We start from the raw sequence: 54,288 nt of genomic DNA, 5'->3' as shown, positions 1-54,288 counted from the left end.
GGCCGGCAAGGAGCGCCCAAAACGCCGACCCGATCCCGGCGAACGCGAGCCCCGAAGCGGCCATCAGGAATGTGACGGCCGGGGCGATGCGGTCCTCGGCATCAGCCAGCGCCGAGGAAACGGACGCCGCGAGCGTGCCCAGGAGCGCCAACCCGGCCACGGCTTCCAGCATGCCCGCGGGGGCCGCACTGACCAGGGTGACCAGCGCGGCCGAGAATGCGGCCAGCACCAGGTAGGCCAGCCCGGAAGTAAATCCTGCAACCCAGCGCCTGCTCCGGTTGCTGCCGGCCTCCTCGCCGGCAGCGAGGGCCGCGCTCAGTGCGGCAAGGTTGATGGCATGGCCGCCGAACGGCGCGCCCAGGACGGTGCCGGCACCGGTCACCAGCATCGATGCCCGCCACGGCGTGGCAAAGCCGAACGAGCGCAGCACCGCCACACCCGGAACGTTCTGGGAGGCCATGGTGACCACGAACAACGGCAGGGCAATGCCCACCATTGCCTGCAGGCTGAAGGACGGCGTGGTCCACACGAGTTCCGGCAGCACCCCTCCCGTTCCTACACCCGTTCCTGTGGCAGCCAAGGATACGGCGATCACTCCCAGCGCCACCACAAGAGCCGCAGGGACAGCCCAGCGCGGGGCAAACCTCATCATGAGCAACCAGCAGGCAATGACCGGAGCCACAAAGAGCGGAACGGAACCCAGTGCGGTGAACGGTGCCAGGCATAACTGCAGCAGGACGCCGGCCAGCATAGCCTGGGCGAGCGACGCGGGGATACGCGCCATCAGCCGGCCGAGGGCAGGGATAAGCCCGGTCAGGGCTATCAGCACCCCGGCGGCAAGGAAGGCTCCGACGGCGGCCGGCCAGCCGCCGTCGGGCGTTCCGGACGTGACCAGCAGCGCTGCGCCCGGCGTGGACCAGGCAAGCGTGACCGGAACCTTGGACCGCCAGGCAAGCAGCAGGACGCCGACGCCGACCGCCAGGGTGAGTGCCAGCAGGCCCGAGGCAGCCTGGGCCGGGTTGGCCCCCACGGCCTTGAGCCCGGCGAGGACGACAGCGAAAGAGGACGTAAAGCCCACCAGGGCCGTGACAATACCGGCAACGACGGGCCGGGAATCGAAGGAGGAGGGCCCGGACGTCCGGCCGGGGCGGGTGGGTGCGGAAGACTTCGCCATACCGGCAGGTTATCCGTGGTTGCGGCCCGGGTGGCAATTGCGATGCCCGCTGCACCACAGGCCGCCCTGTCAGCCAGTCGGGCTCTTGCCGGGGAGAGTGGCGCCGGCCAGCAGCCATGAGGCATTTAAACGCCAAAGGCGCGGGCGCCGCCTCCCGGCGGGACCCGCGCCCCGTTGACGTGCTGGGGCAATGCCCCGGCCGAGATCCTTACGGAGTCCTGTCAGCCGGCGGTGCCGGATTGACGGGATTGACCGGGGGGACCTGCTCTGCGGCAGGTGCCTCGCCAGGGGTCCCATTCTTGTCCACGAGCTTGGAAGCGCCATCCTGGACCTTGTCGACGTGGCCGGCGTACTTGCCACCGGTTTTCTGGTCGACGAAGTCGCCGGCTTTGGTGATGCCGTCCTTGATGGTCTGCTCGTTTCCGCGGATAAGACCCTGTGCCTTGCCCTTTAGATCGTCAATCAGTCCCACGAGCACCTCCCTTCGGTCGCGGAGCCAGGTCGCTCCTTGCGCAATCGATCCTAGCCCCGTGGGAGGGCAGTTCCAAGGACATTGGGGATATTTGGCGTTCGCCCGCAGCGGATGGGGCCGAAAACGGCAACAAAAAAAGCAGCTCTTCACGAGCTGCTTTGAGTGTGGGCGATACTGGGATCGAACCAGTGACCTCTTCCGTGTCAGGGAAGCGCGCTACCGCTGCGCCAATCGCCCGGAACCGGAGGACCGGCCAATGGGTTGTAAAAGGAGAGCGGACGACGAGATTCGAACTCGCGACATCCACCTTGGCAAGGTGGTGCTCTACCAGCTGAGCTACGTCCGCAATTGCGTTCCGGCCGGGACCGGACTGCTGTTGGCAAGTTACCTTGCCGAGTGGGCGATACTGGGATCGAACCAGTGACCTCTTCCGTGTCAGGGAAGCGCGCTACCGCTGCGCCAATCGCCCATGCTGATCCGGAGGGTATCCGAAAAACCATGGTTTTCACCGAGGTGGGTACGGGATTCGAACCCGTGTATACGGCTTTGCAGGCCGCTGCCTCGCCTCTCGGCCAACCCACCGTGTAAGCGCCGGTTTAGCAACCGTTGCCGTGACAGTGTCCTGCGAGCGGACGACGAGATTCGAACTCGCGACATCCACCTTGGCAAGGTGGTGCTCTACCAGCTGAGCTACGTCCGCAGTTTGGAGGTTCGATTTCTTGCCGTTTCGGCATTTCCTCGCTTCCAACGAGTAAAAACAATATAGGAGGTTCCGGGAAAGTCCAAATCGACTGATCCGGCTGCTTCGCTCATGCCCCTGCATCCCAGCAACCGCGCGGAATGCCGGGACTTACAAGCGTGTAATTCCTGCATTCCCTGCCGCCCATTCCGCCGCGGCATGCAGGAATGTGGGGCGTGTATCCGAGGGGACGGGCCACGAAAGTGGGACATCCGCGGGGGTTGTCTTTGGGAGCCGGAGGCCGATTTTTGAAATGGCCACCGGGTGGGCTAGCATTCAAATGCATCGGGGCGATTGGCGCAGTGGTAGCGCGCTTCGTTCACACCGAAGAGGTCACTGGTTCGAACCCAGTATCGCCCACCGCAGAAGGTCCGTTTCCGCTCATCAGCAGCGGAGGCGGACCTTTTTTATGCCCGGGCCTGGCTCCCGGAGATTTTGTCGGCCCCCTGTGAAAGAGTCTTTTGTATGACTGATCCGCTCCTCGCCCATGCCACCGAATACGGCCGGATGTATGCCCGGTCCACATCGGAGCAGTTCTCCGTGCCTTCCATCACTACAGTCATCAGCCAGCAGCCGCACGGCCTGGACGGCTGGTTTGGCTACATGGGGGCAAGCAGCCTGGCCAAGGACCCGCTGTTGTCCGATTGCCTGGGCAGCCCGTCGAAGATCAAGCAGGCCATCAACCGGGCGGCCAAAGCCGCTGAGACGTATCGGGACGATGCCGCGCGCCGCGGGGACCGTGTCCACACGTACTGCGAGCAGGTTGCACTGCGAGCCCTGGGACGCCCGCATGCCATGAAGGAAGCGCGGGAAGCGCTGGCTGCCAATGGGGAGGAAGCCTTCGCCGTGCGGTTCGATGAATGGTGGGAGCTTTTCCGCGTGGAGCCCCTTGCTCCGGAAATCACTGTGTGGAACAAGGCAGTAGGGTACGCCGGCACCCTGGACCTGGTGGCGCGGATCAATGGCCGCATCTGCCTTATCGATTACAAAACCAAAGGCACCACCCGTGACGGCCAAGTCAAGTCCCTCGACGACAAAGTGGTGATGCAGCTGGTGGCCGGCATGAAGGCCGAGGAGAGCCTTGTGGATCCGGTGGCGGGTACCTGGGAACCGTGGAAGTACGGGGAAGACCCGGTCCTTCTGGCGGTAGCCATCGGGGAAACGGAGGTCCGCCCGGTGCGGGCCAACCCCGAGGTCCTCAAGCACCACTGGTGGAAGTTCTGCGCCCTGCGGCGCGTGTGGGAGCTCTCGGCAGACACCATCAGTGCCGGCACCGCCCTGCTCCCTATCGCCCCGCCGCCGCTGGCCCAGGCCCGCACCGCCTAGCGCCTAAACTGGATTGGTCCCATTGCCGCCAACCGTGAGGAAAATCCGCGCATGGCTATTCTGAATATCCGCATTATCGGCGATCCCGTGCTCCGCACTGTGGCCGATCCTGTGACGGAATTCGGGCCTGAACTTGCCAAGCTGGTCGCCGACATGACCGAAACCATGGAAGACGTGGATGGCGCCGGCCTCGCCGCGCCCCAGATCGGTGTCAGCAAGCGCGTCTTCACCTACCGGATTGACGGCGTCGAAGGGCACATTATCAACCCCGTGCTCGAAAACAGTGACGACTACCAGCCGGACCATGTGGAGGGCTGCCTGTCCATCCCGGGCCTGGGCTTTCCCGTACGCCGTTTCCGGGCCACCCGCGTCACCGGCGTGGACATGCACGGCAACCCTGTCACCATCGAAGGCGAGGGCATGCTGGCCCGCTGCTTCCAGCATGAGAACGACCACCTGGACGGCATCCTCTACACAGACCGGCTGGAGGGGGAGGACCGGAAGGCCGCCCTGCGCTCCATCCGCAACGCCAACTACGACTCCGTCACGGAGCGCACCACAGCCAAGCGCGCCAAGACCGTGGGGTCCAGCTTCGGTGGAGCGAGCTTCGGCGGGTCCGGTACGGCTGGCTCCAGTTTTGGCAGCGCCGGGTGAGGGTCCTGTTCGCGGGGACTCCCGCTGTCGCAGTTCCCTCCCTGGATGCCCTCATCGCGGCCGGATTCGACGTCGTTGCCGTCCTGACCCGCCCGGACGCTCCGGTTGGGCGCAAACGCGTCCTCACGCCGTCGCCGGTTGCAGCGAGGGCCCTCGAGCTGGGGCTGGATGTCATCTACGCTGCAAAGGTTGACGACGCCGCCGTCGAACAGATCTCGGCCGCTGCCCCCGACGTCGCAGCCATCGTGGCTTACGGCGGGCTGGTTCCCCCCGCAGCCCTGGCCATTCCCCACCACGGCTGGATCAACCTGCACTTTTCGCTGCTGCCCGCGTGGCGCGGTGCCGCACCCGTGCAACGCTCGGTGATGGCCGGCGACGACGTCACCGGCGCGGTGACCTTCCAGCTGGAGAAGGGGCTCGACACTGGACCGGTGTTCGGCACCCTCACCGAGTCCGTCGGCCCGGAAGACACGGCCGGCCAACTCCTGGAACGGCTCTCGCACAGCGGCGCCGTCCTCCTGGCGCAGACCCTGTCCGCGATCGAAACGGGCAAGGCATCTGCGGTGCCCCAGGCCGGAGACGTATCGCTGGCGCCAAAACTCACCCTGGAAGACGGGCACTTGAACTGGCACCACCCGGCCCTGGCGATCGGTCGACAGGCCCGTGGCGCCACCCCCGAGCCCGGAGCCTGGACGCTCCTGGACGGCCAGCGTGTAAAGCTCGACCCTGTGCGGCTGCGTCCGGATGTTGAGGACCTCGCACCGGGTGCCCTGGCGGTTCACGGCAAGAGCGTGCTGGTGGGCACGGGTTCCCACGCTGTGGAGCTGACCCGCATCCAGCCCGCCGGAAAAAAGATGATGGCCGCGCCCGATTGGGCCCGCGGCATTGGTTCGCTGGAAGGCGTGGTATTCGAATGAGTGGATCCGGTACGAATTCCGGTGGTGCACAGCAGGGCCGTCCGTCCGGCCGCGGGCGTGGCGCGAGCCAGAACAGCCGTGGCCAGGGCGGCCCGCGGGAGAACAGCCGCCGCGACGCCCAGGGACGGGAACGGAACCGTGGCCCGCAGCGGAACTTCACCGAAAACGCGCCCGCACAGCGCACGCGCCGGGCGGACCCCGCCCGGCTCGTGGCATTCGAAGTACTCCGCGCCGTTGCGCAGGAGGACGCCTACGCGAACCTCGTCTTGCCGGCCCGGATCCGGCAGCACCGGCTGGACAAGCGCGACGCCGGGTTCGCCACCGAACTGAGCTACGGCGCGCTAAGGGGACAGGGAACCTACGACGCCGTCCTGGCGCGCTGCGTCGACCGGCCGCTGGACCAGCTGGACCCTGCAGTCCTGGATGCGCTGCGCATCGGCGTCCACCAGCTTCTTGCCATGCGCGTCCCGGCCCACGCGGCGCTGGACCAGACGGTGGGCCTCGCCCGCGCCGTCATAGGTGCAGGACCCTCCGCCCTGATTAATGCGGTCCTTCGCAAGGTCAGCGCCCACAGCCTGGATGAGTGGCTGGACCTGCTGGTAGCGGACGAAACCGATGAAACCCGCATCGCGTCACTCCGCCACGCCCACCCCGAATGGATCGTCCGGGCCATGCGCCAGGCACTGGTGGCCCACGGCCGCCCCGTCGGGGAAATCAACGCCCTGCTCGAAGCGGACAACGCAGCCCCGGTGGTTAACCTGGTGGCCCTTCCCGGATTGGGGAACCTCGACGAAGCGCTTGAAGACGGCGCCACCCCGGGTGAACTTGTTGAAGGGTCCGCCCTGTCCAGCGGGGGAGACCTGGGACGGTTGTCCTCGGTACGCGCAGGCACCACCCGGGTACAGGACGTCGGCTCGCAACTGGTGGCCCGTGCAATGGCTGCGGTGGAGCTGGGAACCGCCGAGTCCGATGCCGCAGCGCCTGAAGCCTGGCTCGACCTCTGCGCCGGACCGGGCGGTAAAGCGGCACTGCTCGGCGCCCTCGCCCGGGAACGGGGAGCCACGTTGCTGGCGAACGAGCCCGCACCGCACCGCGCCAAACTGGTAAAACAGGCCCTATCCGCCGTCCCGGACGACACCTGGCAGGTGCGCACCGGGGACGGCCGCGAGGTTGGCGCAGAGCAGCCGGAATCCTTTGACCGCGTCCTGGTGGATGTGCCCTGCAGCGGTTTGGGGGCATTGCGCCGCCGCCCTGAATCCCGCTGGCGCCGCTCGCCCAAGGACCTCGCGGACCTGGGGCCGCTGCAGCGCGACCTGCTCACTTCGGCACTGGCAGCGGTCCGGCCCGGGGGAGTCGTTGCGTACGTGACCTGCTCGCCGCATCCCGCCGAAACCACCGCAGTGGTATCGGACGCCCTGCGGAAACGTGATGACCTGGAACTCCTTGACGCCGGGGCTGCGCTCGACGCCGTCAGCCTCACCGGAAACCTGGGTGCAGGGCACGAACTGACCGCGCAACTGTGGCCCCATGTCCACAGCACCGACGCCATGTTCCTGGCCCTCATCCGGAAAAAGGCCTGACGCCACCCTTCGGCACACGCACCCCAGCCACCCTTCGAAAGGCATCCCCGTGACGCAATGCTGCATCAACCCGAGCATCCTCTCGGCCGACTTCGTCAACCTTGAGGCCGAGCTGAAGCGCATCAGCAACGCCGACGCCGTGCACGTGGACGTCATGGACAACCACTTCGTCCCCAACCTCACCATCGGACTGCCGGTGGTGCAGCGGATCCAGGCGGTCAGCCCAATTCCCCTGGACGCCCACCTGATGATCGCCGACGCCGACCGCTGGGCGCCTGGTTTCGCGGACGCGGGCCTGGCCTCCGTCACGTTCCATGCAGAGGCCTCCATCGCGCCCATCAAGCTGGCCCGTGAACTCCGCAGCAGGGGCGCGAAAGCCGGAATGGCATTGCGGCCGTCCACACCCGTGGAACCGTACCTGGACATGCTGTCCGAACTGGACATGCTGCTCATCATGACCGTGGAACCCGGTTTCGGCGGCCAGGCTTTCCTTGACGTCACCCTTCCCAAGATCCGCCGCGCCCGCGCCGCCATTGACGGTTCCGGCATCGGCGTGGCCATCCAGGTGGACGGCGGGATCACCGAGGAAACGATCACCCGCGCCGCGGAAGCCGGAGCCAACGTGTTCGTAGCCGGCTCCGCTGTCTACGGGGCCGACGACCCCGCCGCCGCCATCGAGCGGCTCCGCGATGAAGGCAGCCGTTCGTTACGGAAGGCGACGGCGGAATAAGAAGAAGCCACATCCGGTTGTGGCACAATAACAACACACATACGTGCTCCGGGGTCGGTGTAAGTCCGAACCGGCGGTGACAGTCCGCGACCCGCGAACCGATAGTTTTTCCTGGCAGGCCAGGCGAAGCCCCGGTGAACGGTTGAACCGGTGAAATTCCGGTACCGACAGTTAAAGTCTGGATGAGAGAAGCACGTACAGCTGTATCTTCGGCGCCCTTGGGCTCCGAAGCGTTCTGCTGTCGTATACCCCCGGAGCCATCGCGGTTCTGACAGGGAAGGAACGACACACAGACATGGACCTCCTGCGATGGCTCTTTGACGCTCAGATCCCCGTGGGGGGATCTGTCCTGATATTGAGAGAAGTGCTGGGCAACATTTTCGGCCTGGCAAGTGCATTCGGCGGCATGCGCCGCAAAGTTTGGGCCTGGCCCGTGGGCATTGTTGGCAACCTGCTGCTGCTCACGGTCTTCCTGGGCAACGTCTTCGGCTCCGCCACCCCGGCCACCCTGTGGGGGCAGGCCGGCCGCCAGGTGATGTTCATCGCCGTGGCTGCCTATGGCTGGCAACGCTGGAAGCAGGGCCGGAGCGCCGATGGCGGGAACACCGCCGTCGTGCCCCAATGGGCCAGCAACCGGACCCGGCTCATCCTCGCGGCAGCGCTGGTGGCCGGCACCATTGCCCTGACCCCGCTGTTTGATTCCCTTGGGTCCTACCCGCCGGTGTGGGCTGACGCCTGGACCTTCGTGGGATCGCTCCTGGCCACCTACGGCATGGCGCGGGGCTGGACCGAGTTCTGGCTCATGTGGGTGGCCGTGGACATCGTAGGTGTCCCGCTCCTGTTCAGCGCCGGCTACTACGCCAGCGCCTTCATGTACCTCTTCTACGGCTTCTTCACCCTCGCCGGGTTCTTTGTCTGGTGGAATGCCTCCCGCAGGGCTGGCAAAGCTGGCGGGCGCGACGAGCAGCCAGCCTCGGTGGAAACCGCCTTTCCGGACCCGCGGGTGAAGCTCTGATGGCCGCCGAACTCCGGGTGGCCGCACCCTTCACCCCCGCGGAAGTCCAGGCCATGGAGCACGCCCTCGAAGCAGCCCTGCAGGGGCCGCGCGGCGCCAACCCCTTGGTGGGCGCCGTCGTCGTAAGCCCTGACGGCCGCGAACTTGCCACCGGATACCACCGCGGCGCGGGCACCGCCCACGCGGAGGCTGATGCCGTGGCCCGCGCTCTGGAAGCCGGCGTGGACCTTGCCGGCTGCACCATGGTGGTGACCCTTGAACCCTGTAACCACGTGGGCCGGACCGGACCGTGCACGGAAGCGATCATCGCCGCCGGTATCACCGATGTTGTCTACGCCGTTGACGATCCCCACGACCCTGCCGCCGGCGGAGCAGCAACCCTGCGCAACGCCGGTATCTCGGTCCGCAGCGGCCTGGCGGCGGCGGAATCCCTGGAACTGAACCGCCGGTGGTTCGAAGCGGTGGCAGAAAAGCGACCCTTCACCACCCTCCACATCGCGCAAACCCTCGACGGACGCATCGCAGCCGAAGACGGCACCAGCCAGTGGATCTCCAGCCCGGAATCCCTGGCCGACAACCACGGGATCCGGAGCCGCATCGACGCCATCCTGGTGGGAACCCAGACCGTCGCGGTGGACAACCCCCGGCTGAATGCCCGTGACGCCTCGGGCAACCCGGCAGCGAGGCAGCCGGTCCGCGCCGTCATGGGCCTGCGGGACATTCCCGACGACGCCGCAATCCTGGGCGACGACGGCCTGGCCGTCCACCTTCCCACCCGGGACCCCCGCGAGGCATTGACCACCCTGTACGCCTCCGGAACCCGCCACGTCATGGTGGAAGGCGGTTCACGGATCCTCAGCGCGTTCCTCACGGCAGGGCTGGTGGATGAACTGATCGTCTACCTGGCACCCACACTGCTCGGTTCCGGCACATCCTCGCTGGACGGGCTGGGAATCAGCACCCTTCCGGACGCCCAGCAATGGGAGTGGGACGCTTCCGACGGCGGCGCCGTGCGCACGCTGGGCCGCGACCTGAGACTTCACCTGAAACCGCAACGCCACGTTGCACCTGACCCACAACCGTCCCGCGAAGCTGCGCGACAAGCCCAGGGAGGCTACTGATGTTTACCGGAATAATCGCCGAACAGGGAGAGGTGCTCGCCGTTGAGCGCGACGGCGATACCAGCGCCACCGTCCGGCTCCGCGCCCCCGGCACCACCGAGGGACTAGCCCTGGGCGGCTCCATCGCCGTCAACGGCGTCTGCCTCACCGCAACGGACATCGACGGCAAGGAATTCAGCGTCGACGTCATGGGCGAAACCCTGGTCCGGAGCACCATCGGCGAACTGGCCGCAGGCGACGCCGTCAACCTGGAACGGTGCGTCCCCGCAGGAGGGCGGCTGGACGGCCACGTGGTGCAGGGCCACGTGGACGGCGTCGGCGTCCTCCTGGAACGCGAGCCGCTGGGCAACTGGGAGCGGCTCCGCTTCGGCGTCCCCGCCAACCTGGCCCGCTACATTGCCGAGAAGGGCTCCATCGCCATCGACGGCGTCTCCCTCACCGTGACGGCCGTCAGCGCGGCCGCGGAAGAACAGCCCTGGTTCGAAGTGGGACTGATCCCCACCACCCTGGCCGAGACCGGACTCGGAACCAAGACCACCGGAAGCCGGGTCAACCTGGAAGTCGACGTCCTCGCCAAGTACACCGAACGGCTGCTCTCGTTCCGCACTGTTAGTACCGGGGACGCCGGTGCCGCCGGCACCGGGGCCGGGGGCACCGTTGCGGCAGCACCGGGTGGTGCCCTGTGAACGGGACTGCGCGCCTGGAACCCGGAGCCGTGCCGGCCGTGGTTCCCACCCGCGGGTTGGATTCCATCGGGGACGCCGTCCGCGCCATGGCAGCGGGAAAGCCGGTGCTGGTGGTGGACAACGAGGACCGGGAAAACGAAGGCGACATCATCTTCGCAGCCCAGCACGCCACGCCCGCACTGATGGGCTGGACCATCCGCTACAGCTCCGGCGTCATCTGCGTGCCGTTGACGGGGGAACGGGCAGACGCACTGGAACTGCCGCCCATGACGGCAGTCAACGAGGACGCCAAAGGCACTGCCTACACGGTGTCCTGCGACGCCGCCATCGGTGTCAGCACCGGCATCTCCGCCACTGACCGTGCCCTCACGGCACGCGTCCTGGCGGATCCGCAGGCCCTCCCCGCGTCAGTGACCCGCCCGGGGCATATTTTTCCGCTCCGTGCGGTTGACGGAGGTGTGCGGGAGCGCCAGGGCCACACCGAGGCCGCGGTGGACCTGTGCCGCCTGGCGGGACTCGAACCGGTCGGCGTCATCGCGGAAGTGGTGTACGACGACGGAGAGATGATGCGCCTGGACGGGCTCCGTTCGTTCGCAGCGGAACATGGGTGCCCATTGGTCTCCATCGAGGACCTGGTGGCGTATCTTGAAGCCGGGACCGGGGGAGGCCTGGATCAGAATGTCCGGACTGTTCCGGGCGGAGAAAAGGAGAAGCGATGACGGCATCGGCAGCCAGCGACGACAGCCAGAACGGTCACCGGAAGCACCACACCGGCAACGGTGGGGCTCCACACCCCGTCAGCGGCGGTCCCATTGTGCAGCTTCCCACCGCCTTCGGTGACTTTGTGGCGCAGGCATGGACCGACCTCGTGACCGGCGTGGAGCACCTTGCCGTCAGTTCGCCCAACCCGCCCAGCGACGGAAAGGCGCCGCTGGTGCGGCTGCACTCGGAATGCCTGACCGGTGACGTCTTCGGCTCTTACCGTTGCGACTGCGGCGAACAGCTGGCCTACGCCCTGGAACTGATCCATGAACACGGCGGCACCCTGCTGTACCTGCGCGGCCAGGAAGGCCGCGGCATCGGCCTGGCCAACAAGATCAAGGCCTACGCGCTGCAGGAAGCCGGTTTCGATACCGTCGAGGCCAACGAACAGCTGGGCCTGCCCGTGGATGCGCGCTGCTACAAGGCCGCCGCCCAGGTGCTCGCCGAGATGGGCCTGCACGAGGTCCGGCTGCTGAGCAACAACCCGGACAAGCAGAACCGGCTTGCCAAGGCCGGCGTCAAGGTAGTGGAGATGGTTCCCACCGAGGTGCCCTCCCGCGAGCAGAACATCCGGTACCTGCGGACCAAGAAGGACCGCATGGAACACCGGCTGTTGCTGGACACCGGGGCCGACCCCGTGCCGGTACCGGGCCCTGACGGTCCGTTCCGCCACGAACAAGACTGACCTGACCACACCACTGAACCACCAGACTGAACGGACACCTCGCACCCATGAGCGGACACGGCGCCCCCGATATCGACCTCACCACCCTCAACCTGGCCGAAACGTCGCAGCTCCGGCTCGCGATCATCGCGGCCAGCTGGCACACCCAGATCATGGACGGCCTCCTGGAGGGCGCCCTGCGGGCGGCCAAGGACGCGGGCATCAACGAACCCACAGTCATCCGGGTACCCGGCAGCTTTGAGCTCCCGGTAGCGGCCGCACGCCTGGCCCCACACTTCGACGCCGTGGTGGCGCTCGGCGTCGTCATCCGTGGCGGCACCCCGCACTTCGAGTACGTCTGCCAGGCCGCGACGTCGGGACTCACCGACGTCAGCGTCCGCACCGGAGTGCCGGTGGGCTTCGGCGTCCTCACCTGCGACACCGAACAGCAGGGCCTGGACCGGGCCGGTCTGCCCGGCTCCAAGGAAGACAAGGGGCACGAAGCCGTCACCGCGGCACTGGCCACCGCCGTCGTCCTCAAGCAGTACACGTAGCCGCCTGGCACCAGGCAGCGCCGAAAGCCATGGGCGGGCGCGGTGTGTATTCGCTCACATCGCGTCCGTCATGGAACGGCCCGGGAAGCGCCCGCCATGCCGCAGCAAGTAGGCTGGAGGGCGTGAAGAATTTCGAGACGCTGTTCGCTGAGCTCAGCGAGAAGGCAGCCACCCGCCCGGAAGGCTCCCGCACCGTCGCTGAATTGGACTCCGGTGTGCACGGCATCGGTAAGAAAGTCGTTGAGGAAGCAGCCGAAGTCTGGATGGCTGCCGAATATGAATCCGATGAAGCCGCGGCCGAGGAAATCTCCCAGCTGCTGTACCACCTGCAGGTTCTGATGCTCGCCAAAGGCCTGACCCTGGAAGACGTCTACAAGCATCTGTAGCCACCGGCCCGGCGCGCACCCCGCCGCCGGTCCAGCCGTGGCCTGCACTGCCTGAACACCCAGACATTCCATCCAGAAAGAACACCCCAATGCTGCGAGTTGCCGTCCCCAACAAGGGATCCCTGTCCGAAGCCGCCTCCGCGATGCTGTCCGAGGCGGGCTACCGCCAGCGCCGCGACAGCCGCGAACTGGTCATGGTGGACCCGGACAACGACATCGAGTTCTTCTTCCTCCGCCCGCGCGACATCGCCGTGTACGTGGGCCGGGGAACCCTCGACGTCGGCATCACCGGCCGCGACCTCCTGCTGGACGCCGAGGTGGAAGCCGAAGAACTGCTGCCCTTGGGATTCGCAGCCTCCACCTTCCGGTTCGCCGGGCCCGTGGGCGATTTTGCCTCCGCCGAGGAACTCGACGGCAAGCGCCTCGCCACCAGCTACGACGGCCTGCTCCGGGGCTACCTCGCCGAGCGCGGCATCAACGCCAAGGTGGTACGCCTTGACGGCGCGGTGGAGTCCTCAGTCCGCCTGGGCGTGGCCGACGCCATCGCTGACGTGGTGGAAACGGGCAACACCCTCAAGGCCGCCGGCATGGAAATCTTCGGCGATCCCATCCTCAAGTCCGAGGCCGTCCTGATCCGCCGAACCGGCGGGACAACCAACGGCACCGCCAAGGAAGTCGACGTCCTCATCCGCCGCCTCCAGGGTGTCCTGGTGGCCCGCCAGTACGTCCTCATGGATTACGACATCCGCAAGGAACTGGTGGAAAAAGCGGCTGCCCTGACCCCCGGACTTGAGTCGCCCACCGTATCGCCGCTGCGTGACTCCGACTGGGTGGCCGTCCGGTCCATGGTTCCCAAGAAGGAAACCAACCGGATCATGGACGAACTGTACGATCTCGGTGCCCGCGCCATCCTGGTCAGCAGCATCCACGCCTGCCGCATTTAGCGCCGGACACCCACTCAGCACCGCAGATTTCTCCAGGAGTACCCATGGCAGTAGCAGTCCGCGTCATTCCCTGCCTTGATGTTGACGCCGGTCGCGTCGTCAAGGGCGTCAACTTCGAGGGCCTCCGCGACGCCGGCGACCCCGTTGAACTTGCCCACCGCTACGACAATGCGGGGGCCGACGAACTGACGTTCCTCGACGTCACGGCGTCCTCGGGAAACCGCGAGACCACCTTTGACGTGGTCCGCCGCACCGCCGAGGAAGTCTTCATTCCGCTGTGCGTTGGCGGTGGCGTCCGCGGCGTGGCCGAGGTGGACAAGCTCCTGCGGTTCGGCGCGGACAAGGCCGCCATCAACACCGCCGCCGTCGCCCGCCCGGATGTCATCGACGAGATCACCCGGCACTTCGGTTCGCAGGTCCTCGTCCTGTCGGTGGATGCCCGCCGCACCCGTCCCGGATCCAAGCCCACGGCGTCGGGCTTCGAAGTGACCACCCACGGCGGACGGACCGGTACCGGAATCGACGCGATCGAGTGGGCGAAGGAGGCAGCCGACCGCGGGGTGGGCGAAATCCTGCTGAACTCCATCGACGCTGACGGAACCAAGGACGGCTTCGACCTGGAAATGATCCGGATGGTCCGCGCCGCCGTCAAGGTGCCGCTGATCGCCTCGGGCGGCGCCGGGGAGCCCGCACACTTCCCGCCCGCTGTGGCGGCGGGGGCTGACGCCGTCCTGGCCGCCTCGATCTTCCACTGGGGCCCGAACGACATGATGCACCAGGTCAAGGACGCCATCAGGAACGCCGGCTTCGAGGTCAGGTAGTCCCCACCCGCTCCCTAACCTCGCTTCGCTTCGGCGAGGGAACCCTGCGGGCGTGGGCCCAGACTTTAAAGGCCGACTTCGGCTGACTGGAGGAGCGCGACGGCGTCCGGCTGGCCTTCGAAGGTGACCAAGGCGTGGCGGGTACGGCCGTGGGCGTGCATCAGCAGTTCGCCCGGCTCCCCAACGATGGCCACCGATACGGGTGCGCGCTTGGCGACGTGGCGGGGACCGGACGGGCGGACCAGCACGATGCCCAGATCCACACCGCGGTAGAGGATGGCTGCGCGCTTGACGAGTTCATCCCAGAGGGCGTCGGAGTAGGCCTCGTCGAGGGCGCGGGGCGCCCAGCGGTCGACGGCCCGGCGGACATCCTCGGTGTGCACGAAGTACTCGATCAGGTTGGCACTCTCATCCAGGGCCCTGATGCTCATCGGGGAGAGAGCCGGGGGACCGGCGCGGAATGTATTGACCAGGCCTGCGTAGTCCTCGGTGCTGGTCAGCTTCGCAGCCAGTTTCGCGGTGGCCTGGTCTGAGGCCTTGGCCAACCGCTTGATGATCAGGCCAAGCCCCACGGCGGCCTTCCGCTCGCGCAGGTAAAGGTGCGCGGCGAGGTCCCTGGTGCGCCACCCCTTGCAGAGCGTGGGCGCGTCAGGGCCGGCCGCAAGCAAGGTTTCGGCCAGGACTTCTCGGGACGGTTCGACGAAATGCATCACTTGGAAAACTAGCATGAGAGGCCCGAAGTTGGGCAGCACGGCCCCTGCCGCTGGCGTGCCGTTGTTCACATCGGGTCCGGCTTTAGCCAAGGCACTAGACTTGACCTGATGTCTGAGCAGCCTGCCCCCGTACAAACCACCGCCCAAACCACCGGTGCCGCCCTGCCCGGCGCTGCCTTGCCCGGCGCTGCCGGGGGCGCTCCGGAAACCTCCGCACCTGCGAGCCCCCTTCCGGCGGCGCTTGCCGCCGCGCTGAAGCGTGACAACGCAGGCCTGGTGGCCGCCGTCGTGCAGCAGTACGACACCAACGAGGTCCTCATGCTCGGCTGGATGGATGACGAGGCGCTGCACCGGACCATGACTACCGGGCGGGTCACCTTCTACTCGCGGTCCCGCCAGGAGTACTGGCGCAAGGGGGACACGTCCGGCCATGTCCAGTGGGTCAAGTCCGTAGCCATGGATTGCGACGGCGACGCCCTGCTGGTGCGGGTGGACCAGGTGGGTGCCGCCTGCCACACCGGCACCAGGACCTGCTTCGACGGCAGGGGCCTGGACGTGCTGACCGCGGCCAACGGCTGAGCCCCGCACCGCAGGCCCACCCGGCAGAAGGGGAGTACGGCTCCCCGCAGAACTTCAGGCGCCCGGCGCAGCCGGCACTTCTAAGAACAGGCGGAAAAGCATAGCCATGCAGGACCTTGGAACCATCAGCCCCAGCCTTGAGGAATTCCGGGAGCTGGCCGGCCACAGCCGGGTCATTCCGGTACGACTGAAGGTGCTGGCGGACGCCGAAACCCCCATTGGCCTGTACCGCAAGCTGGCGCAGGGCCAGCCCGGCACGTTCCTGATGGAATCCGCTGCTGTGGGCGGCACATGGTCCCGCTACTCCTTCATCGGCGCGAAATCCCGTGCCACGCTCACCACCAAGGACGGCCAGGCGCACTGGCTGGGCGAACCGCCGGCGGGCGTTCCCGTGGACGGCAGCCCCGTAGACGCAATCCGTGACACCATCGATGCCCTCCGCACTGACCGGTTCGACGGCCTGCCCCCGTTCACGTCCGGGCTGGTGGGCTTCCTCGGCTGGGAAACCGTGCGGCACTGGGAACGGCTGGTGAGCCCTCCCGAGGACGACCTCCACCTGCCGGAGATGGCGCTCAACCTGGTCACCGACATGGCCGTCCACGACAACGTGGACGGTACTGTCCTGCTGATCGCCAACGCCATCAACTTCGACAACAGCACAGAGCGCGTAGACGAGGCCTGGCACGATGCCGTGGCACGGGTCAAGGCGCTCCTGGCCAAGGTCAGTACCCCGGTGGTGCAGCCGGTCTCCGTGCTTGCCCCAGCCGCCCTGGACTTTGCCTCCAGTGTCCACGAACGCTGGGACGAAAATGATTATCTGGCGGCGCTTGACCGTGGCAAGGAAGCGATCGTTGACGGCGAAGTGTTCCAGGTGGTCATCTCGCGCCGGTTTGAAATGGAGTGCAAGGCCTCCGCGCTGGATGTGTACCGCGTGCTGCGCAACACCAACCCCAGCCCGTACATGTATATCTTCAGCCTCGAAGACGCCGAAGGCCGGGAGTACTCCATCGTGGGGTCCTCACCCGAAGCCCTGGTGACGGTCACCGGCGAAGAGGTCATCACGCACCCCATCGCCGGATCCCGGCCCCGCGGTAAGACGGTCGAGGCTGACAAGGCCCTGGCGGAGGAACTGCTCGCGGACCAGAAGGAACGCGCCGAGCACCTCATGCTGGTGGACCTCTCCCGCAACGACCTCTCCAAAGTCTGCGTTGCCGGAACCGTCGACGTCACCCAGTTCATGGAAGTGGAGCGCTTCAGCCACATCATGCACCTGGTATCCACCGTGGTGGGCCAGCTGTCCCCGGCCGCGAAAGCCTACGACGTCCTGAAGGCCACGTTCCCGGCCGGTACGCTTTCCGGCGCCCCCAAGCCGCGGGCGCTGCGCCTGCTCGACGAGCTGGAACCGCACCGCCGCGGCATCTACGGCGGTGTGGTGGGCTACCTGGACTTCGCCGGGGACATGGACATGGCCATCGCCATCCGCTCCGCCCTTGTCAGGGAGGGCCGGGCCTATGTCCAGGCCGGCGGCGGCATCGTGGCAGACTCCGTGAATCCCACCGAAGCACTCGAGACCGTCAACAAGGCGGCCGCCCCGCTGCGCGCGGTGCATACCGCGGGTTCCCTTCATGACATCACGGCCGACTCCCTGCCCGGCGGCGATTCCTGATGCCTGACCCAAGCCCCGCACCGGGCCAGGCAGTGAAAACCCGGAAGACAGCTCCGGCGTGGTCGCGGAAGTCCACGGTGGTGCTGCTCATCGCCGTCCTGGCCCTGGCTGTCTTCGGCGCCACCACCCAGACCTGGATGACTGTCACCCTGGACCCCAGCCAGGCCGGCGCCGGCCAGGAACCGTTGCAGGTCCAGGGCAGCAAGGCTGCCACCGCGGTGACGGCCCTCGCCCTGGTGGCCCTGGCAGGCGGGCTCGCCGCAGCCATCGCCGGCAGGATCGCCCGCTGGATCATTGCGGCCATCATCGTCCTGGCTTCGGCCGGTATTGTCGCCGCGGCGGGGACCGTTCTGGCTGACCCGCTGGCGGCGTCGCAGGGATCCATCGGTGCGGCCACGGGCGTCACCGGCACCCAGGCCGAGGTGGCGCTCACCGCTTTCCCGGTGCTCGCCGTCGTGGCCGGTTGCCTTCTTGCCCTGGGCGGGTTGCTGATCCTTCCCGCGTCCCGCCACTGGGCGGCACGGACCAAATATGACGCCCGCGCCGTGGCCGGAACTGCGGCGGCCACCGGCCCCGTGGACGAGATCGACAGCTGGGACAGGCTCTCGCGCGGCGACGACCCCACCTGATCCGGCAGATGGCCGCCGGCCCGGGCCCGCGGGACAGCGGGCCGGTTCCGGATCACCGGCCAAAAAATGGCAGAATGTAAGCAGTATCCACCCTGAGGAGATTTTCCATGAGCAAAGCACCTGCGTCCGTTTCCAAGTCCGGCACCCGCCAGGTAGCCCCGGGCGCCATTGACCACAGCCAGGAGCTGGGCCACGGCAACAGCCCCGCCGCATGGACCTGCGTCATCGTCATGCTCGTCGGTGCACTCATCATGTCCATCGCCTTCGTCATCGCCAACACCCCCATCTTCATTGCGGGCGGCGTGGTCATGGTGGTGGGCCTGCTCCTCGGTTACGTCATGCGCAAGGCAGGTTACGGCGTCGAAGGCAGCAAGCTCAAGAACTCCGGCCACTGATGGCAACTGTTCTCGACGACATCAACGCCGGTGTCCGGGAGGATATGGAGGCCAGGAAGCGGCTCGTTTCCCTGGCTGAACTAAAGGACCTCGCGCAGGCTGCCGCGCCCGCCCGTGACGCCTGGGCGGCACTGGGCGGACCCTCACCGTCGCGCCACCAGCTCAAGGTCATCGCCGAAATCAAGCGGCGGAGCCCCTCCAAGGGGGACCTCGCCAGCATCGGCGATCCCGCCTCCCTCGCACGGCAGTACGCCGACGGCGGTGCCGCCGTCATCAGTGTCCTCACGGAACAGCGCCGCTTCAACGGCTCCCTTGCCGACCTCGATGCCGTCCGCGCCGCCGTCGACGTCCCGCTGCTGCGCAAGGACTTCACCCTGGATGAGTACCAGATCTGGGAAGCCCGGGCGCACGGTGCGGACCTGATCCTGCTGATCGTCGCTGCGCTGTCTGACGCCCAACTGGCCGACTTCAGCGCGCTCAGCCACGAGCTCGGCATGAACGTCCTCGTGGAAACGCACACGGAGGAGGAAATCGACCGTGCCGCCGCGGCAAACGCCCGCATCATCGGCGTCAACGTGCGCAACCTGAAGACGCTCGACGTCGACCGGTCCGTGTTCGCCTCCCTTGCGGGCCGGATTCCGGCCGGCGCAGTGGTGGTAGCCGAGTCCGGTGTCCGCGACGTGGACGACGTCACGCACTACGCCGCCAGCGGCGCCGACGCCATCCTGGTGGGCGAGGCCCTGGTCAGCCATTCCACGCCGCTGGAGCGCATTGCGGAGTTCACCGCCGCAGGTGCCGCCGCCATCGCGGCCCGGGGCTGACCGGCACACGACTGCCGGCAGCCCGCGCGGCTGCCTGCCGGTCCATTGTCGCGGTACAACTGTCCGGGCGGCCCAGCCCGGACCCATACTTTGATCGAACTACTGGAACAGGACGGGACTGATGGCCGACGCACCTTCAGGAAACGCTGACAACAAAGCCGCAGACGCATTCCTGCAGGACGGCTCCCTCCGGCACGCCCCGGGGCCGTACTTCGGGTCCTTCGGCGGACGCTGGATGCCTGAATCGCTCATCGCTGCCCTGGACGAGCTCGAGGAAACCTTCGACAAGGCCAGGAACGATCCTGATTTCCGGGCGCAGATCGCAGACCTGAACAAGAACTACTCCGGCCGGCCCTCACTGCTCACCGAAGCGAAGCGCTTCTCGGAGCACGCCGGGGGAGTCCGCGTCTTCCTCAAACGCGAGGACCTGAACCACACCGGTTCGCACAAGATCAACAACGTCCTGGGGCAGGCCCTGCTGGCCAAGCGGATGGGCAAGACCCGCATCATCGCCGAGACCGGCGCGGGGCAGCACGGCGTTGCCAGCGCGACGGCCGCAGCGCTGCTGGGACTCGAGTGCGTCGTTTACATGGGCGCCGAGGACTGCCGCCGCCAGGCGCTCAACGTGGCCCGCATGGAGCTGCTCGGCGCAACGGTCATCCCCGTCACCAGCGGCTCGCAGACCCTGAAGGACGCCATCAACGAGGCCCTCCGCGACTGGGTGGCCAACGTGGCAAACACCCACTACTTGCTGGGCACCGCCGCCGGCGCCCACCCGTTCCCGGCCATGGTCCGCTACTTCCACGAGGTCATCGGCGAGGAAGCCCGCGCCCAGATCCTTGAGCAGGCCGGCCGCCTTCCGGACGCCGTCTGCGCCTGCATCGGCGGCGGTTCCAACGCCATCGGCATTTTCCATGGCTTCCTCGACGACCCGTCCGTCAGGATCTACGGCTTTGAAGCCGGCGGCGACGGTGTGGAAACCGGACGGCACGCCGCCACCATCACGCTCGGCAAGCCGGGCGTGCTGCACGGTGCCCGTTCCTACCTCATGCAGGACGACGACGGCCAGACTATCGAGTCCCACTCCATCTCCGCCGGACTGGACTACCCCGGCGTCGGACCGGAGCACTCCTACCTGTCCGACATCGGCCGGGTCAGCTACGAACCCATCACCGACAGTGAGGCGATGGAGGCGTTCCGCGTCCTGTGCCGCACCGAGGGCATCATCCCCGCCATCGAGTCTGCGCATGCCCTGGCCGGCGGCATCAAGGTGGGCCAGCGGCTCGCTGCCGAAGCGGCAGAAGCCGGCGAAACTGCCGCGGACAAGATCATCATCATCAACCTCTCCGGACGCGGCGACAAGGACGTGGCCACCGCGGCTGAGTGGTTCGACCTGTTGGACAAGGATTCCGCCGAATCGGAAATCGGCAAAGAAGGGGAGCAGCTGTGAGCACCGCACAGGCGGCCGATAAGGCACAGACCACTAGCAAGTCCGCAGCAGCCATCGACAAGGCCCGCGCCGAAGGCCGCGCCGCACTGATCGGCTACCTCCCCGCCGGGTTCCCCACCGTGGAGCAGACCATTGCCGCCGGCATCGCGCTGGCGGAGAACGGCGCGGACCTGATCGAGATCGGCATCCCGTACTCGGACCCCGTAATGGACGGCCAGGTCATCCAGGCCGCCACTACCGAGGCCCTGGCCAAGGGCTTCCACGTCCGGCAGGTCTTCGACGTCGTGGAAGGCATCACCAGCAAGACCGATGCCGCCGTCCTGGTGATGACCTACTGGAACCCCGTGGTCCGGATGGGCGTGGACGAGTTCTCCCGTCGACTCGCCGAGGCCGGGGGAGCAGGGCTCATCACCCCGGACCTGATCCCGGACGAGGCCGCCGAATGGTTTGAAGCGTCCGACAAGTACGGCCTGGACCGGGTCTTCCTGGTTGCGCCGTCCTCCACCGCCGAGCGCATGCAGCGCACCGTCGACGCCAGCCGCGGCTTCGTCTACGCCGTATCCATCATGGGCGTCACCGGCGCGCGGACCTCCGTGAGCTCCGCTGCCAAGGACGTCGTGTCCGCGGCCCACGCCGCCGGCGCCGAGCGCGTCTGCGTGGGCCTGGGTGTCTCCACCGCCGACCAGGTCCGCGAGATCGCTGCGTACGCCGAAGGCGTCATTGTGGGCACCGCACTGGTGGCGGCCGTCCGCGACGGCGGTGTTGACGCCGTCGCGGCCCTCACGAAGGACCTCAGCACGGGCCTTTCGCGGGAAACCGGCCACGCCGGGGAAGAAGCCTAAGCGGATGCAGGCCCTCCTCGCCGCCGCCGAACTGGCGCCCACCCTGGTCCCCGCCAGCATCCCCAGCCCCGGCTGGTCCGGATTCGACATCCCCCTGCCGTGGGGTTCCCTCCGCATCCACGCCTACGCCCTGTGTATCCTGGCCGGCATCATCGCGGGCCTCTGGCTCACGTCCGTCCGCTGGGCGAAGCGCGGAGCCCCGGAAGGCAGCGTCTGGGACATTGTCATCTGGGCCATCCCGTTCGGCATCATCGGCGGCCGGCTCTACCACGTGTTCTCATCCCCGGACGCCTACTTCGGCCCTGGTTTCGACGGCACCGGCGACCTGTCGCTGATTCCGCAGATCCAGCGCGGCGGACTGGGCATCTGGGGTGCCGTGGTGCTCGGCGTCATCGGTGCCTGGATTGGCTGCCGGCGCAGCGGCGTCAAGCTCTCCGCCTTCCTGGACGCCGCAGCACCGGGACTGCTCCTGGCCCAGGCCCTTGGCCGGTGGGGCAACTGGTTCAACCAGGAACTCTTCGGCGGTCCCACCACACTGCCCTGGGGCCTGCAGATTGACGCGGACAACCCGAACTTCCCCGCCGGAGTCCCGGCGGACACCCTGTTCCACCCCACATTCCTTTACGAATCGCTGTGGAACATCGCCGGCGTCGTGATCCTGCTTGTCCTGGACCGCCGCTTCAATTTCCGCCGCAGCCGGCTCTTCTGGCTCTACGCCATGTACTACACGCTGGGGCGTGTGTGGATCGAAGCCATGCGCATTGACGACGCCGAGCAGGTTTCGCTGTTTGGGATCACCACGCGGCTGAACGTCTGGACCAGCATCCTTGTCTTCGTCGTGGCATTGGTGGCCTTCATCCTGCTGGGCCTGAAGAAGCGTACGGAGCCGGACACGGTTTACCTTCCGGGCCGGAAACCCGCGGACAAAGCGGTGGAAAAGCGCGCGGACGCGGATGCGCCGGGAGACATCACACGGACGGATGAGGAGGTCCGTGATGCGGACTCTGTTGTCTCAGATAGTGAATCGCGTGATAATCTCCCTGATAACCAAAGCGGTTCCAGGCCTGCTTCCGTCCCCGCGGAGAAGGTCCAGGCAGCACCGGCCGGCGGCAAGCCGAGCCCGGACGCAGCGGCTTCCGGACACTCCGGCAGCACAGCCACCGGAACGGCACCGGAAACCGGCAGCAGCAAGTAGGGCGCCGGCCAAGGCAGGGCAGCAGAGCCACCGCTCGAAGGGCCCGAAACCACAATGTCGTGGCATGGGGCCGAACTTGGACAGCATAGAGCTGCCGTCCGGTGAAGCCCTGGGCAGGGGCCTGCGTAACTGTTAGTTCAGCAGGCCGGGCTGACCTACAATTTCCAGTAAATAACACTTTGTTGTGCCCATCACAGTGGCGCCGACGAGTGGGGCCAACGGTGTCCCTTCCATACGCACGATCAGGAGGAAGGACGTCTCCCATGACCCAAACTCTTCACACTCCCAGCTGGTCCGAACCGGATCAGCCCGAGGCCGCCATGTCGCCGTTCAAGCGCTTCGCGGCCCTGCCGGAGGCCGCCGGGCTGTACAACCCGGAGCAGGAGAAGGACGCCTGCGGTCTTGCGATTATCGCCACCCTCCGCGGTGAGCCCGGGTATGACATTGTCGACGCCGCGCTCACGGCGCTTCGCAACCTCGAGCACCGCGGCGCTGTCGGCGCCGACGAGGGCACCGGTGACGGCGCTGGCCTGCTGATGCAGATCCCGGACGAGTTCTTCCGGGCCGTCACCGAATTCGAGCTGCCGGCACCCGGCCAGTACGTCGCCGGCACCGCTTTCCTTCCGGCCGAACAGCGCGAGGCCGACGCCGCCAAGGCAGGTATCGAAGGCCTGGCCGCTGACGAGGGCCTCACCGTCCTCGGCTGGCGCGAAGTGCCGGTGGTCGCCGACCTCGTCGGAGCCATGGCCCGCGCCTGCATGCCGTACTTCTCCCAGCCGTTCTTCGCGTCCGCCACCGGCGAGACCCTGGAGCGCAACGAGCTCGATTCCCGTGCCTGGCGGATCCGCAAGCGCGCCCAGAACAAGTTCGGCGTCTACTTCCCGTCGCTGTCCTCCCGGACCATCGTCTACAAGGGCATGCTCACCACCGCCCAGCTGGAGCCGTTCTACCCGGACCTGTCGGACAAGCGCTTCAAGACCAAGCTGGCGATCGTCCACTCGCGGTTCTCCACGAACACGTTCCCGTCCTGGCCGCTCGCGCAGCCGTTCCGGACCATCGCCCATAACGGCGAGATCAACACCGTCAAGGGCAACCGCAACTGGATGCGCGCCCGGCAGTCACAGCTGGCCAACCCGCTGCTTGGTGACTCGCCGGAAGAGCTGTACCCCATCTGCACCCCCGGTGCCTCCGACTCCGCGTCTTTCGACGAGGTGGCCGAGCTGCTGTGGCTTTCGGGCCGCCCCATCACACACTCGATCATGATGATGATTCCTGAGGCCTGGGAAAACCACGCCACCATGGATCCGGCCCGCCGCGCGTTTTACGAGTACCACTCGCTGCTGATGGAGCCGTGGGACGGACCCGCCGCAGTGTCGTTCACGGACGGCAACCTGGTGGGTGCCACGCTGGACCGCAACGGCCTGCGCCCCGGGCGTTTCTGGATCACCGAAGACGGCCTGATCGTCTTCGCCTCCGAGGTGGGCGTCATCGACGTCGAGCCTTCCCGCGTGGTCAAGAAGGGCCGTGTGTCCCCGGGCAAGATGTTCCTGGTGGACACCGACGCCGGCCGCATCATTGACGACGAAGAGGTCAAGGCCGAGGTGGCCGCCGCCAACCCGTGGGCTGAGTGGGTCAAGGACAACCTGATTGACCTCAACGAACTGCCGGAGCGCGAGCACGTGGTGCACACGGCCGCGTCCGTGAACATCCGCCAGCGGACCTTCGGCTACACCACCGAGGAACTGAAGATCCTGCTGGGCCCGATGGCCCGCACCGGTGCCGAACCGCTCGGCGCCATGGGTTCCGACACCCCGGTTGCCGTGCTGTCCAAGCGCCCGCGCCTGCTGTTCGACTACTTCGTCCAGTCGTTCGCGCAGGTCACCAACCCGCCGCTGGACGCCATCCGCGAAGAACTGGTCACCTCGCTGACCTGTGCGATCGGCCCCAACGGCAACCTGCTGGACACCAAGCAGGTCCGCCAGCCCCAGGTCCAGCTGCCGTTCCCGGTGATCAACAACGACCAGCTCGCCAAGATCGCCAACATCGAAAGCCCCGACGGCGACCGCTTGTCCATGAAGGTCCGCGGCCTCTACCGCCCCGAAGGCGGCGAGAACGCGCTCCGCGCCCGCCTCACCGAAATCTGCGAGCAGGTTTCCGGTGCGATTAACCGCGGCGTGCAGTACATCGTGCTGTCCGACCGTGACTCCAACGCCCAGTGGGCGCCCATCCCGTCGCTGCTGCTGGTCAGCGCCGTGCACCACCACCTGCTGCGCAGCGCCAACCGCACCAAGACCGCCCTGGTGGTCGAGGCCGGCGACGTCCGCGAGACGCACCACGTTGCAGTCCTGATCGGCTACGGCGCCTCCGCCGTGAACCCGTACCTGGCCATGGAATCCGTGGAGCAGCTCATCGCGGCCGGCGACGTCACCGGCGTGACCCCGCAGGACGGCGTCTACAACCTGATCAAGGGACTCGGCAAGGGCGTCCTGAAGATCATGTCCAAGATGGGCATCTCCACCGTGGCCTCCTACACCGGTGCGCAGACGTTCGAGGCGCTCGGCCTGGGCCAGGACCTGGTGGACGAATTCTTCGCCGGAACCCACTCCCAGCTCGGCGGCGTCGGCCTGGACGTCATCGCAGCTGAGGTTTCCGCGCGGCACCAGATGGCCTACCCCGAGGGCGGCATCGAGCAGCCGCACCGCCCGCTGCTGGGCGGTGGCGAGTACCAGTGGCGCCGCGACGGCGAACCGCACCTGTTTAACCCGGAGACCGTCTTCCGGCTGCAGCACGCCACCCGCGAACGCCGCTACGACATTTTCAAGGCCTACACCAAGGGCGTGGACGACCAGTCCACCAACCTGATGACCCTGCGCGGCCTGCTCAAGTTCAAGGACGGGCGCCCCTCCGTTCCGCTCGAGGAAGTGGAGCCCGTCTCCAGCATCGTCAAGCGGTTCTCCACCGGAGCCATGAGCTACGGCTCCATCTCCAAGGAAGCGCACGAAACCCTGGCCATCGCCATGAACCGGCTGGGCGGCAAGTCCAACACCGGTGAAGGCGGCGAGGACGTGGACCGTCTGCTGGATCCGGAGCGCCGGTCCGCCGTCAAGCAGATCGCCTCCGGACGGTTCGGCGTGACCAGCCTCTACCTGACCAACGCCGACGACATCCAGATCAAGATGGCCCAGGGTGCCAAGCCCGGCGAAGGCGGCCAGCTGATGGCTCAGAAGGTCTACCCATGGGTGGCCCGGACCCGCCACTCGACCCCCGGCGTGGGACTCATCTCGCCGCCCCCGCACCACGACATCTACTCGATCGAGGACCTCGCGCAGCTCATCTACGATGCGAAGCGCGCCAACCCCTCGGCCCGTGTGCACGTGAAGCTCGTCTCGGAAGTCGGGATCGGCACCGTGGCGTCAGGCGTGACCAAGGCGAAGGCCGACGTCGTACTCGTCTCCGGACACGACGGCGGCACCGGCGCCTCGCCGCTGAACTCGCTGAAGCACGCAGGTGTTCCGTGGGAGCTCGGCCTTGCCGAGACCCAGCAGACGCTGATGCTCAACGGGCTGCGAGACCGCGTGGTGGTGCAGGTAGACGGCCAGCTCAAGACCGGCCGCGACGTTGTCATCGCTGCGCTGCTGGGTGGCGAGGAGTTCGGTTTCGCCACCGCTCCGCTGGTGGTGGAAGGCTGCATCATGATGCGCGTCTGCCACCTGGACACCTGCCCGGTGGGCGTGGCCACCCAAAACCCCGAACTGCGGGCCCGCTTCAGCGGCAAGCCCGAGTTCGTGGTCAACTTCTTCGAGTTCCTGGCGGAGGAAGTCCGCGAGATCCTGGCGGAGCTTGGTTTCCGCAGCCTTGAAGAGGCCATCGGCCACGCTGAGGTCCTGGACACCCGTGAAGCTGTTGACCACTGGAAGGCCGACGGACTGGACCTGGATCCGATCCTGCATGGCCTTGAGTTCGACGACGACGCGCCGCTGCGCAACATGACCGGCCAGAACCACGAGCTGGACAAGCACTTCGACCAGCGCCTGATCACCATGGCCACCGAAGCGCTCACGGACCGCAGCCCGGTGAAGATCACCGTGGACGTCATCAACACCGACCGCTCGGTGGGCACGATGCTGGGCCACACCGTCACCAAGGCGTTCGGCACCGATGTGCTGGCCACGGACACGATCGACATCACCCTGAACGGCACCGCCGGTCAGTCGCTGGGCGCCTTCCTGCCCGCCGGCATCACGCTGCGGCTCTTCGGCGATTCCAACGACTACGTGGGCAAGGGCCTCTCCGGCGGCCGGATCATCGTCCGCCCGGACCGCACCAACGTGTTCAAGGCGGAGACCAACGTCATCGCCGGCAACGTCATCGGTTACGGTGCCACCAGTGGCGAGATGTTCCTGCGCGGCCAGGTGGGCGAACGCTTCCTGGTCCGCAACTCCGGTGCCACTGCCGTCGTCGAAGGCATTGGCGATCACGGCTGCGAGTACATGACCGGCGGCCAGACGCTGATCCTGGGCCGCACGGGCCGTAACTTCGGTGCCGGCATGTCCGGCGGAACCGCGTACGTCCTGGACCTGCGGACCACCCGCGTCAACAAGCAGGCCCTCGAATCCGGTGAGCTGCAGCTGCGCGAACTGGACGCCGAGGACCGCGACATCGTCCACGGGCTGCTGGTGAAGCACATCGAGGAAACCGATTCGCAGCTGGCCGCGCGCCTGCTCGAGAACTTCGATGACACCGCTGCCCGCATAACCAAGGTGCTGCCGCGCGACTACGCGGCCGTGCTGCAAACCCGTCTTGACGCCATCGAAGAGGGCCTTGACCCCGACGGCGAAGAAGTTTGGTCTCGAATCCTGGAGGTTACCGGTGGCTGACCCACGCGGATTTCTGAAAGTACGCCAGCGTGAAACCCAGCCGCGCCGTCCCGTTCCCGTCCGCATCATGGACTGGAAAGAGGTCTACGAGGCCCAGGAGAAGGGCACTCTGAAGGCCCAGGCGGGCCGCTGCATGGACTGCGGCGTTCCGTTCTGCCACCAGGGCTGCCCGCTGGGCAACCTCATTCCTGAATGGAACGACCTCACGTGGCGGGACAAGGGCGAGGAAGCCATCGAGCGCCTGCACGCCACGAACAACTTCCCGGAATGGACCGGCCGGCTCTGCCCCGCCCCCTGTGAGGCGTCCTGCGTGCTGGGCATCAACCAGCCCGCGGTGACCATCAAGCAGGTTGAGGTCTCCATCATCGATGAGGCCTTCGACAACGGCTGGGTCAACCCGCTGCCGCCGCACCGTCTCACAGGCAAGACCGTGGCCGTCGTCGGGTCCGGCCCTGCCGGCCTGGCCGCTGCCCAGCAGCTCACCCGCGTTGGCCACACCGTTGCCGTCTACGAACGGGACGACAAGATCGGCGGCCTGCTGCGGTACGGCATCCCCGACTTCAAGATGGAAAAAGAGCAGGTGGACCGCCGGCTTGAGCAGATGAAGGCCGAGGGCACCCGCTTCCGCACAGGCGTTGCTGTTGGTACCGACGTCACGTGGGAACAGCTGCGCCGCCGGTACGACGCCGTGGTCATCGCCACCGGCGCCACCGTGCCGCGCGACCTGCCCATCCCGGGCCGTGACCTGGACGGCGTGCACTTTGCCATGGATTACCTGGTTCCGGCCAACCGCGCAGTTGCGGGGGAGTCCATCGAGAACCAGATCCACGCACAGGGCAAGCATGTGGTGATCCTGGGCGGCGGCGATACCGGAGCGGACTGCCTCGGCACCGCGCACCGCCACGGCGCTGCTTCGGTGACCACGCTGGCCATCGGCAAGCAGCCGCCGGCCGAGCGTGCCGGCCACCAGCCCTGGCCGACGTTCCCCACCCTGTTCGAAGTTGCCAGCGCCCACGAAGAAGGCGGCGAGCGTACCTACCTTGCCTCCACCATCGGGTTCGTTGGAGAAAACGGCAAGCTGACCGGCGTCAAGGTTGCCGAAACCGAGTTTGTTGACGGCAAGCGGCTGCCCAAGGCAGGCACCGAGCGGGTCATCCCCGCGGACCTGGTGTTCCTATCGCTGGGCTTCACCGGCGCAGAGCCTGCAAACATCACCGAACAGGTGAAGGCCGAATTCGACGGCCGCGGCAACGTGTCCCGCGACGGCTATTACATGACCAACACTGAGGGCGTCTTCGTTGCCGGCGACGCCGGCCGTGGCCAGTCCCTGATCGTGTGGGCGATCGCGGAAGGCCGCGCCGCCGCTGCGGCAGTGGACAAGTACCTGATGGGCAGCACCATCCTGCCGGCGCCTGTTGCGCCGACGGACCGCGCCATCGCCGTCCTCTAACCGCCGTCCTCCAGCGGTGCATGGAGGGTTCACCTCCTCGACAACTTAACCAATGCAAGTGACCAATAGGGTAGGTATATGAGACGCGCAAAAATTGTGGCGACATTCGGTCCGGCCATCGCCAGTTACGAGAACACCCTCGCGGTGCTGGAAGCCGGCGTTGACGTTGCCCGCATGAACATGAGCCACGGCGACTACACCGTGCATGACAACACCTATGAGAACGTCCGCAAGGCCGCTTCGGACCTGGGCAAACCGGTTGCCATCATGGCCGACCTGCAGGGTCCCAAAATCCGCCTGGGCCGTTTCGTTGACGGTCCGCACGCCCTGGCCGTTGGGGATGTCTTCACGATCACCACCGAGGACGTTCCCGGTACCAAGGACATCTGCTCCACCACGCTCAAGAGTCTCACTGAAGACGTCAACGTGGGCGACGCACTGCTGATTGACGACGGCAAAGTGGCGCTGCGTGCCACGGCCGTGGACAACGTCAAGGTAGTCACCGAAGTGACAGTCGGCGGAATGGTGTCCAACAACAAGGGCATCAACCTGCCCGGCGTTGCTGTCAACGTTCCCGCACTGAGCGAAAAGGACGAGGAGGACCTCCGCTGGGCCATGCGCCGCGGTGTGGACCTGGTCGCCCTGTCGTTCGTCCGCGACGCGCAGGATATTGTTCGTGTGCACGAGATCATGGACGAGGAAGGCCGCCGCGTGCCGGTGATCGCCAAGATCGAGAAGCCGCAGGCCGTGGACCAGCTTTCCGAGATCATCGACGCGTTCGATGCCATTATGGTGGCCCGTGGCGACCTCGGCGTTGAACTGCCGCTCGAGGAAGTTCCCATCGTGCAGAAGCGCGCCGTCGAGCTGGCCCGCCGCTGGGCGAAGCCGGTCATCGTGGCCACCCAGGTGCTCGAATCCATGATCGATAACCCGCGCCCCACCCGCGCCGAGGCCTCCGACTGCGCCAACGCAGTGCTCGATGGTGCGGACGCCGTCATGCTGTCCGGTGAGACCAGCGTGGGCAAGTACCCGATCGAAACCGTCAAGACCATGGCCCGGATCATTGAATCCACCGAGGTCCACGGCCTGGAGCGCGTTCCCCCGCTGGGGACCAAGCCCAAGACCCGTGGCGGCGCCATCACCCGTGCCGCCGTCGAAATCGCCGATCAGCTGGACGCCAAGTACATCTGTGCGTTCACGCAGTCCGGTGACTCGGCCCGCCGCCTGTCCCGCCTGCGTCCCATCAAGCCGGTCTTCGCTTTCACCCCGGTGGAGCAGGTCTGGAACCAGATGGCCCTCACCTGGGGTATCCAGCCGGTGCTGGTGCAGATGGTGGATCACACCGACGCCATGACCGCGCAGGTGGACCGCAGCCTCTCGGACATGGGGCTCGTTGAGGACGGCGACCTGGTGGTCATCGCCGCCGGGTCCCCTCCCGGAAAAGCCGGTTCCACGAACTCGCTGAAGGTGCACAAGGTGGGCGACCTCGCCGACTCCATCCGCGGGGGAGAAGTCACCAGCAACAAGGAAAAGCTCGGCCCCTGGCCGGAAAAGAAGAAGAAGGCCTAGTCCTTCTGAACGGAAAAGGACCCCTGCCGGCTGGCAGGGGTCCTTTTCGCTTTGGTGCGGCCCGTCGTCGTAATCGCTCCGGGCCTGGCCCCGGCTAGTTGACCTGGTTGATGATGGTTTCGGCGACCTCACGCATGCTGAGGCGGCGGTCCATGGAAGTCTTCTGGATCCAGCGGAAGGCCTCGGGCTCGGTGAGGCCCATCTTGGTGGTGAGCAGGCTCTTGGCGCGTTCGACGAGCTTGCGGGTGGCGAACTGCTCCTGGAGGTCGGAGACCTCGCTTTCGAGGGCCTTGATCTCCTCGTGGCGGGAGAGCGCTATCTCGAGGGCGGGGATGAGGTCCGCGGGCGTGAAGGGCTTCACGACGTAGGCCATGGCGCCGGCGTCACGTGCACGCTCAACCAGTTCCTTCTGGCTGAAGGCGGTCAGCAGCACGACGGGCGCGATGCGTGCCTTGACGATCTTCTCAGCAGCGGAGATTCCATCCATGACGGGCATCTTGACGTCCATCAGGACCAGGTCCGGCTTGAGTTCCTCGGCCAGCTGCACGGCCTTTTCGCCGTTGTCCGCCTCGCCGACAACGTCGTAGCCTTCGCCGCGCAGGATCTCGATGATGTCGAGGCGGATGAGGGTTTCATCCTCAGCCACAATGACGCGGCGCGCCGGCTGGGATGTGGATTTGGACTCCGTCTGTTCAGTCACGGGATCTCCTTGGGAGGGGTACGGCGGGACATCACTATCTTAGGTGCCACCGCGGTTATTACTTGGCCTGCATGGTCGGTTGCGGCAACGGCGGCGCGATTCTGGACTTCAGCCTATCTGCATGTAGAGTAATTCCGCGTACGTGAAGCGATCGCGTTGCTCACAATCAGCTGTGGGCGTACCCGCTGGACTTCACGTATTCCGCGCCCGAGTGGCGGAATTGGCAGACGCGCCGCACTCAAAATGCGGTATCGAAAGGTGTGTGGGTTCGAGTCCCACCTCGGGCACAGTGTTTCCGCAGGTCAGAGGCGAATTAGACGGCTGGGTGTGGACAAAAACGCCCAAACTGTGGACAGCGGCGTAGCATTTTTTCATGGCCAGGATCCGCAAACGCTCCAGAAAGGACGGTTCACCGTCCTACATGGTTTGCTGGCGGGACCCGAAGACCCGTGCCTCGCAGGGCCTAACCGTTACGACTCTGACAGAGGCAGAAACCCTCAAAAGGTTGTTGGACGCCAACGGTCAGTCTTTCGAACTGGCCCAGCACGTCATCCTGACGAATGAAAAGCGCTCTCCTACTGTGGCAGAAGTCATCCAGGAACACATCGACCTGCTGGTCCGACCTTCGAGCGGGACGATCAAGACGTATCAGACGATGCTGGATCTTCACATCCGGCCAGTCATCGGTCATGTCCCCGTAGAGAAGCTTGACTATCGCGGCATGGCGCACTGGGTTAAGTCGATGTTGGCCAAGGGCAAGGCGCCGAAGACGATCCACAATATCCACGGTCTGATATCGGCTGCCATGAACACTGCAGAGATGCTCGGCTACATAAGTCGCAATCCCTGTCGGGGTGTGCAGCTGCCGAACATTGAGAAGGCTGAGGATGAGGCCATGTTCCTGACGCACGCCGAGTACCGGCTGGTCATGGAGGGGATGGGCGAGCGGTACAAGGCCTTCACGGACTTCCTGGTCATGACCGGCACGCGTTTTGGAGAGGCCACTGCACTGACTGTTGCGGACGTGGACCTGCTGTCGAAACCGCCCACGGCTCGGATTAACAAGGCCTGGAAACGGGATGGGCAGAACCAGTTCTATGTTGGTGCGACAAAGACGGGTGCTGGCAAGAGGACCATTGGGCTCAACCCGGCGCTGGTGGAGCTGCTGATCCCGCTGGTGGCAAGCCGGCCAGGGAAGGACCTGGTGTTCATGACACCCAAGGGCGGCCGGATCGTTCATAAGCTTTACTGGGACGATTACTGGGTCCCTGCCGTTCGCACGGCTCACGCGATCGGCCTGACTAAGAACCCAAGAATTCACGATCTGCGGCACACTCATGCGTCCTGGCTGATCGCGGACGGCGTGCCGCTGTTTACGATCTCGCGCCGGCTGGGGCACACCTCCACGAAGACAACTGAGCAGGTGTACGGTCACCTGATGCCCGAGGCATTGCAGGTGGGTGCCGATGCCACTGAGCGGTCCGTGACGGCTTTCCAGCGGCTATAGCGAGCGTGCAGTCGATCTCCTTCAGGGGCTTCCTCACCTGCGGATGAGACATTTAGTCATGTTGGCGAGTCCCCCCGACGGGCATGAACCTGAGAAACCTGCACCTTTCCTTGGGAGACGCCGTGGACATCGAATTTTTTGAGCCTGCCGAAGCAGCAGCGTTGATGCGCTGCACGGAGTCCTGGCTGCGCGGTGGCGCGACCAGCGGACGCTTCCCTCACGCATGCTGGGGAAAGGGGAAGATTGTTTTCACTTCGGAGCACATCCTGGAAATCGCAAAGTTGAGTGAGATTCTTCCCGGCAAAGCAGGTTCACCGCTCTTGGAAGGCCAGCCCCTGACCAAGCAGCGGCTCATCGGGACACGGTCGAAGGCCAGATTGACCCCGGTGAGCTGAGCAGCCGCGATCCAAATCGCCAAGTCGTCTGGATCCACTGTGGCCGCCTGAACTTGTGGCAAAGCGTCTCGTTCCTCTGTACTCGGCTGGTCACCGAGTGCAACCGGAGTCTTTTCAGGAGCTCTGCGATCGGGCATACGTTATTCTCCCGCACTTCACCCAAGTCGCTAGTGTCAATCGTCGCGCCGTGCCCCTGAATTGATACCTTCAACTGCAGCCCATAACGGGCCATGGATTTTGGGAGAGCAATGACGACAGCATGGGTGGTCCGGCAGGGCCGCGGCGGACAGTTCGCCGATGAGATGATCCGCAGCGCGTATCTGGGTGTGGACTTCATCGGTGACTACGACATCCGGCCGCACCTGGGCGGGGGAGCGGAGGTGTTCCGCGAGGCGATGAACGGCATCTACCAGGAGATGCACCCGGAGAAGACGCGGGTGTCGGTGGGGTTGGCGATGGGGAACCTCTGGGCCGCTTCCGAAGGCATCACCGTCGGGGATCTGGTGCTGGCGCCGAAGCCTGACCGAACCTACCAGTACGGCCTGGTGACCGGCGGGTACGAATACCATCCGGGCACGGACCTGCCGCACCGGCGGCCGGTGGACTGGAAGGGCTCGATTAACCGGGACGATATGAGCCCGACCCTGGCGTCCACCGCCGCGGTGCCGATGACGGTGTTCCAGCTGGAAGCCCACGCCGCAGAACTGGCCAGCCTCACCCAGCTCACCGAGACGGGCCAGCCTGTGGTTCAGGCCATCGCTTCAGAAGTGCAGGAACAGTTGGCCTTCCAGCTGGAGAAGCAGCTCGAAGAGTTCCTGGTCCACAACTGGGCCAGCACATCGCTGGGTCGGGAATACGACATCTACACAGAGGACGGGCAGGCGGTTGGCCAGCAGTACCCGTCGGACACCGGCCCGATGGACATCCTGGCGATCAGCAAAGACCGGACCCGGCTCCTGGTGGTCGAGCTGAAGCGGGGGCGGGCCAGTGACGCCGTAGTCGGCCAGATTCAGCGCTACATGGGCTACGTACAGGACGCGTTGCTCGAGCCCGGCCAGAGCGTAGAAGGAGTCATCATCGCCCAGGAGGACGACCTGCGAATCAAGCGGGCCTTGTCCATGACGAGGAACATCCGCTTCATGAAGTACCGGGTCGAATTCCACCTCGACGAAGCGGAGTGAGTGATGGCCGGCGGCGGCTGGGTGGAACACCCACGGTCTCAGACGGGCGTCCCCGCCGCCGGCCCTGTCCTCACTCTAGGGGCGGTTCCTGAGCGACGGCTGAGTGTTTGCGCCTCTGCTGGCCGGAACCAGGCGGTGCCACCAGCTGCCGGCGCTTCATCTCGGCCGCGATAAACACGCCGCGCATTCCGCTCACCGCGCCGCCCCCGATGCGATTGAGCAGGAAATCGGGCGGGAAGGTGTTCACCAGCCGGGTCTCCAGTGCGTCGTAGTGCATCGTTTTGCAGGCGAAGATGCGGGTGGTGTCCAAGGGCCGGAAAGAGTCGATGGACATCACCGACTCTTCGACCCCGCCCCACAGCAGCCGGTCGAACTGCTTGGTGCCGGTCCAGTGCGCCTTGACCCGCTTCCGCATATCCCATGCCTGCCCAATGTAGGCCTGCCGGTAGTCGTCCAGCACCAGCACGTACGCGCCCCAGTCGCCATCCAGGGCCTTCAGGTCGGTCACCGGCCGCATCCGCTTGTGTTTCCGCAGCATCTCCTGCAGCGCGTCCTCAAAGGTCTCCGGGGGGATCGAGGCGAGGAAGGCCATGTTCAGGTCGAAGTTCTCCAGCGCCTTCTCCCGGTGGCGTCGGCAGTATTCGTCCGTGCGGATGGTCAGATCATCGTCCTCGAAATGTGGCCGGAGTGCAGCCCGCAGCTCATCCGTGAGCAGGTGCTCCGGGATCCTGGTCGAGGACCTCTTGTTCGCCAGGGCGTACATCTCACGGGTCAGGCGCAGCCCGTACTTGCCAGGGCGGACGAGCTCACCGAAATGCTCGACGGCTGAGGACGAAGACGGTGCCATCGGGGCTTCTACCGTCCCGCCAGGGCGATGGCCTGCAGATCGGCAGCCAGCGCTGCCATCTCCTGCGTGGGAGCCGGCGCCTGCTGGCCCGGGTCCCCGAACCATTTGTGCCAGACAGCTGCGACGACCTCGGCCGTGACCGGCTCCCCGGCCACAAGCAGCCGCGTGAAGTCTTCCGCCTCGGGGTCGTATTCGTTCTCCGGCGCGCCCAGGTCCAGGACGCCGAGGAGGTCATGGGCGATCAAGCAAGCCGATACAGCATCACGAAAGTGGGCGTGGGCAGTGGTCATGGCGACAGTCTAGGAGCAAACAGAGAAGCGAGGAGCCAACGGCGGCTGGGGAGGCACCTGCGCTACGGAATCCTCCCGGACGCACTCGTGTACCAAATGCTCGTTTTGGCGGCCCAGGGACACGTAGGTACGTCTGCGGGGCAGAGGCTGCACGATGAGGTGCGTCCCATTGCTAGAGCCACACCCCATCTAAAACTAAGCCTACTTACTATTCAGGGGAGAGGTAAAGGCCATCATCCCGCGTCAGCAACCACATCGCCTACGCATGCCTTCGATCAAAGGAAGGTTCGGGTGGCAGATAGGCTTCAATCCATGAGTTTGGGGGACGCGGTGGAGCCGCTTGTACGCATCAAGGATTTTCGGATGGATTTCGGGGACACCACGGTCATCCGGGACCTGTCGTTTGACGTGAGGGCGGGGGAGACGTTCGGTTTCCTGGGGTCGAACGGGTCGGGGAAGACCACGACCCTGCGGGCGCTGCTGGGCATCTACCAGCCGACGGCCGGGACGCTGCATATCGGCGGGAAGGTCTTCGAACCGCGGGACGGTGCGCGGCTGGGGTATCTGCCGGAGGAGCGCGGCCTGTACAAGAAGGAACCCGTCCTGGACGTCATGGTCTACTTCGGCCGGCTCAAGGGCCTGTCCAAGGCCGCCGCCCGGTCCTGGTCCGAATCCTACCTCGAGCGGGTTGGGATTCCGGAGAAGGCCAAGGTCCGGCTGGACAAGCTCTCTGGCGGCCAGCAGCAGAAGGTCCAGCTCGGGGTGACCATCATGAACGACCCGGAACTGCTGATCCTGGACGAACCCACCAAGGGCTTCGACCCGGTGAACCGGCGGCTCCTGATGGACATCATCGAGGACCAGAAACGGGCCGGGGCGACTGTCATCATGGTCACCCACCAGATGGAAGAGGTCGAACGGCTCTGCGACCGGGTCATCCTCCTCAAGGACGGAGTCTCCCGCGCCTACGGGACCGTCACCGAGGTCCAGGAGCAGTTTGGCGGGACCGTCTACCGGGTCGTCTACGACGGTGCGCTGCCGTCCTCGAACCTTTACGACGTCGTCTCGGACAGTGACGGCCGTGCCGACCTGGCACCCCGGCCTGGGGCGGGGGAGGCCGCGGTCCTGCGTGAGCTCGTGGACGCCGGCGTCGCCGTGAAGTCCTTCACCCCGGCGAGGGTTTCCCTGGATGAGATTTTCCTCCAGGTCTACGGTGACCAGAACGAACCGGCGGAGGCGTAATGGCACTGGCACGGCACAATCTCGGCACCGTCATCGGGTTCGAATTCACCCGGACCATCAAGAAGAAGGGCTTCGTCATCGCGACCCTGGCGATCCCGGTCATCCTGATCGTGGTCTTCGCCCTGGTGTTCGCCTCCAACTCCAGCACCAAGGACAGTGCGGAGGCGCAGAAGAGCGCCCGCTTCGCCTTCACGTACAGCGACGCGTCCGGGATCATCATGTCCCCCGGCGCCAAGGCCGCCGGCGGCACCTACACCGACAACCCGGAGGCCGCCATCGAGGCCGTGAGGAACGGGACCAGTGAGGCCTACTTCCAATACCCGGCCGACCCGACGACGGAGCCGGTGAACATCTACGGCGCGGACGTGGGCATGTTCGAGAACGGCAAGTATGAGGCCGTCGCCAAGCAGCTGCTGGAGGCCTCCGCCGAGTACCAGGTCGGCTCACCGAAACTGACAGCCGCACTGACGGACACGGTGAAGTTCGACGCCGAGACCTTCAAGGACGGACAGGTCGCCGCGGGCATCGGCGGGGTGATCCCGCCCCTGCTCTTCCTGGTGGTCTTCTACATCTCGATGATCCTGCTCTCCAACCAGATGCTGAACTCCACCCTGGAGGAGAAGGAAAACCGGGTCACGGAGATGATCCTGACCACGCTGAACCCGACCACCCTGATCACGGGAAAGATCATCTCCCTGTTCATGGTCGGGCTCGTCCAGATCCTGGTGTTCCTCGCCCCGGTCGGGCTCGCCTACCTGTTCTTCCGTGACTCCCTGGCCCTGCCCGACATGGACCTGTCCGCCCTCGTCTTCGAACCCGGCCCGATGATCACCGGGGCGCTGCTCCTGCTCGGCGGGTTCACCGTCTTCACCGGGGTCCTCGTCGCCATCGGTGCGGTCATGCCGACCGCCAAGGAAGCCGGCACTATCTTCGGCCCGCTGATGGCCATGATGTTCATCCCCTTCTACACATTCAGCCTGGTCATCTCCAACCCCGAAGCCCTCATAGTGCAGATCTTCACGTACTTCCCGCTGACCGCCCCGGTCACCGCAATGCTCCGCAACGGCTTCGGCACCCTCAGCCCGGTCGAGGCCGGCATCGTCATCGCCGAACTGTTCGTCGTCGGCATCCTCATCTTGCGCCTTGCTGTGCACCTGTTCCGCTACGGGTCCATCGAATACGGCAAGAAACTCTCCATCGCCGGGACCTTCCGCCGCAACGAAATCGCTGCCAAGTGAGCCCGTTCCTGGTGGTGCCGGTGATCGCCGGCGATCTCTGGCTGGGGCACGTCGGTCTTCATGCGATGGGAAAGGGGGGCGCTTACCGCTACACCCGTTGGGCCCTCTTCGGCGGCCTGGCGGTCACCGTGGTGGTGTTCGTCCTGCTCGGCGTCCAGGCCAGCAACACAGCCCCCTCCGAGTGGAGGCGCGACACTTCCGGAGGGCTCATCGAATTCATCCTCGCCTTCGAGACCCTGCTGGTGATGCTGGCCCTGGCGCTGCTGGAAGTCATCCACGTCGCGGTGGCACAGACCATAGAGGACGCCCGGAAACGGGCTGATAGGTCGACTGCTGCCTGGCCTGGACGCACGTGAGGCGCGGTGAGGCTTGGGGCTTAACCCTTCTTGTCGCTGCTGTGGTGATCGCCGCCTGCGGAATGGTAGTGAACACGGCGGACAGCCAGGCTGCCGACCAGGGGTTGCTGCTCTACATCGGCGTACGGGCATCGAACGCCGTCTACGGGCTGATGATCCTGGCATCCTTCGCCGGCGCCGGGAGCCTGATGTTCCTGGTCCCGACCCTCATCGGCCGAATCACCAGAAAGGCTTTGCGGCGCACCGTCGGCTGGATCACGGGTTTGGCGGCAGCCGCGTCGCTACCGTACCTCGGCATCATGCTCATTTTCGCGATCATCGGCACGGTGGGGGTCACCGACGATGTGAAAGTCACGGCGGCAGACGGACAGTCAGTTCTCCTCGTCCAAGACGGCTTCGACGGTGACAGCGTCGACATCTACACCCAGCAGGACGAGTTCCACTACAAGTGGGCACGCCGAGCCTATGAGCTCGGCGGCTGGCCGCGGGTGGCCGACCAGGATTGTCGGCTCGATACCAACAACAAGGCGCAGCTCCTGTGCGGGGCAAAGGCCCTGACGGTTGAGCAGGAAGGAACCGACCGGTGAAGCCAACTTCCGGTACTGGCACCCGCCCCTGCCGCACACATAGGATGCAAATTCCACCGATAGAAAGACCCTCGTGAAGCAGAGTATTTTCGCCCGCGTCGCCCAGCTCGCCAAGGCCAACCTGAACGCCCTCCTGGACTCCGCGGAGGACCCGCAGAAGATGCTGGACCAGATGGTCCGCGACTACTCGAACAACATCCGTGAAGCCGAGGCCGCGATCGCGCAGACGATCGGCAACCTCCGGATGGCCGAGGACGACCACAACCGGGCCGTGAACGAAGCCAACTCCTGGGGCAACAAGGCGATCGCAGCTTCCCGCAAGGCCGACGAATTCCGGGCCGTCGGCAACAGCGCGGACGCCGACAAGTTTGATGCCCTCGCCCGGCTGGCCCTGCAGCGGCAGATGACCGCCGAGACCACCGCCAAGGCCCAGGCGCCGGGGCTGGCTGCGCAGAACGAGGTCGTCGACAAGCTGAAGAGCGGTCTGGAGCAGATGCGCGGCAAGCTCGGCGAGCTGACCGCCAAGCGCAACGAGCTGGTCAACCGTGCCCGGGTCGCCGCCACCCAAACCCAGGTCAACGACGCCCTCAAAGCCCTGGACGCCGGCGACCCGACCTCAGCCATTGGCCGGTACGAGGAGAACATCCGCCGCCAGGAAGCCACAGTCCGCGGCCAGCAGGAACTCGCCGCCTCATCCCTGGACGCCCAGTTCGCCTCTCTCGAAGACCTCGGGGAGCAGACTGAGGTGGAAGCACGCCTCGCCGCGCTCAAATCCATGGACCGGAAGTCCATCGACTACTAGAGGTGGCGCCCGCGTTACTGAAAGTTCGATCAAGGATGGTCGAATGCCTTGCCTGACCTGCACCTTGCCGCTTGGATCGGACTATGTGGAGTCAGCCCTACCCGGGGCGCGGCCGGGTATGAACAAGCCAACATCTGCCGGAGGGTCAACGCGGGGCGGATGGCCGGCATGGAGAGAGTGGGTCGGAAGGCATCCGATTCTGCACGCCCTCCTGGTCGGGGTTGCCACTGGTTGCCTATGGTTGGGCGTCAGTCTCATTTTTGGACGCAACGCGGGCTTTGCAGCGATCAATGGCATCTTCTACGGGCTGGCGGTCGCAGCAATGACACTGTTCGCGCAGAGGCGGTTCCGGAAGACCGACGCCAGGCTCGATGAGCGGGGACAGGCGCTCATGTTCCTGCGCTATCCCGGTGCGAGACCGGGTTCTCTCAGTACCATCTGGCAGATGGGCATCGCCGATCCGGGGCCAGGCCGGATCGACTTCCAACCGGCCGTCTACGAGGACCTGGTGCCTACCGGCCGCAGCAAGGCCTTGACCGGGATTGGCACCATTTCAGCGCCGCGGTACGCAGACCGTGTCGACAACAGGCATGACGTGCCGCCCGGTTTCCAGATCGTCAGTGTCGACTCAGACGGCGGAGTCATCGAGATCGCGGCAAGACCGAAAACGCTCCAGAGGATTCGGGAAGCCGTCGAGGCGTCATCCTCATAGGCGCTGGCAAGTCTGATGGAACCAGTGGGGCCTGTTGCCGATTGTCGGTAGGGAAGAGCAGGGCGAGGAAGCCACGCGGGGTTATCCTTGCTTTCCGTTCCCGAGTGAGGTCATCCTCACGCGCCACTTGGCAGCGATTGTAGGCAGGGGCTCGAATAGCTCTGGGGTCGACAGTTCGAAGATTGCTTGGGCGATGAGGTCCCGGTCATTGGCATCGAACCTGATGTCATCCAGTGAATGGACAGTTTCGGCCCATTCCTCGAGGGCGGCATCGTTCAGGTCTCCGGCAACGTAGAGTTCCAACACGTGCTGGATGTGGTGGACAGTGAGGATGACGGGTCCGACCGCAGTTCGGCTGCTGCCGGCAATGCTGCTCCGTACGTCGGTGACGGGCCGACTCAACGTCAACAGATCCTTCAGTGCCGCTTCGCGGCGGCCCATCCTTCTCCGCCGGACGAGGACTCCGATTATCCGGTACGTGAAGTAGAGGATGAGGAGAACTGACGCCGCTCCTACGATCGTTGCGGCCGGACGGCCGATGACTGGGCCGCTTTCACAGAAGCTTTCTCCGTAGCCGGGCGCGTAATCGACGCAGCGGCCCACCTCCATGAGGGCCCACGGGAGCACAAAAACCGTCACCACGAGGATACCGACCACCCACGGCCAGACTTCGCTCGAGGGCCACGACGGCTCCTTTTTTTGGTTCACGTCAATCCGCTCACGTCGGGGTTAGCGGCCCACCTGGTCGAGGCCCAGTCGACAATTCCCCAGGTGTCCGGCGCGAAGACATGGGTCGGGGCAATGCTGCCCGGGTCCATCATCCTTGTCCGCTTTCGTCCACCCAGTACTTCAGGGCACCTGCTGCGGCCTCATTGAGCTGCGCGCCATCGAGGGTGATGGAAGATTCGGGCATGCCCATGTCGGTCCATTGAGCTACGAGGCGGAAGTCTCCGGCCCGGGGCAACGGCCAAAGCCACAGGCTGCCCCTTCCGGCCATTTCGTCGTCGCCGCCTTCGCCTCCGTTTCCTCGAAGGATGAGGACCGGCGGCTCCGGCTGCTGCCCACTTCCCGGAGGATAGCGTCCGTGCATGGTTAAATCCGCCCGGGACTTGGTCCCGTCGGCCAGTTGAACACCGAAGAGAAGGGCGGCGAAGGGCCGTCGTTCTATGGCCTGAATGCTGTGCGGGTGACCGAAAAATGCCCCATTCAGCTCAGCCCACTCTTTGTCGCTTTCCCCAGCGCGGCGCAGTGTCCACGTCAGGTCAAAGGAGCAGCCGGTCGAATACACCTTCGCCATCTCGACGGCCATGATGAAGCTTTGGCTGCGGTACAGGAACTCCCCGATGTGAACAACTGCAGGCAGTTCATGGGCCGGCGCACCCGCCCAGGCCGGGGGAACGTACCTGACGGTCCTGCCACGGCGGGGTTCTTCTGGTGCGGGCAGGTCCTGGAAGAAGGTCATGGCATCCTTGGTTCGCTGGCAGCGACCGACCAGCGGAACAACGGCCGCAGCCGTCCTGGATCCCCCAATCCGTCCTTACCCGGCCCATTCTAGCGGCGCTTACAGCGAAGCTTCATGCAATATCGCGGAAGTCCTTCCCTGAGGTCAGGCTGATTTGGAAGCTGCTGGCCCTAGGGTCCAGACGTTCGTTGGGGAGAAATCCATGTCCCACCCGGGAACGAGTCCGGTCACATCGAGGTGGTCAGGGTAGCTGGGTATGTCGTCAGGGAGAGCAGGGAGTCTGCCTGCGTAGAACTCTACGGATTCGGCGTTGGCGATTAGATCCATCCCATTGATTTCTCCAATTGGATGCGCTTTCACACCGGTGGGCAACTGCTCAATCTGGCATTCATTCAGAGGCCATACCTGTGGGTTTGGCCTGTCCTTGGGGTCAGAGTTCGTCCACGTCACCGCTGACGTCTTGCGGAAGATCATGACCCCGCAGTTCAGGGACTGAATGTCGAGCTCACCGGGAAGATAGGACGAGCGGATCTCGAACAAAACACCAACAGCTGAGTGGAGTACGTCTATGCGTACGTCTAAGAGCTGCGCGTCCTCGAAGATCCATCCAATGGTCAATGGATTGTGTTCAGGTTCTCCGGGTAAGCCCAGTATCTGGTGAAGGAAGAGGTCGGAAAGCTTCATGCACCGAACTCTACGTGGGCAATGGCTTGGCGGGACGTCCCTGAATCCTAGTCGCTGAGGTCCAGCAATGCCGGGTCATCCCAAACGTCCACGTAACCGGGAGCGAGCAGGAACCGTGAACCGGGCGGCATCTGCAGGAGACTTTCACCTTGCGGGCAGCGCTCGACCAGGTGGGCTGCATGCCAGGGCTGGAAGAAGTCCGCGTAGGGCAACAATTCGCCGGTCCGTACATACCAGCCGGAGGTGTTGGCTTCGGGCGGGTGCCGGAGCCCCTGCAGCGGCCAGTCCAGTTCGCCGCTGATGACAGAGCCGGAAGCGCCCAGTACCTCCAACAGTTCATCCCCCGTGCCTGCAATTGTGCCCTAACAGTTTCCACAGCCCGGACCGCGCCCCTGAGCTCCGGTCTAGGGTGAAGCCATGGGGCGGTCAACGGGGTATGCACTCTCATCGATGCTGGTGGCCGGGTCCCTGTTGACCGGGTGCGGGAATGCTTCCTGCGACGCGATGATGCGGTACAGCATCCTGGAGCTGGACTTCACCATGTTTCCTCGAACCGCGGGTCTCGAATATGAGGTGACATGTCTGGACCGGGCCGACCAGGACGCCTGCACCCAGTACGCGGCCGGGCATCGTTACAGTGCCGCGATGCACACTACCGTGGCCATGCGGATCGGAGTCCGCGCCGTGCGGCTGATGGGCTACGACACAGCGTCCCAGGCGGTCGTGGCCGACAAAACCCTGGACCCCATCCCCTGGGATCCTCCGGTGAAGGATTCGCCGTGTGGCCCGCCGCCGTCGAAAGCCGTGTGGAAGTTCTAATCGGTCATGGTGCGGTCCACTCTGCGATCATGGTGTCACCGGAAACCGAGAAGGGGCGATTGATGGGTGCATGGGGCTACCTGCCGTTTGAGAACGACGACGCGCTGGACTGGCTGGACGAGCTCGACGCCGGCGGGACTGAGGTTGTCCGCGCCGCGCTGGCCAAGGCAGGGGAGGGCTATGTGGAGGCGCCGGAGGGGTGCGTCGCCGTCGCGGCCGCCGAGGTCATCTCCGCCAGCCAAGGCAACCCGCCCGGTGACCTACCGGAGAACGTTACCGATTGGGTGACCGCGCACGGACGGGGAATTACCTCCGAAGACGTAGAGCTGGCCCTGGAGACGGTGTCCCGGGTGGCGGGGGAGGAATCCGAACTGGCAGAACTCTGGGACGACGCCGACCAACCCGAATGGCGCGAATCCATCGACGACCTCGCCGAACGACTGCGCACCGCCCTGCGGTAGCCGCCCGTTGGAGGGGCGTGAGCCTCAGATAACGGTGGCCCGAACGAGCTCTTCGAACTGGCCAAGTGGGATGGTGCTTTGTCGGCCCGCGTCGAGTTCGTCCTCAACTGTGGCCATCGCAGTGTCGGCGTCGAGCAGCACGTTGAAGGTGTTGTAGTTGAAATAGCGCCGACCGGCCTGCAGCTGCTCGATGGCTGCAAGCAGCTGTCGCCGGATGAAATCGTTCAATTCTCCGGTCAGGAACTCGTCCAACGCGGACGTTGCCTCGCCCACCTCGCCATGCACTGAAACAGCTGTCGATGTGAAACCGACCCCGGCCCACCGCAGGGCGGCTTGCAGAACATCGCCAGTTCCAGCTAGGACGACGTGGAATGGTACCGGCGGCCGGTCCCACCATTCGCCGGAATCGATCGACTGAGCGAACGTGTCGGCAGCGGTGCTCAGCGCGTCGATGAACCATCCGAGGGAGGCTTGTGGTTCGTCGGCCAGGACTTGGTCTGGTTCGGTGATGATCAGAACGTAGCCCTTGCCCGGGGGTATCCAGTCGAGGTCGGAGATGCATTCATCGAAGGCGTCTTTGTTGTAGCCGAAGTAGAGCGGGAACTGCAGTGCCGCTGCGAACTCGTCAAACACGTCCGCAGCTGTTTGCATCCTTCGGCCGCGAAGAACCCGCACGGCGAAACCAGCCACGGCCCAACCGGCGACAGCGTTGCTTACGGCGCGGTGATCACCGTCCAGCGGCAGTGGCTTGAGCTTCCCCTCGACCTGCTGCAAAGCTTCCGTCCACGTCACCGCTCTACCGCCTCGTTCTGCCGATCCTTGTAGCCACCACGGGGTCTACCCTGCCTCCAGCCGGGGACCTTCTCGTTGAGCCGGGCTTCCCTTGTGGCGGTCAGCCGGCCGGCACGGGAGTCGATGCGTTGGGTGTGCAGCCAAACCCCAAGGGTGCGTTCATCTTTGTCCTCGGTTTTGTTGTGGCGGGGCAGCTGGTTGCCGGCTGCCAGGTACGCGGCCACCTCGTCCAGGCGCTGGTTCCAGCGGGCGGCGTCATCGGCCTGCTTGGTGGGCGGGGTACGCCAGTCCGGGATCTCGTCCAGCGCCGCGGCGTAGTCGGGGGAGGGGACACCCGCCGCGGCTTCCTCCCGTCGGCGGGCCAGCCAGATCGCCAGTGCCCGCTCCCTCGCGGTCCGCTTGGTCGGCAGTCGGCCCTCGGCCCGGTAGAGGGCCAGGACATCGGCCAGGTTCTGTCGGCCGGCGGCGGTAATGCGGGGTCCTGTTGGCCGCGCAGCTGCCCGGTGGGCGGATCTGAGGCGGGCATCCTGGCTGGCCGCGATACCCAGGTGATAGCGGACGGTGGATTCGGCCACGCCGGCGGCCACCGCGATCATCGAGGTTGTCGTGCCCTGCCGGTACATCTGCACCCACTCCGGGTCCGGGGCGGCTCGCTTGGGCGATGCGACCCGCGCCTCGTCCGTGCGATTAGTAGGCATCCCAGCCCCGCGCTTCCGGGTTCATGGACCGTGCCAGCGCCGCGTAGGCTTCGTCGTCCGCGTCAAGGTAGCCGGAGGGGTGCAGGAAGAAGATTCCGCGGTCAAAGGCTGCTACGAAGGTCTCAAGCATCGACGCTACGGTCAGGTACAGCACGTGGTGTTCTGGGTCGCCCAACATGAAGTGGCGTACGTGCCCCCAGCTGCCGGGGTTGCCGGAGCAGTCCACCGCGAAGAAGTCGCCACCCCCGTTAGCCAGCAGCGGCAGCCACGCCGGGTTCCACCGGGTGTCGTCGCGGAAGACTGCGTGGTTTGCTAGTGCCTCGTCGAGGCTAGGGAAGTAGAAGCCCGGGATGATGTGGATGTCGTCGAGAATTGCGCCGGGATAGTCCAGGGTTCCGTCGCGCCATTCGTAGAGATTGGCGACGTCGGTGGGCAGTACGAGCCCGGCACCGGATGCCCTGCTCGCGGCATGTCCCTCGGGAAGGCCGTCTTTCAAGACCTGCGTGACGGGCCGGTCAAGCGTCACGAGGTGCGCGAGAATGCCATCGAGGGACGTTCTCAGATCAGCTGGCATGAAACGAACCTAGCAGCCTGGCATGACGTGAGCGCCCGGCAACATACGCCTTATGAGGAAGTCCCATGTGAAGCCGTGAACAGGTCCTGGATGTCTTCGCTGGCGCGGCTGAGCTCTTCGCCGGCGTCGAGGGTCACCGTGCCGCGGACGCACCATTCTTCCGGAAAGGAGGGATCCTGGAGCGTGAAGCTCAGCTTGACGTGGCTTCCGGTGTGGCGCGCCACCAGTAGGAAGTCGTGTTCCATCGACTCGTAGGTCCGTTCCCCGTCCCAGCCCCGCCAGTTCTCGGCCAGGTCGACGAAGAACAGCACCAGGTCATCGAAACCGCTCACGTAATGGGATGCCACTTCTCGACCGGCTGTGAGGCCCCCGAGTTCCACGGCAACCAGCATGCTGAACGGTACGCCGTTGGTTCCGTGTTGCACCTCGGTGAAGATGACGCGCTCCTGAGGACCCCCGACCTCAACTCTGTCCATCGTCTGCTTCCTGCTCGGCCAGAAGGGCCCTCGCCCGCAGTTGCAGACGGCTCGGCGGACGTGGTGGTGACGGCAGCCGCACCCTCACCCGGTGCCAGTCCAGCGTCTCGACGTCAGCGGCGGCGCGCAGGTCATCGAGGAGTTCCTTGCTGCCAAACACCCTGGTGCCCATCAGGTCCGTGTCAGTCCACAGCAACCACGCCCGGTCTTCAGGCCACCACAGCTCCGGGCTGAACTCCTGCCGTCCAGTGGCCAGCATGGAGGACAGCATGGTTGAGAGATCGAAGGTAAAAGTCGGCATGGCCTCGTCCTCAAGGGGTGAGGTGACCGGTGAGAACCTGCCGCGCATGCGGGTTGAACCGGTGTGCGCTGCGAGGATCGGCACGAGTGCTTCCAGGTCAGCCTTCCCCAACGACCCCTCCGTCGGCCAGACCGAAGTGTCACGCTTCGCGCCTGGGTGTATGTCATGGCCGGCATCCCTGTCATTCAGCAGGGCCTCCCACCTGAAGCAGGGTGGAATCTCCAGGCCGTCGTCCGAGGCAGGGCCGCGCAGGGGCACAGCTTTGAGCGAAGCAGTCTCAGCCCAAGTGATCCGCTGCCACCCATCGGGAGCATGCGCGCCAAAACCGAAGCCCGGCATCGAATCCGGATCATCGGGCTTAGGCTCCGAGGGCACATCGGAAGGCCGGAAAAACTGGGCATGAAGGACCCAAGTGCTCTTCGTGAAGCCATCGGGCAGTGGGCCGTCGACCGGATCCTCCAGGAAACCGTCACCTATCCACGCCAGCTCGGGCCCGGCCAAACCCTCCCAGGCCCACCCTTCGGGCAGTACCTGCAGCTCCTCTGATTCCCCCATGGCATGAGCCTACCGGCGGTCGTAACTGGTAGAGGGCCTTCCAGGGCGTCCTTCCATGGCTGCGAGGGATGCGACGGGATCCGATGGCGGGGCGTCACTGGATTCGGTCGCCGGCGGCCGGCGGGACTTGGCCAGCACAACCAGCAGCGTCAGGACGGTAACCGCCCAGGCGATCCCGGTGAGCAGCACCAGACAGATTCCTGCTAAGGGGCGCATGGCCAAAATCTAAGACCGCGGGACCTCAGGGATTCGGCGCAACCCCGGTTGAGTACATATCGCTGTGGTCCGGGTCCGTTGACACGGTGGCCCGGACGGGAGTAGGACAGCCATTGACGGCCCACTCCCGGGCCGCCGCAAAGGTTGAGTCGCGCTGTTCGGGTCGGCCGCAGCTACCGCGGCGGGCCGACCGAACAACCCGGCACGCTTCATAGGAGCAGCATTATGACTGTTGCGCACATCCTGCACCGCGTCGCCGACTACGACGCATGGCGGAAACTCTACGATTCCGTGGGCGACATGCAGAAGGAAGGCGGAGTGACTGAGCAGTCGGTCCACCGAATGGTCGATGACCCCGACAATGTCCTCGTTATCCACCACTTTGCCGACCTGGACACTGCCCGCGCGTTCTTCGGAAGGGCTGACCTGAAGGAGGCCATGGAACGGGGCGGGGTACAGGGCCAACCACGCGTCGAACTCTTCGAATAGCGCAGAGGCCGGACATGGGAAAGGGTGCGCCCGTTTACTGAGCGCACCCTTTTCGCTTCCCCTCACCCGGATCCCCATCCGAATGCAGTTATTGTAAGCATGCTTAGGACTACGGACGCAAGGTCATCGCCAGGGCAAGCCCCCGTGACACCATCCTCAGGCCTTCTTGGTCCACGATAGGCTCTGGCCATGAGTGAAGCCGGAACGACTGCGCAGGACCATTTTCGTTCAATGGTCAAGGAGGAGCTGGCTCCTCAGCTGCGCCGCATGGGGTTTCGTGGCAGCGGCGCTCGGTTTGAACTCCCGTCGGACACGCATTGGCTGCTGCTGGGGCTGCAGAAATCGACGTCCAGTACCGCGGATGAGGTGCGCTTCACGGTGAACCTGTCCGCGGTCGACCGCCAGGCGTGGGCTGCCAAATATGAGACAGACGCGTGGATAGGCGAGAAGCCAAGCGCAAACGTAAGAGGTCCCCTCACCACGTGGCAACGTTTGGGAATTCTCGTCTCGGGTACCGATACGTGGTTGTCAGTCCGGGCAAACGGCCCCACTGCGGAAGTTGTCGGCACCGTTGTGGACGGCATCCGTAACCACGGCGTCCCATGGCTGCGTGCCCAGGAGTCGTCGGCAAATGAGCGCCGGTAACACCCGGCGGCCACGCTGGTTACAGCGATGGCCTCTGCCCGTGCAGACCGTTCCCATTGACGAATCTGCAGACACGCTGCTGTTCACCCCGGAGGAACTGCCGGAAGGGTTCACCTACCCCCGCGGCCTGCTCCGGCTGGTCGAGCTGCAGCTCTTCGAACTTGAACCATGCCATGGTGGATCCTGACCGGGGATCATCTGCGCGCCCTGCAGTCCGGACTCCGGAAACGGTACGTGACGCGGCACCTGTTGCTGTTCGCCAAACGCCAGGACAACGACGACTGCGTCTGCTTCGACCTGGACACCGGCAAGATTGCCCTCGTGCATGACTGGGCCTCACCGGGCTGGGAAGCCAGAGGCGAATTTGACGACTTCAACGCCTGGCTACACTCCGCCATCGACGACCTGATCGAGTTCTGAGAACCGGACTTCGCGTCACGCGCTCCTGTGTGACTGTTGGCGGTAAATGGCGGTCTTTTTGCGGCGCTTTTTGTCGCCCTGCTAGTCAGCAAGCGCTCGTGATCGCCGATAGAACGTCGCTCGGGACATTCCGAGATCCCGGGCAACCTGCGTAGCGGGCTCGCCACCCTTCACCAGGCGAACAGCGCTTCTGATCTGACTATCAGTGACCCGGCGGGGTCTGCCTCCAAGGTCCTTGCCAGCTTCTCTTCGTCTAATTACGGAATCAGTGACGCGTTCGCGCTTGATCTCGTGCTCCATCTGAGCGAGGGCGGCCATGATTGTGAACAACATAGAGCCAACCGGGGTTGCTGTGTCGACGTCGCCACCGCCCAAATTCAGTACGCGCAGGCCGGCGCCTTTGCTGCGGAGCTCGTTGGCGAGGGCAAGCATGTTCTGAGTGGATCGCCCGAGCCGGTCCAAAGTCGTGATGACGAGGGTGTCACCCCCCATGAGCGCGTCGAGTGCTCGATCGAACTGTGGTCGCGACGCGCGCGCTCCGGAGACACCCTGGTCGACGTAGAGGTCATCGCCTCGGACGCCGGCGGCCAGTAGATCCGCCTGCTGTGGGTCCGTGGACTGCTGCCGCGTCGAAACTGTGCATAGCCAATAAGTTTCGACACGCCTGCCTCCAACGTGTCTCATAATTAATGGTTTGTGCGCCTATTCAAGCAGAAAGTTTCGAGACGGATCCGGGTGGAGCGTATAAGGCACCTTCACCGGGCAATTTATCGGGCAGGGTATACGGGACACCTTGAACGTCGGTTTCGCAAAGTCCCAGTTCAGGACCGGATTGTCCCGGTGAACGACCGGCTTACGGGCGCGTTGCAGCTCGTTTTTACACACTCTCGAACACGCCGTTTTTAGAAAGCGCTGCACCCGGCAAGTTCATCAGTCATTACTGAGTCCTCATGGGGAGAGACAGATCGGGTAGAAAACCCACAAGGGTCTTTCCATGAGAGCAGATTGGTGGCTGACTGGGTACACCCGATCTAGCAGGAAGCAGGTTTCCCATGCGCGAGCCGGATTTGGACCCGACTCCCAAGAGCCGGCTGGAACAGGTGTATGACACCATCAGTGCCCTGCCGCTGTTCGTCCTGGCCGGCATTTTCTATGCTCCGCTGCAGGCTGCCCTGGGCTTGTGGCCTGCATGGGTCATCGTGCTCACTTCCGGCATCGGTATGACAGCCGCAATCCAGTTCTTTTTGGTTGCCCCAAGGCGGAGGAAGCGCAAGGCTCAGGACACCGAACGAGGACTTTTCGAATGCGCCCACAGAGAGCCTGGATCGGGGCTTCGGAGTAGATGGGCTCGAGGTTATGCAAGGGCAGAGCCAAGCCGGCTCATCTTCCAGATGGGGGCAGGTGAGAATGGGCCCCTTGCAGGGCCACTGGAAATCTACCCCGCGCCCACGCTCGTCGGAGATCTCGAAAAAGCCCCTTGGACCGTTTTTCCCGGAGGACTCATAGCCACCATCACCTCAGAGAACAAAACACTCCAGCTAGCCGCCGACCGTGCAAGCCTCGCGCTCCTGAACACACGGTATTTCACCAATCCAATACCAGACCCCTGAGCAGGTGCCACAGGACCGGAAGTCATGACCGGTAAAGGATATGATCCGTTCAACTGTGCTCCAACTCGTAGGCACTTTGGGGGAGGAATAACGAATGACCATATTCTGGCCGGCTTTCATCGGTGGGGTCGTATGCGTCGTGATCGGCATCGTGATCCTGGTTTACCGGGCTCGTTTGGCGGACACGAATGCAAATGCGCAGCGGGCAGTATTTGGCAAGACCGGCAACAGAGTGGCCCAGAACTCGACTTCCGGGCGAATGGGAATGACCGGTGCGGGCATTGTCGTCGTCGGTCTGGTCGGCATTGTCCTCTCACTCCTCAACCTGAACTGGTGATTATCCTTGGCTCCTTTTAATATCGCCGCGCTCGTACTCGGCGTCCTGTTCCTACTCCTCGGCGTCCTCATCCTTAGCTTCCGTTCCAAAGCACACGACATGGTCAAAGCCCGCTTCGCCGCTACGAGCAGGCGGTATGAGTCCCAAGGAAGGAAGCCCTCGACGCAGACTGGGCCAGTCCCGGTCGCAAAGTTCGTTACATTCCTGGGCTGCGCAGTTCTCCTGATCGGTGGTTTAGCGCTCGTGCTGGCCTTTACCCAGTAGTCTGCGCCCGGTAGCCGATCGGCTTGCGGGCAGGTCTGGGCTTAATGGGAGGATCCAAAACTTCATTGCTCTCCGCCCCCAATCCTGGACGCCGATGGGAGCTACCCAAAGGCTCCCAATTTAAAAAGCCGTGGATAACCCGAATTGACCCCAGATGTGGACAGCTAAAGGCAGCCTGGGCAACCGACCGGCATCGCGCCTCAGTAGGCACCGTGCGAAGGCAGACCACCGTGCAAAGGCCGGCCACCTAGAGTTGCCTTAGACAGAAACGGAGACCCATGTCGATCCTGCCGCAAGACACTGTTCCTTACGACGGGTATTCACTCGCAGAAACGCCCGAAGGCCTCAGCCTTTTTGTCCATGGGCAGTGGAACACGGAGATGGAGTCACTGGTCCAAAGCGGCCGCGTCCATGAGCTGGCGCTGATTGGCGCGCATGGATTTGCCGAACCTGACCTGGAGTTCCTGCAGCCATGGCCCCTGTCGCGTTTGATAGTGACTGCCCGATGGATAACAGACCTCGCACCGATTAGTCGCATGGCGGAGCACCTAACAACCTTGAGCTTGCCGGCTACTCATCCCTCCGCTGTTGGTACCTTTGATGTCAGTATGTTGCCGCGCCTGTCGTCGCTCTCAATTTCTTGGGGCTTCATCAGAGACCAGCAAGCGGCTTTGGCATCACTTACTGACCTCTATCTCGAGAGCTATAGTCCGGTTGACCTGGCACCGTTGGCGGCCGCGGAGTCGTTGAATAGGCTTCGCATGAAACAGTACCCCCAACTGCGGTCATTAGAGGGCCTGGGATCCTTCGCAAAACTCAAAACTCTCGGGATTTTCCTAGCGCCCAAGCTTGAAGATGCCTCTGCGCTTCGGACCGAGCCGACAGCGCAATCAATTCGCGAGCTGCACTTCGATACCTGCAAGAAGATTCCCGCATTAGACGACGTAGTCAACGCCAAAAATGTCCAGATCCTTAACCTGGCCAATAGCGGCGACTTTCCTTCACTTGCGCCGCTAACCGGGATGCCTGAACTGCGGGAGCTGCATCTCTCCGAGTCGACCCGGATCGTTGACGGTGACCTCAGTCCGCTCCTCACACTTCCTAAGCTTCAAAAGCTGAGCATCGCCAACAGGCGTCACTATTCTCCGCAAGTAAGTGAAATCAAGAGACAACTCGGCATCGAACACTCTTCACGTTCGGCGAAACCCTAGCCTGTCACAGATACCTGATGTTCTAGCCATTGCCGACCGGCCCTGCCACCGGGTCGATTGAGGGCTATTCGGCGCCAACTCCTTTGGCTGAACCAACGAAGGCTCCTTGGGGATTGTTTCCAAAAGGACGGATCATCGCGCTGAACACGGACAAGGGCGTCGTCGAATTGGTTGCAAGTCCCGCTAGCCTGGCTCTGCTCCGAGAAGGATGCTTTGAGTAGGACAAGGGAGAGATGTCCGGATGAGGATCCTCATACGGGACAGTGAATCCGCAGTTTTTCATAACCCAGGCATCTCAAATTCCTACGGTTCCAAACTATCTAGCATGCTGGGCTGCTCGCGAGGGGCTCTACCTCACCCTGCAAGAGGATCGATTATGTGGCCCTGAACAAAAAATAGACGCCGACCAAGAGTCCCAAAGCGATAGTTAGTGCTCCGGATTGCTGCGCACGCCTTTTCTTCCGTCGCTGGTACGCAGTCACCTCATTCTCAGGCAATAGAAAGTTGGTTTTCGCGCCAACCCTTGCTAGAGGGCCGGAGGCAAGGATCATAACGAGTCCCAGCAGGACGATTAGCGAAACAAGTAGAACGGTTTCGATGCTGATCACGACCAATCAGGGCTTGCAGAGGCACTGGTTTCCGTCCGACCATATCCGCCGAGGGCTGTCGGGGGTAGTGTCTGCCCCTGCTTGTACGTTATTGGCGACGCCGGAGGGGCGGTAGGGCGGACCGACTTGATGTCCAGTGAAGGATCGGCTAGCGGACTAGTTAAGGGCTACCAAATAAGGTCGTCCTCGCCCAAGGAGCAGAAGCGCGGTGAGGACCGATCGCCGGCGTCGACAAGTTCCCGCAGCTCCTTGGCGGCAGTCCGAGGATTCTTCGAAGCATCACGTTGTCCCATCGAGGTCGCTAATATCCCCGGATGCAGGGCCCAACACCGCACGCGGCCTTGTAGGTCTTGAGCAAGTGACACTGTAAGCATGTTCTGCGCGGCATTTGAGATCTTGTAGGCGTAACTGGTTGAAAGTTGGGAAAAGTCACCATTGGCTTGGGCGCTAAGAGATCCAAGCCGTGAGGTCACGTTCACGATGATCGGTTCGGCGGCCGCAAGTAGGTTGGGTAGTAGGAACTGCGCTAGGCGCAGAGGGCCGGCCACATTAACGTCCAAGGCGTTAAGAACGCCTGCAGCGTCGATTGCTCCGAGTTCTGCGCTTGGCGCCCCTTGGGCGGCATTATTGATAAGCAGGTCAATTGGGCGGCCCTGGAGCGCTTGCGTCAACTCACGACGAGGCGCCGACCGTACATCGTGTTGCACGAAAGTCACGTCCCGCCCATCCAAGCTTCTACCCGCTTCTAAAGGGGATCGCGAAAGAGCTATGACGCTCCATCCAAACTCTGAGAACTCTTCCACCAATGACCGGCCGAATCCACGATTCCCGCCCGTGACGACCACCAGTTTCTTCATCAAGTCAGGCTAGTCGAGGAGCCGCCCGCCTTAGAACACGTCGCATGCAACCAAGTTCAAGTGCCCGGTAAAGGATCGGCGGATTCCAGCGGTCATTGCAACAGGAGATTTTCGATCAGTTCGATCGGTTTCTTGAACTCTAGTCTTTTGCGTGGTCGGTCGTTGAGTTCCTGGGCGACCCAGTCGAGGTCTGCGGCGCTATGGATGCTCAGATCGGTGCC

General features: G+C 64.8%; 61 protein-coding genes, 7 tRNA genes, 2 pseudogenes and 1 riboswitch (1 of these 71 only partly in view). Of the genes and pseudogenes, 46 read left to right on the top strand and 24 right to left on the bottom strand.

The features are described 5' to 3' along the window. From AC1DBN_RS15270 to AC1DBN_RS15240, 7 genes are all read right to left on the bottom strand, one after another. Positions 1-1,174, bottom strand: the 5' portion of a protein-coding gene (locus AC1DBN_RS15270) for a benzoate/H(+) symporter BenE family transporter (protein ID WP_091719630.1). Its footprint begins 83 nt before the window's first position; only the first 1,174 of its 1,257 coding nucleotides appear in the window; its start codon is at positions 1,172-1,174; its stop codon lies off the left edge, out of view. 208 nt (positions 1,175-1,382) lie between these two features. Further along, entirely contained in the window at positions 1,383-1,646 is a 264-nt protein-coding gene (locus AC1DBN_RS15265; protein WP_091723947.1) for an antitoxin, read from the bottom strand. A 165-nt stretch (positions 1,647-1,811) separates the two neighbouring features. Beyond that, a tRNA-Val gene (locus tag AC1DBN_RS15260) sits at positions 1,812-1,883 on the bottom strand. A 36-nt stretch (positions 1,884-1,919) separates the two neighbouring features. Then, positions 1,920-1,992: transfer RNA gene (locus tag AC1DBN_RS15255), tRNA-Gly, on the bottom strand. A 51-nt stretch (positions 1,993-2,043) separates the two neighbouring features. Continuing rightward, a tRNA-Val gene (locus AC1DBN_RS15250) sits at positions 2,044-2,115 on the bottom strand. A gap of 42 nt (positions 2,116-2,157) precedes the next feature. Beyond that, a tRNA-Cys gene (locus tag AC1DBN_RS15245) sits at positions 2,158-2,228 on the bottom strand. Positions 2,229-2,273: 45 nt separating this feature from the next. Further along, positions 2,274-2,346 (bottom strand) — tRNA-Gly (locus tag AC1DBN_RS15240). Between the two features lie 327 nt (positions 2,347-2,673). Between AC1DBN_RS15240 and AC1DBN_RS15235 the strand changes: the two genes are divergently transcribed. The 15 genes from AC1DBN_RS15235 (at position 2,674) to hisF (ending at position 14,545) form a co-directional block, all read left to right on the top strand. Then, a tRNA-Val gene (locus AC1DBN_RS15235) sits at positions 2,674-2,745 on the top strand. A gap of 105 nt (positions 2,746-2,850) precedes the next feature. Next, on the top strand, positions 2,851-3,711 hold the full coding sequence (locus AC1DBN_RS15230) for a PD-(D/E)XK nuclease family protein (RefSeq protein ID WP_314213368.1): 861 nt from the start codon (positions 2,851-2,853) through the stop codon (positions 3,709-3,711). A 51-nt stretch (positions 3,712-3,762) separates the two neighbouring features. Next, a complete protein-coding gene (gene def / locus AC1DBN_RS15225; protein ID WP_477723574.1) occupies positions 3,763-4,365 on the top strand; it encodes a peptide deformylase in 603 nt (200 codons plus the stop codon). Next, positions 4,362-5,282: a methionyl-tRNA formyltransferase gene (fmt, locus tag AC1DBN_RS15220; protein ID WP_091719636.1), complete on the top strand. Its 921-nt coding sequence runs from the start codon at positions 4,362-4,364 to the stop codon at positions 5,280-5,282. The genes def and fmt overlap by 4 nt, the downstream gene beginning before the upstream one ends. Then, positions 5,279-6,862, top strand: coding sequence for an RsmB/NOP family class I SAM-dependent RNA methyltransferase (locus tag AC1DBN_RS15215; protein WP_091719638.1), 1,584 nt, complete (start codon positions 5,279-5,281; stop codon positions 6,860-6,862). The genes fmt and AC1DBN_RS15215 overlap by 4 nt, the downstream gene beginning before the upstream one ends. 49 nt (positions 6,863-6,911) lie before the next feature. Continuing rightward, on the top strand, positions 6,912-7,592 hold the full coding sequence (gene rpe, locus AC1DBN_RS15210) for a ribulose-phosphate 3-epimerase (protein WP_091719640.1): 681 nt from the start codon (positions 6,912-6,914) through the stop codon (positions 7,590-7,592). 39 nt (positions 7,593-7,631) lie between these two features. Continuing rightward, positions 7,632-7,791: riboswitch (FMN riboswitch) on the top strand. Between the two features lie 96 nt (positions 7,792-7,887). Next, a complete protein-coding gene (gene pnuC / locus AC1DBN_RS15205; RefSeq protein ID WP_314213365.1) occupies positions 7,888-8,607 on the top strand; it encodes a nicotinamide riboside transporter PnuC in 720 nt (239 codons plus the stop codon). Further along, a complete protein-coding gene (gene ribD, locus AC1DBN_RS15200; protein WP_091719644.1) occupies positions 8,607-9,728 on the top strand; it encodes a bifunctional diaminohydroxyphosphoribosylaminopyrimidine deaminase/5-amino-6-(5-phosphoribosylamino)uracil reductase RibD in 1,122 nt (373 codons plus the stop codon). Before pnuC ends, ribD begins: the two co-directional genes overlap by 1 nt. Then, entirely contained in the window at positions 9,728-10,414 is a 687-nt protein-coding gene (locus AC1DBN_RS15195) for a riboflavin synthase (protein WP_091719646.1), read from the top strand. Before ribD ends, AC1DBN_RS15195 begins: the two co-directional genes overlap by 1 nt. Then, positions 10,411-11,133, top strand: a complete 723-nt coding sequence (gene ribB / locus AC1DBN_RS15190; protein ID WP_091719648.1) for a 3,4-dihydroxy-2-butanone-4-phosphate synthase — start codon at positions 10,411-10,413, stop codon at positions 11,131-11,133. Before AC1DBN_RS15195 ends, ribB begins: the two co-directional genes overlap by 4 nt. Further along, the gene (gene ribA / locus AC1DBN_RS15185; RefSeq protein WP_091719650.1) at positions 11,130-11,861 is read left to right on the top strand and encodes a GTP cyclohydrolase II; all 732 of its coding nucleotides are present in this window, start codon (positions 11,130-11,132) and stop codon (positions 11,859-11,861) included. Before ribB ends, ribA begins: the two co-directional genes overlap by 4 nt. A gap of 47 nt (positions 11,862-11,908) precedes the next feature. Continuing rightward, positions 11,909-12,394, top strand: coding sequence for a 6,7-dimethyl-8-ribityllumazine synthase (gene ribH, locus AC1DBN_RS15180; protein WP_477723573.1), 486 nt, complete (start codon positions 11,909-11,911; stop codon positions 12,392-12,394). Between the two features lie 122 nt (positions 12,395-12,516). Further along, complete coding sequence (locus tag AC1DBN_RS15175) at positions 12,517-12,780, top strand: phosphoribosyl-ATP diphosphatase (RefSeq protein ID WP_015936881.1); 264 nt, start codon at positions 12,517-12,519, stop codon at positions 12,778-12,780. 89 nt (positions 12,781-12,869) lie between these two features. Then, positions 12,870-13,724 (top strand): ATP phosphoribosyltransferase, encoded by an 855-nt coding sequence (gene hisG / locus AC1DBN_RS15170; protein WP_091719652.1) that lies wholly within the window; start codon positions 12,870-12,872, stop codon positions 13,722-13,724. A gap of 44 nt (positions 13,725-13,768) precedes the next feature. After that, on the top strand, positions 13,769-14,545 hold the full coding sequence (hisF, locus tag AC1DBN_RS15165; RefSeq protein WP_314213364.1) for an imidazole glycerol phosphate synthase subunit HisF: 777 nt from the start codon (positions 13,769-13,771) through the stop codon (positions 14,543-14,545). A 65-nt stretch (positions 14,546-14,610) separates the two neighbouring features. Here hisF and AC1DBN_RS15160 read toward each other — a convergent pair whose 3' ends face one another. After that, positions 14,611-15,255, bottom strand: coding sequence for a TIGR03085 family metal-binding protein (locus tag AC1DBN_RS15160; RefSeq protein WP_314213363.1), 645 nt, complete (start codon positions 15,253-15,255; stop codon positions 14,611-14,613). Between the two features lie 111 nt (positions 15,256-15,366). Here AC1DBN_RS15160 and hisI point away from each other — a divergent pair, with 111 nt between their 5' ends. The 11 genes from hisI to pyk all read left to right on the top strand — a co-directional run bounded on the left by hisI (position 15,367) and on the right by pyk (position 30,731). Further along, the gene (gene hisI, locus AC1DBN_RS15155; protein WP_477723572.1) at positions 15,367-15,837 is read left to right on the top strand and encodes a phosphoribosyl-AMP cyclohydrolase; all 471 of its coding nucleotides are present in this window, start codon (positions 15,367-15,369) and stop codon (positions 15,835-15,837) included. Between the two features lie 106 nt (positions 15,838-15,943). After that, complete coding sequence (locus AC1DBN_RS15150) at positions 15,944-17,503, top strand: anthranilate synthase component I (RefSeq protein ID WP_477723571.1); 1,560 nt, start codon at positions 15,944-15,946, stop codon at positions 17,501-17,503. Continuing rightward, the gene (locus tag AC1DBN_RS15145) at positions 17,503-18,132 is read left to right on the top strand and encodes a Trp biosynthesis-associated membrane protein (protein WP_314213360.1); all 630 of its coding nucleotides are present in this window, start codon (positions 17,503-17,505) and stop codon (positions 18,130-18,132) included. Before AC1DBN_RS15150 ends, AC1DBN_RS15145 begins: the two co-directional genes overlap by 1 nt. Positions 18,133-18,239: 107 nt before the next feature. Next, entirely contained in the window at positions 18,240-18,527 is a 288-nt protein-coding gene (locus AC1DBN_RS15140; RefSeq protein ID WP_015936888.1) for an HGxxPAAW family protein, read from the top strand. Beyond that, positions 18,527-19,348: an indole-3-glycerol phosphate synthase TrpC gene (gene trpC, locus AC1DBN_RS15135; protein WP_477723570.1), complete on the top strand. Its 822-nt coding sequence runs from the start codon at positions 18,527-18,529 to the stop codon at positions 19,346-19,348. Before AC1DBN_RS15140 ends, trpC begins: the two co-directional genes overlap by 1 nt. A 121-nt stretch (positions 19,349-19,469) precedes the next feature. Further along, positions 19,470-20,798, top strand: coding sequence for a tryptophan synthase subunit beta (trpB, locus tag AC1DBN_RS15130; protein WP_314213358.1), 1,329 nt, complete (start codon positions 19,470-19,472; stop codon positions 20,796-20,798). Next, positions 20,795-21,640, top strand: coding sequence for a tryptophan synthase subunit alpha (gene trpA, locus AC1DBN_RS15125; RefSeq protein WP_314213357.1), 846 nt, complete (start codon positions 20,795-20,797; stop codon positions 21,638-21,640). The genes trpB and trpA overlap by 4 nt, the downstream gene beginning before the upstream one ends. A 4-nt stretch (positions 21,641-21,644) precedes the next feature. Continuing rightward, positions 21,645-22,835: a prolipoprotein diacylglyceryl transferase gene (gene lgt / locus AC1DBN_RS15120; protein WP_314213356.1), complete on the top strand. Its 1,191-nt coding sequence runs from the start codon at positions 21,645-21,647 to the stop codon at positions 22,833-22,835. Between the two features lie 263 nt (positions 22,836-23,098). After that, entirely contained in the window at positions 23,099-27,712 is a 4,614-nt protein-coding gene (gene gltB / locus AC1DBN_RS15115; RefSeq protein WP_314213355.1) for a glutamate synthase large subunit, read from the top strand. Beyond that, entirely contained in the window at positions 27,705-29,162 is a 1,458-nt protein-coding gene (locus AC1DBN_RS15110; protein WP_091719669.1) for a glutamate synthase subunit beta, read from the top strand. The genes gltB and AC1DBN_RS15110 overlap by 8 nt, the downstream gene beginning before the upstream one ends. A 78-nt stretch (positions 29,163-29,240) precedes the next feature. Beyond that, positions 29,241-30,731, top strand: coding sequence for a pyruvate kinase (gene pyk, locus AC1DBN_RS15105; protein ID WP_314213354.1), 1,491 nt, complete (start codon positions 29,241-29,243; stop codon positions 30,729-30,731). 94 nt (positions 30,732-30,825) lie between these two features. Here pyk and AC1DBN_RS15100 read toward each other — a convergent pair whose 3' ends face one another. Then, positions 30,826-31,431: an ANTAR domain-containing response regulator gene (locus AC1DBN_RS15100; RefSeq protein WP_050684085.1), complete on the bottom strand. Its 606-nt coding sequence runs from the start codon at positions 31,429-31,431 to the stop codon at positions 30,826-30,828. A 205-nt stretch (positions 31,432-31,636) separates the two neighbouring features. Here AC1DBN_RS15100 and AC1DBN_RS15095 point away from each other — a divergent pair. From AC1DBN_RS15095 to AC1DBN_RS15080, 4 genes are all read left to right on the top strand, one after another. Beyond that, positions 31,637-31,718 (top strand) — tRNA-Leu (locus AC1DBN_RS15095). A gap of 86 nt (positions 31,719-31,804) precedes the next feature. Beyond that, a complete protein-coding gene (locus tag AC1DBN_RS15090; RefSeq protein WP_477723569.1) occupies positions 31,805-32,938 on the top strand; it encodes a tyrosine-type recombinase/integrase in 1,134 nt (377 codons plus the stop codon). Between the two features lie 122 nt (positions 32,939-33,060). After that, positions 33,061-33,333, top strand: coding sequence for a hypothetical protein (locus AC1DBN_RS15085; RefSeq protein WP_477723568.1), 273 nt, complete (start codon positions 33,061-33,063; stop codon positions 33,331-33,333). Positions 33,334-33,581: 248 nt separating this feature from the next. After that, positions 33,582-34,514, top strand: a complete 933-nt coding sequence (locus tag AC1DBN_RS15080; RefSeq protein ID WP_477723567.1) for an endonuclease NucS domain-containing protein — start codon at positions 33,582-33,584, stop codon at positions 34,512-34,514. Positions 34,515-34,584: 70 nt separating this feature from the next. Here the strand turns inward: AC1DBN_RS15080 and AC1DBN_RS15075 are convergent, their stop codons facing one another. Beyond that, positions 34,585-35,361 carry a GIY-YIG nuclease family protein gene (locus tag AC1DBN_RS15075; RefSeq protein ID WP_477723566.1) on the bottom strand — a complete coding sequence of 259 codons (777 nt, stop codon included), beginning with the start codon at positions 35,359-35,361 and terminating at the stop codon, positions 34,585-34,587. An 8-nt stretch (positions 35,362-35,369) separates the two neighbouring features. After that, the gene (locus AC1DBN_RS15070) at positions 35,370-35,651 is read right to left on the bottom strand and encodes a hypothetical protein (RefSeq protein WP_477723565.1); all 282 of its coding nucleotides are present in this window, start codon (positions 35,649-35,651) and stop codon (positions 35,370-35,372) included. 363 nt (positions 35,652-36,014) lie between these two features. Here AC1DBN_RS15070 and AC1DBN_RS15065 point away from each other — a divergent pair, with 363 nt between their 5' ends. The 6 genes from AC1DBN_RS15065 to AC1DBN_RS15040 all read left to right on the top strand — a co-directional run bounded on the left by AC1DBN_RS15065 (position 36,015) and on the right by AC1DBN_RS15040 (position 40,588). Beyond that, complete coding sequence (locus tag AC1DBN_RS15065; RefSeq protein ID WP_477723564.1) at positions 36,015-36,893, top strand: ABC transporter ATP-binding protein; 879 nt, start codon at positions 36,015-36,017, stop codon at positions 36,891-36,893. After that, positions 36,893-38,131, top strand: coding sequence for an ABC transporter permease (locus AC1DBN_RS15060; RefSeq protein WP_477723563.1), 1,239 nt, complete (start codon positions 36,893-36,895; stop codon positions 38,129-38,131). The genes AC1DBN_RS15065 and AC1DBN_RS15060 overlap by 1 nt, the downstream gene beginning before the upstream one ends. Next, complete coding sequence (locus AC1DBN_RS15055) at positions 38,128-38,487, top strand: hypothetical protein (protein ID WP_477723562.1); 360 nt, start codon at positions 38,128-38,130, stop codon at positions 38,485-38,487. The genes AC1DBN_RS15060 and AC1DBN_RS15055 overlap by 4 nt, the downstream gene beginning before the upstream one ends. Positions 38,488-38,555: 68 nt before the next feature. Next, positions 38,556-39,074 carry a hypothetical protein gene (locus tag AC1DBN_RS15050; protein ID WP_477723561.1) on the top strand — a complete coding sequence of 173 codons (519 nt, stop codon included), beginning with the start codon at positions 38,556-38,558 and terminating at the stop codon, positions 39,072-39,074. 73 nt (positions 39,075-39,147) lie between these two features. After that, positions 39,148-39,876, top strand: a complete 729-nt coding sequence (locus AC1DBN_RS15045) for a PspA/IM30 family protein (protein WP_477723560.1) — start codon at positions 39,148-39,150, stop codon at positions 39,874-39,876. Between the two features lie 241 nt (positions 39,877-40,117). Beyond that, positions 40,118-40,588 (top strand): hypothetical protein, encoded by a 471-nt coding sequence (locus tag AC1DBN_RS15040; protein WP_477723559.1) that lies wholly within the window; start codon positions 40,118-40,120, stop codon positions 40,586-40,588. A gap of 81 nt (positions 40,589-40,669) precedes the next feature. Here AC1DBN_RS15040 and AC1DBN_RS15035 read toward each other — a convergent pair whose 3' ends face one another. The 4 genes from AC1DBN_RS15035 to AC1DBN_RS15020 form a co-directional block, all read right to left on the bottom strand. Further along, the gene (locus AC1DBN_RS15035) at positions 40,670-41,296 is read right to left on the bottom strand and encodes a hypothetical protein (RefSeq protein WP_477723558.1); all 627 of its coding nucleotides are present in this window, start codon (positions 41,294-41,296) and stop codon (positions 40,670-40,672) included. A gap of 109 nt (positions 41,297-41,405) precedes the next feature. After that, on the bottom strand, positions 41,406-41,897 hold the full coding sequence (locus tag AC1DBN_RS15030; RefSeq protein WP_477723557.1) for a hypothetical protein: 492 nt from the start codon (positions 41,895-41,897) through the stop codon (positions 41,406-41,408). Between the two features lie 297 nt (positions 41,898-42,194). Further along, the gene (locus tag AC1DBN_RS15025; protein WP_477723556.1) at positions 42,195-42,734 is read right to left on the bottom strand and encodes a hypothetical protein; all 540 of its coding nucleotides are present in this window, start codon (positions 42,732-42,734) and stop codon (positions 42,195-42,197) included. 47 nt (positions 42,735-42,781) lie between these two features. Further along, positions 42,782-43,066 (bottom strand): immunity protein Imm33 domain-containing protein, encoded by a 285-nt coding sequence (locus tag AC1DBN_RS15020; protein ID WP_477723555.1) that lies wholly within the window; start codon positions 43,064-43,066, stop codon positions 42,782-42,784. 85 nt (positions 43,067-43,151) lie between these two features. Here AC1DBN_RS15020 and AC1DBN_RS15015 point away from each other — a divergent pair, with 85 nt between their 5' ends. After that, on the top strand, positions 43,152-43,553 hold the full coding sequence (locus tag AC1DBN_RS15015; RefSeq protein ID WP_477723554.1) for a hypothetical protein: 402 nt from the start codon (positions 43,152-43,154) through the stop codon (positions 43,551-43,553). 62 nt (positions 43,554-43,615) lie between these two features. Further along, the gene (locus AC1DBN_RS15010) at positions 43,616-44,014 is read left to right on the top strand and encodes a DUF4259 domain-containing protein (RefSeq protein ID WP_477723553.1); all 399 of its coding nucleotides are present in this window, start codon (positions 43,616-43,618) and stop codon (positions 44,012-44,014) included. Positions 44,015-44,038: 24 nt separating this feature from the next. On the opposite strand, the gene AC1DBN_RS15005 is transcribed toward AC1DBN_RS15010, so the two are convergent. Genes AC1DBN_RS15005 through AC1DBN_RS14985 form a run of 5 tightly spaced genes read right to left on the bottom strand, consistent with a single transcriptional unit; the run spans position 44,039 to position 46,939 of the window. Next, positions 44,039-44,806 (bottom strand): barstar family protein, encoded by a 768-nt coding sequence (locus AC1DBN_RS15005; RefSeq protein ID WP_477723552.1) that lies wholly within the window; start codon positions 44,804-44,806, stop codon positions 44,039-44,041. Then, positions 44,803-45,504, bottom strand: coding sequence for a helicase associated domain-containing protein (locus AC1DBN_RS15000; protein WP_477723551.1), 702 nt, complete (start codon positions 45,502-45,504; stop codon positions 44,803-44,805). Before AC1DBN_RS15000 ends, AC1DBN_RS15005 begins: the two co-directional genes overlap by 4 nt. Beyond that, complete coding sequence (locus AC1DBN_RS14995; RefSeq protein ID WP_477723550.1) at positions 45,494-46,078, bottom strand: SMI1/KNR4 family protein; 585 nt, start codon at positions 46,076-46,078, stop codon at positions 45,494-45,496. The genes AC1DBN_RS15000 and AC1DBN_RS14995 overlap by 11 nt, the downstream gene beginning before the upstream one ends. Positions 46,079-46,128: 50 nt before the next feature. Further along, the gene (locus AC1DBN_RS14990; RefSeq protein ID WP_477723549.1) at positions 46,129-46,554 is read right to left on the bottom strand and encodes a DUF6228 family protein; all 426 of its coding nucleotides are present in this window, start codon (positions 46,552-46,554) and stop codon (positions 46,129-46,131) included. Next, positions 46,541-46,939, bottom strand: a complete 399-nt coding sequence (locus AC1DBN_RS14985) for a hypothetical protein (protein WP_477723548.1) — start codon at positions 46,937-46,939, stop codon at positions 46,541-46,543. The genes AC1DBN_RS14990 and AC1DBN_RS14985 overlap by 14 nt, the downstream gene beginning before the upstream one ends. 315 nt (positions 46,940-47,254) lie before the next feature. On the opposite strand from AC1DBN_RS14985, the gene AC1DBN_RS14980 reads away from it, so the two are divergent. Continuing rightward, positions 47,255-47,401 carry a hypothetical protein gene (locus AC1DBN_RS14980; protein WP_477723547.1) on the top strand — a complete coding sequence of 49 codons (147 nt, stop codon included), beginning with the start codon at positions 47,255-47,257 and terminating at the stop codon, positions 47,399-47,401. Between the two features lie 18 nt (positions 47,402-47,419). Here the strand turns inward: AC1DBN_RS14980 and AC1DBN_RS14975 are convergent, their stop codons facing one another. Beyond that, positions 47,420-47,626, bottom strand: a complete 207-nt coding sequence (locus AC1DBN_RS14975; RefSeq protein ID WP_477723546.1) for a hypothetical protein — start codon at positions 47,624-47,626, stop codon at positions 47,420-47,422. 225 nt (positions 47,627-47,851) lie between these two features. On the opposite strand from AC1DBN_RS14975, the gene AC1DBN_RS14970 reads away from it, so the two are divergent. The 4 genes from AC1DBN_RS14970 (at position 47,852) to AC1DBN_RS14955 (ending at position 49,180) form a co-directional block, all read left to right on the top strand. Next, positions 47,852-48,115, top strand: coding sequence for a hypothetical protein (locus AC1DBN_RS14970; protein ID WP_477723545.1), 264 nt, complete (start codon positions 47,852-47,854; stop codon positions 48,113-48,115). Between the two features lie 189 nt (positions 48,116-48,304). Then, positions 48,305-48,760 (top strand): DUF4304 domain-containing protein, encoded by a 456-nt coding sequence (locus tag AC1DBN_RS14965; RefSeq protein WP_477723544.1) that lies wholly within the window; start codon positions 48,305-48,307, stop codon positions 48,758-48,760. A gap of 40 nt (positions 48,761-48,800) precedes the next feature. After that, positions 48,801-48,947 carry a hypothetical protein gene (locus AC1DBN_RS14960; RefSeq protein ID WP_477723543.1) on the top strand — a complete coding sequence of 49 codons (147 nt, stop codon included), beginning with the start codon at positions 48,801-48,803 and terminating at the stop codon, positions 48,945-48,947. Then, entirely contained in the window at positions 48,929-49,180 is a 252-nt protein-coding gene (locus AC1DBN_RS14955) for a hypothetical protein (RefSeq protein WP_477723542.1), read from the top strand. The genes AC1DBN_RS14960 and AC1DBN_RS14955 overlap by 19 nt, the downstream gene beginning before the upstream one ends. A gap of 81 nt (positions 49,181-49,261) precedes the next feature. Here the strand turns inward: AC1DBN_RS14955 and AC1DBN_RS14950 are convergent. Then, positions 49,262-49,842, bottom strand: a pseudogene (locus AC1DBN_RS14950) (recombinase family protein). 390 nt (positions 49,843-50,232) lie between these two features. Between AC1DBN_RS14950 and AC1DBN_RS14945 the strand changes: the two are divergent. From AC1DBN_RS14945 to AC1DBN_RS14935, 3 genes are all read left to right on the top strand, one after another. After that, positions 50,233-50,790, top strand: a complete 558-nt coding sequence (locus AC1DBN_RS14945; RefSeq protein WP_477723541.1) for a hypothetical protein — start codon at positions 50,233-50,235, stop codon at positions 50,788-50,790. Between the two features lie 94 nt (positions 50,791-50,884). Next, positions 50,885-51,127 (top strand): hypothetical protein, encoded by a 243-nt coding sequence (locus AC1DBN_RS14940; RefSeq protein ID WP_477723540.1) that lies wholly within the window; start codon positions 50,885-50,887, stop codon positions 51,125-51,127. Between the two features lie 542 nt (positions 51,128-51,669). Then, entirely contained in the window at positions 51,670-52,602 is a 933-nt protein-coding gene (locus tag AC1DBN_RS14935) for a leucine-rich repeat domain-containing protein (protein WP_477723539.1), read from the top strand. A 775-nt stretch (positions 52,603-53,377) separates the two neighbouring features. On the opposite strand, the gene AC1DBN_RS14930 is transcribed toward AC1DBN_RS14935, so the two are convergent. Both AC1DBN_RS14930 and AC1DBN_RS14925 read right to left on the bottom strand, forming a co-directional pair. After that, positions 53,378-54,067, bottom strand: coding sequence for an SDR family NAD(P)-dependent oxidoreductase (locus AC1DBN_RS14930; RefSeq protein WP_477723538.1), 690 nt, complete (start codon positions 54,065-54,067; stop codon positions 53,378-53,380). 92 nt (positions 54,068-54,159) lie between these two features. Then, positions 54,160-54,288, bottom strand: a pseudogene (locus tag AC1DBN_RS14925) (IS30 family transposase); the annotation flags it as partial.

Source organism: Pseudarthrobacter sp. 10T415 (assembly GCF_056394175.1).
This window is presented reverse-complemented; position numbering and strand designations above follow the sequence as displayed.

Excerpts from the sequence above, each read along its gene's own strand:
- AC1DBN_RS15230 (WP_314213368.1), top strand. The coding sequence starts at position 2,851 with ATGACTGATCCGCTCCTCGCCCATGCCACCGAATACGGCCGGATGTAT.
- def (WP_477723574.1), top strand. The coding sequence starts at position 3,763 with ATGGCTATTCTGAATATCCGCATTATCGGCGATCCCGTGCTCCGCACT.
- AC1DBN_RS15215 (WP_091719638.1), top strand. The coding sequence starts at position 5,279 with ATGAGTGGATCCGGTACGAATTCCGGTGGTGCACAGCAGGGCCGTCCG.
- pnuC (WP_314213365.1), top strand. The coding sequence starts at position 7,888 with ATGGACCTCCTGCGATGGCTCTTTGACGCTCAGATCCCCGTGGGGGGA.
- ribD (WP_091719644.1), top strand. The coding sequence starts at position 8,607 with ATGGCCGCCGAACTCCGGGTGGCCGCACCCTTCACCCCCGCGGAAGTC.
- AC1DBN_RS15195 (WP_091719646.1), top strand. The coding sequence starts at position 9,728 with ATGTTTACCGGAATAATCGCCGAACAGGGAGAGGTGCTCGCCGTTGAG.
- ribA (WP_091719650.1), top strand. The coding sequence starts at position 11,130 with ATGACGGCATCGGCAGCCAGCGACGACAGCCAGAACGGTCACCGGAAG.
- ribH (WP_477723573.1), top strand. The coding sequence starts at position 11,909 with ATGAGCGGACACGGCGCCCCCGATATCGACCTCACCACCCTCAACCTG.
- hisG (WP_091719652.1), top strand. The coding sequence starts at position 12,870 with ATGCTGCGAGTTGCCGTCCCCAACAAGGGATCCCTGTCCGAAGCCGCC.
- hisF (WP_314213364.1), top strand. The coding sequence starts at position 13,769 with ATGGCAGTAGCAGTCCGCGTCATTCCCTGCCTTGATGTTGACGCCGGT.
- AC1DBN_RS15160 (WP_314213363.1), bottom strand. The coding sequence starts at position 15,255 with ATGCATTTCGTCGAACCGTCCCGAGAAGTCCTGGCCGAAACCTTGCTT.
- hisI (WP_477723572.1), top strand. The coding sequence starts at position 15,367 with ATGTCTGAGCAGCCTGCCCCCGTACAAACCACCGCCCAAACCACCGGT.
- AC1DBN_RS15150 (WP_477723571.1), top strand. The coding sequence starts at position 15,944 with ATGCAGGACCTTGGAACCATCAGCCCCAGCCTTGAGGAATTCCGGGAG.
- AC1DBN_RS15145 (WP_314213360.1), top strand. The coding sequence starts at position 17,503 with ATGCCTGACCCAAGCCCCGCACCGGGCCAGGCAGTGAAAACCCGGAAG.
- AC1DBN_RS15140 (WP_015936888.1), top strand. The coding sequence starts at position 18,240 with ATGAGCAAAGCACCTGCGTCCGTTTCCAAGTCCGGCACCCGCCAGGTA.
- trpC (WP_477723570.1), top strand. The coding sequence starts at position 18,527 with ATGGCAACTGTTCTCGACGACATCAACGCCGGTGTCCGGGAGGATATG.
- trpB (WP_314213358.1), top strand. The coding sequence starts at position 19,470 with ATGGCCGACGCACCTTCAGGAAACGCTGACAACAAAGCCGCAGACGCA.
- lgt (WP_314213356.1), top strand. The coding sequence starts at position 21,645 with ATGCAGGCCCTCCTCGCCGCCGCCGAACTGGCGCCCACCCTGGTCCCC.
- gltB (WP_314213355.1), top strand. The coding sequence starts at position 23,099 with ATGACCCAAACTCTTCACACTCCCAGCTGGTCCGAACCGGATCAGCCC.
- pyk (WP_314213354.1), top strand. The coding sequence starts at position 29,241 with ATGAGACGCGCAAAAATTGTGGCGACATTCGGTCCGGCCATCGCCAGT.
- AC1DBN_RS15090 (WP_477723569.1), top strand. The coding sequence starts at position 31,805 with ATGGCCAGGATCCGCAAACGCTCCAGAAAGGACGGTTCACCGTCCTAC.
- AC1DBN_RS15080 (WP_477723567.1), top strand. The coding sequence starts at position 33,582 with ATGACGACAGCATGGGTGGTCCGGCAGGGCCGCGGCGGACAGTTCGCC.
- AC1DBN_RS15075 (WP_477723566.1), bottom strand. The coding sequence starts at position 35,361 with ATGGCACCGTCTTCGTCCTCAGCCGTCGAGCATTTCGGTGAGCTCGTC.
- AC1DBN_RS15070 (WP_477723565.1), bottom strand. The coding sequence starts at position 35,651 with ATGACCACTGCCCACGCCCACTTTCGTGATGCTGTATCGGCTTGCTTG.
- AC1DBN_RS15065 (WP_477723564.1), top strand. The coding sequence starts at position 36,015 with ATGGATTTCGGGGACACCACGGTCATCCGGGACCTGTCGTTTGACGTG.
- AC1DBN_RS15060 (WP_477723563.1), top strand. The coding sequence starts at position 36,893 with ATGGCACTGGCACGGCACAATCTCGGCACCGTCATCGGGTTCGAATTC.
- AC1DBN_RS15030 (WP_477723557.1), bottom strand. The coding sequence starts at position 41,897 with ATGGCCGTCGAGATGGCGAAGGTGTATTCGACCGGCTGCTCCTTTGAC.
- AC1DBN_RS15025 (WP_477723556.1), bottom strand. The coding sequence starts at position 42,734 with ATGAAGCTTTCCGACCTCTTCCTTCACCAGATACTGGGCTTACCCGGA.
- AC1DBN_RS15015 (WP_477723554.1), top strand. The coding sequence starts at position 43,152 with ATGGGGCGGTCAACGGGGTATGCACTCTCATCGATGCTGGTGGCCGGG.
- AC1DBN_RS15010 (WP_477723553.1), top strand. The coding sequence starts at position 43,616 with ATGGGTGCATGGGGCTACCTGCCGTTTGAGAACGACGACGCGCTGGAC.
- AC1DBN_RS15000 (WP_477723551.1), bottom strand. The coding sequence starts at position 45,504 with ATGCCTACTAATCGCACGGACGAGGCGCGGGTCGCATCGCCCAAGCGA.
- AC1DBN_RS14995 (WP_477723550.1), bottom strand. The coding sequence starts at position 46,078 with ATGCCAGCTGATCTGAGAACGTCCCTCGATGGCATTCTCGCGCACCTC.
- AC1DBN_RS14990 (WP_477723549.1), bottom strand. The coding sequence starts at position 46,554 with ATGGACAGAGTTGAGGTCGGGGGTCCTCAGGAGCGCGTCATCTTCACC.
- AC1DBN_RS14980 (WP_477723547.1), top strand. The coding sequence starts at position 47,255 with ATGAAGGACCCAAGTGCTCTTCGTGAAGCCATCGGGCAGTGGGCCGTC.
- AC1DBN_RS14975 (WP_477723546.1), bottom strand. The coding sequence starts at position 47,626 with ATGCGCCCCTTAGCAGGAATCTGTCTGGTGCTGCTCACCGGGATCGCC.
- AC1DBN_RS14970 (WP_477723545.1), top strand. The coding sequence starts at position 47,852 with ATGACTGTTGCGCACATCCTGCACCGCGTCGCCGACTACGACGCATGG.
- AC1DBN_RS14965 (WP_477723544.1), top strand. The coding sequence starts at position 48,305 with ATGAGTGAAGCCGGAACGACTGCGCAGGACCATTTTCGTTCAATGGTC.
- AC1DBN_RS14955 (WP_477723542.1), top strand. The coding sequence starts at position 48,929 with ATGCCATGGTGGATCCTGACCGGGGATCATCTGCGCGCCCTGCAGTCC.
- AC1DBN_RS14945 (WP_477723541.1), top strand. The coding sequence starts at position 50,233 with ATGCGCGAGCCGGATTTGGACCCGACTCCCAAGAGCCGGCTGGAACAG.
- AC1DBN_RS14940 (WP_477723540.1), top strand. The coding sequence starts at position 50,885 with ATGACCATATTCTGGCCGGCTTTCATCGGTGGGGTCGTATGCGTCGTG.
- AC1DBN_RS14935 (WP_477723539.1), top strand. The coding sequence starts at position 51,670 with ATGTCGATCCTGCCGCAAGACACTGTTCCTTACGACGGGTATTCACTC.
- AC1DBN_RS14930 (WP_477723538.1), bottom strand. The coding sequence starts at position 54,067 with ATGAAGAAACTGGTGGTCGTCACGGGCGGGAATCGTGGATTCGGCCGG.